Raw genomic sequence first — 57,671 nt, forward strand, 5'->3', positions numbered from 1 at the left:
CTTGAAGGTCAGATCGGCTTTAGGGTCGAGGTATCGCATATTGGGGTTATTTTGTTTTATCTATTACAAAAATAACGCTTTTATTTGGAGGGGCAATGAGTTCGGAGGGGATTAACTCATAATAAAATAGATACGCGGAAAACGCGGAATGAGCAGAAACACGCGGAATTATTTTTTTTCTTGCGACATAAGGAGAAAATATATATTCCGCGTTCATCCGTTCATTCCGTTTTTTCCGCGTACCCATTCCCATTTCCCTCAAAACCTATCTCAAATAACCTACCCCAGCTCCTCTATCTCCTCTATCGACAGCCCGGTTGCTTGAGCTATAATATCAGCAGCTACTCCCAGCTGCTTGAATTTTCGCGCATTAGCAATTCTTTCTTCTTTTACACCTTCTTCGCGGCCAATTTCCATGCCTTTCTCCAAGCCTTTCTCTATTCCTTGCTGCAAGCCTTGCTCCAAACCTTTCTGCAAGCCTTGCTCCATTCCTTTCTGCAAGCCTTGCTCCATTCCTGCTTTTAATCCTCTTCGCTCTGCACTACTGTATAGCGTTTTCTCCACACTAATAATATCCCAAAACTTTTCATAGCCCAGCAGTTGAGCATCAGTAAAGGCAGATTCCTCTAAGGCAGTAACAGCCTTTTTAATTTGTGGGTTATCCATTAGCTCTTGCGGAACTTCTCTTGTATGTTGGCTGATTTCCGTAAGATAACGAAGCCACAATACCTGCATTTTCTTGGCAGCGTATGTGTTGGGTGTAAACTTAGGAAGCTCAACAAATATCAGGTGAAGACCGTTGATAACCTTTTCGGTATGCTCTACATGCACCAATTTGTAGTAATGGTAATAGCCCTCTAAATCCGATTCGAAGACCTCATTAACCAGATTGAGCGAATATACCGGTTGCAGCAACTCGTAATGCTCGCCGGTATCTATCTGACGAACGTAAGCCTTGGAAGCATTGAACAATACACGCTGCTTAAACTCGGGCGACCATATCATTTGCATCTCTACAATAAACTGCCTGCCTTGTTTGTCTTTACAGCGAACGTCTACAATGCTATTTTTGCGTAGAGGGTTTTCGGGCACCATCTCGCAAGCAAGGTACTCTATATCTGTTATCTCTTCTTCTTCGCTCAGAGGCAGAAGGGCGTTCAGAAGGCTCATCACCAAATCGGGGTGTTCGCCAAATACACGCTTGAAGGTCAGATCGGCTTTAGGGTCGAGGTATCGCATATTGGGGTTATTTTGTTTTATCTATTACAAAAATAACGCTTTTATTTGGAGGGGCAATGAATTCGGAGGGGATTAACTCATAATGGTTCGGATAGGAATGGTTCCGCATGGTGTAGGGGTGGGCCTTGTGTCCGCCCAAAATCCCGCAGGGAAAATAACATTCCTTTATCAGGGCAGACACAAGGCCTACCCCTACACCATGCGGAACATTTCGCTCAAACTGGTTCGGGAATGATTGAAACCGGATTATTTTTTTAAGCCACGGATTACGCTGCACGGATTTTAAAACACGGATTTTAATTTGTGATATCAAGTAGTGAGATATTTATCCGTGTCTTAAAATCCGCGCAATCTGCGTCATCCGTGGCTAAAAATAACTCAAAACAAGATAGATACGCTGAAAACGCGGAATGAGCAGAAACACGCGGAATTATTTTTTCTTGCGACATAAGGACGAATATATATATATATTCCGCGTTCATCCGTTCATTCCGTTTTTTCCGCGTACCCATTCCTCCATTTCGCTCAAACTGGTTCGGGAATGATTGAAACCGGATTATTTTTTTAAGCCACGGATAACGCAGATTAGACGGATTTTAAAACACGGATTTTAATTTGTGATATCAAGTAGTGAGATATTTATCTGTGTCTTAAAATCCGTGCAATCAGTGTCATCCGTGGCTAAAAATAACTCAAAACAAGATAGATACGCTGAAAACACGGAATGAGCGGAAACACGCGGAATTATTTTCTTAACTCCAACCCTATTCATTACGAAAAAAGAGACCGTTGGTCTCTCTTCTATGTAGCACTTAGCGTTATTTTAAATGTATACCTCTTACCCATTTGGAAAATTAAACCTGTAGGTTGAAAGTCATACGTTTTTTCTGCTTCATCGGTAATAAGTATTTTGAAAGGATAAAGAATCTGAGAATCGTCAATCGCTTGTGGTAAAACAGCCAGCATTTTACCTACCTCTTTGTAAGTGTCTGTAATCTCAACAGGGTATTTGAAATCAATACTGTATGATACATACGGACTATCATCGGAGGTAGCCCACGTCCAAGCGCCATCGGGTGTGTTGGTAAGTACTCCTTCGTTTTTAAGATTTACCAACTGAATTTTGGAGATACGACGAGAGCCGTCACTGCTCTGTATCTCGAAGTTCACCAACGAAAGCGCATGCTTAAACTCCAACTCCACCGGGCCACTTGTTTTATCTAATGCAGTAGCCACCATAAAGTCCTCTTGCTTATCGGCATCGGTATCTACGGTATATTCGATGGTGCATTTTCTATTTGACTTATCTATGTCGTATTTGGTCATCCCTTTCGATATAGCCGGTGTATAAGCAAAGAAGCTTAATTCATCTTGCCCGGGCCAATAGAGGGTGGGCGAGTATTCCCAACCATTGTTTGTTTTCTCTACAAGCTGATTGTGCATAAGGAATACATCTTTTCTATGCCACACGGCAGATACCCTGAAGTATTCCATATTGTTTATATCGGTTTCACTCACACGGGTGCCGGCATCATCGGTGGTGCAGCTAAAGCCTATCGCATTTCGCTGATCCATATCATCATCTATTTCCGTATGCTGAGAGCAACCGGAAAGAAAATAAACAGAGAGGAGGAAGAACAAAAACGATCTCCATCTGCATATCTTCAGCTTGTTGTTCTTTTCCATGTTAAGGGGCTTAATGGGTTGCTAATTAAAAAATGGTAGCCGGAAGGGGACGTTCAACCCCGTCCGGCTTAGATTGGCTGGTTAGATTCCTCCTATTTCTTCAAGTTTACCAGCTTCATATACGTGAGTGATTTCGCCTTTAATACTACCACCACCGCTAGCACGTTTAAGTTTATCTTTTATTTCATCCCATTCGCATCCTGCCCATACGATCAATTCTTCTATTTTACTAAAGCGCACATCGACTTTAGTGAAATTTCTACTATCACGCATATCCAGTTCTTTTATTAAAATATTAGATGTAACACCACCATCACTAAAAGTAATATTCTGCAAAGCCGAATTTCTTGATGCATCCACCTTATCTATTACTGTATTATTGCTTGTTGCTGCTGCTTCAAACTCCAAATCAGTAAGAACTGCATTGTTCGATACATTCAAGGTAGTAATTTTACAATGCTGAAAAACTAATTTCTTGAAATTATTATTTGATAGGTTTAGTTCACCAATATCGAAACGAGAAGTAGCCTTAGCTGGTACTGTCAATGTAGTTAACTTATTGTTCGATAAATCCAGCTTGGTTGTACTATAACCATCGGGTATAGTAAATGTAGTAAAATTATTATTCGAAAGAATAAGCTCTTTAGGGGCGGCGTTATTTGGCATCCGGTCTATTGTAGTAAGTCCACAATTCGACAAATTCAATGTGCCAGTAACGGTGGGCTCGTTGAGTCGTATTTCATTATTTTCATAACCATATTGCTTAAGTGGCGTGTTTGCTGCAATTAAATTTGCGATAGTTTTTTGACCATCCTGAGTGCAATATATTTTTTTAACTGCTGTATTAGAAAGATTTACTGTACCAAGAGTTACATTCTCGTTTAAATTTAACTCCTTTAGCTTCGCATTTTTAGAAGCGTCTAAGTTTACAGTATTTCCTCCAAAGCCGTTATTTAAATTAATCACTTCCAAATTTTCGAAATATTCAATACCAGTAAAGTCGAAAGAGTTACTTCCGGATTCAATTCTTACCACTTTTAAAAGATCAGCTTTTGTAATTTTGGTTAGTCCACTTAAAGCTTTATTTCCACCAGCATCATAAGCAGCATCTTTAAAACTGCTACTTATTAATGATGAATAATCATCCAACTCCGGTACATATTGCGGCGTTGTATCCGTCCAGTCGCCAACAGTTACATCAAAGCTCATTGCCTCGCCTACTTCATCACCAAATGTAAGGAAGAAGTTGTATTGACGTCCCATTTCGAAGGTAATACCTTTAGCAGCGACAATAGGATCTTTTACTGGAATATACTTTATTGCACTTTGATTGGGGCCACCTGCATAATAGGTATCTCCTACGAATGCTTTGTAGCTAAGTTTGATGTAAAAATTACCATCTGAACCAGAAGAGCTTGCTCCTAAAGTTGTTGCTTGCGGCATAACCATCAATGCATTTGTTGTACCCAATATCGGAGTATAATCTGTACCCGAAGTTACATAGATAGGCGATTTGCTAAGATCTACAGCTATATCGGCTGGATTAGATTGGCCTTCCCAACCTGTAACTTTATTAGTATAATTTATTGGTCCCGATTCGGTAAAATCGTCACTCAGCATATCAAGTTCACCTGTTTGATTAACATTCAACAGTGAAAGAGAGTTAATCAGGTATGTAACCCCCGGCTTGGTAGTGCGAGCACTAAACAATATACGCGAAAGTGTATGATGGAATGTTAATGTTACTTTAGAATTAGCCTTTCCATTTTGGTCTCTTAATCGTGCTACAAGAAAATCTTCTTGCGCATTGGTTTCGCTCACTTGAGGAACAGTGTATTTGATTTTAGTAGTACTTCCTTTGAAGTTTTTAAGTCCTTTCTCCACATTGCGCGATGCTGCCGGGCTGTAAGCAAAAAAGTCAATAGATCCTTCGGCAGGCCAGTAACGTGTTTCGTCGTATGCCCAATCTTGGTTTTCACCTCTCGATATATCAATGCCATTGAACATATATACTCCGCTTTCAGCATCCGGGTTTCCATAATCAGGAGTTGCGCCATCTTTATCCCACCATCCGGTCAAGGTAAAGCTAAGCATATTGTCGCCGTTAGTAATAACAGTACGGGTATTACTGCTTTTTTCGGTTAAGGTACGGAACCCGATTTCTTTTTCACCTGTGCTGTTAGACAGATTCACATCCAAGTCCTGATCGCTTGAGCAGGAACTCATGATAAACGTAGCAGTAGCTGCTAATAAAAATAGTTTTCTCATTGTTTTCGTTTTAATTAATAATGGTTGTTTTTAAGTTTATAGTTTTAAGTTTGGAGTTTATAGTTTGGAGTTTCTTGGTTTGTAGGGTTTAGAATGGAAACTCTCAATTTTCAACTCTCAATTTTCAATTTTCAACTCCTAAAGATAGATGTCCACATTGTCCCACTCTCCTACGCCTATCTCGAATCCTCCTCCTCCTTCGCCGGGGTCGGGTCCTTCCGGTTCCGGTATTTCGGGTAGATGGGTGTCGGGGTTGTTTTCAATTAAGATATCATATCCGTCGCGTGCCAGCTTGGCTTCCCGGTCGGCCATCGATTCGGCAATCTGGTTGCTCACATCCCAGTAGGAGGTGAAGTATAGGCTTCCTTTCGATAGGGCTTCTATGGTGAAGCGGTTGCTGTAGGGTTCTACGGGGCCGAAGGTGAAAAATCTGCCTTCGATGTAGCCAATTTGTTCGTTGCTGGCTGTGGCTCCTTCGAATAAGATGGTGGAGGGGGTGGTGGTAATCACTCCTTTGGCCATCATGAAGGAGGCTGCCATGCCCGATATGGCTCCTCGTACACTGCTTATGTTTTTGGCTCCCACTACGTTGTTTACGCGGAATGTAAACTCGCGCATAATGTTGGTGGGGTAATAGTTCAATACTACTTCGTCTTCGCCGGGGGGGAGTACTACCTCGAATCCCTCTTTGCGGAGGTCGAAGAAGAACTCGCTGGGTTCGCCCACGGTGGGTTCGCCGGGCACGGGTGTGGCGCGTACTTCGTAGGTTTCGCGGCGCGATAGTACGCAGTAGGCCTCTATGTTTTCGGCATCGGTTTCGTTGCGGAAGTAGATGTTGTTGGCATAATAGTCGTACACCAGCGGCAGGTATGTGGCGCCGTAGGGCAGGTATATGTATTTCACTCCGCCGGCATCGATGTGCTCGCGGTCGTAGTGAGTAATGCCCGGCTGCTTAGAGAATAGGGTGGTGCGCATGACGCGTGCGTCGGTGGGCTGCTCCCAGTTCACTACCAGCTTCACGCGCCAGTCTCCGGGGTTTCCGCAGGAGTCTTCGAGCGATAGTTCTTTGTTGCGGCAGGAGGCTGTTGCCACTACCAGTAGCAGCGCCATCACTATTAGCTCTATATGGTTATATACTTTCTTCATCATTTTCCTATGACCCATACTATAGATACTTGGGCTTTGGTAAGGCCAAAGTAGTTTCGGTTATGTGTACTTAGCCAGGGGAATGTACCCTCCTCGCAGGTGCTATGATTGTATTTCTTGTATTTGCCGCCAAAGTATCCGGCTGCTATGCCAAACTCCAGGTTCCACCTCCAGGCAATGGGCATGGAGTATCCCACGGATAGACCTGCCGAGTAGCTGAGGTCGCTCAGGTAACCTTTGTCGGTGTCTTTTTTGGCAAAGAAGCGAACGTCGTACGTGCCTCCGTAGCCGTATATCCCGGCATACCACCCGTTGAGCGGTCTGCGGGTTTTGTAGTTGAACCATCTTCTCAGCTCTACGCCTGCCATCTGTATGCGGTGGTAGTTGTAGTTGTTGGCTCCCGAATCCCACCACGACCAGTTGCCTTCTATGGCTGCCGACCATCGGTAGTCTTTGCCGAAGGGCACCTCTATGGCGAGGTTGGGCAGCAAGGCGGCATCGTAGAGGAGGTTGTTTTTGATGGCTATATAAAACGATCTCCTCTTTTTATGTTTGTCTTCCTCCGGCATGTCGAGATACACGGTATCTATGCGTGTTAACAGTATAGTGTCTCTGTATTCCGTGTGCCTATCTCTAAAATAGATAGTACTCGAAACACCTCCCCGCAGGTAGGGCAACATTTTTCTCTGTATGTATGCGTAGGATTTTCCGTTCCCGAGGCGTATCATTCTTCTTTTTTGTTCTTCTCGGGCTAATGAGCTTTGTAGGATTTGAAGCAATTCATTTCTGTATGGCGTATTCTTATCGTTTTTTATCATAGTCTCCAGGCCGTCCCAGTCTTCGCCTTGAGGTATTGTAATAATCTGATCGTCGTGTAATCCCGGGTAATTGGTTATGATGTAATTTCGGAGAGCTGCGGCTCGTTGTTCGGATAGCCACTCGTTGTTTCTTGGTGGTCCTTCGGGAGAGGCTGTTCCTTTAATTACAATATAAGCAATGTCGCTAATCGGGTGTTTGTCGAATATCTCGTCGAGTGTTTTTAGTGCTTGTGCGTTGTTCATATAGTTACGGTCGATAACTATTCGGTTTACGCGGTAATGCAGGCGAATAATTTCCTGGGGTGGGGAGCTTACATCTTGCTCTGCACTAACTTTGAGTTGCACTTCCATGAAATCATTACCCAATTCTGATGGTGGTAATGCCAGAAGGGTGCTCGTTGCGTACATAAGCCCACACCAAAGTGTCAGTAGTCTCTGAAGGTATTTCAGCATCCGTAGGTTTCTCGTAAATTTAAATGTTTTCTGTCGGCTCAGGTTCTAATTGAATCTTTCCCTAAGTTATTTATTTGGAGGCGAAGATACTACAAATCGGAAAAACAGCAAAGAAAATCAGAAAAATATCGCCTTTTTTATAACTATTTGCTTTTTTATAGAAAAAATCAGGTGTTTTATACAGGGAATTTTAGGCCAAAACCTAACGCACCTAACGCACTTGGGGTGCAATGAACAATGTATCAGTGGCTTAGGGCGCGTTAGGTAGGCAAAGATACCTAACGCACCAATCACGCACCTAACGCGCGTCTTTTTTGGTGGAGAAGGAGGGGGAGTTTTGTTTGCTACCGGCAAACTACTTGTTTGGTGCCGGGAAACTGTTTGTTTGGTGCCGGGAAACAAGTTGTTTGGTACCGGGAAACTACTTGTCTGGTACCGGCAAACTATATTTATGCTGTGAGCTCCGGGAGCATTCATGCCCCGGATTCGGTAGGAATCCCAAAGGGATTCAATTTGAATAACCCCCAGTGAAGCGTAGCGACTGGGGGGGGTAGGGAGGTGCCGCTACGCGGCAGAGGGTCCTAATGGTTAAATCGACAGCTCCCTCAGCAAATTCACCAATTCCCTTTTGATAGGCTTATCGTTTTTAATGGCTTTGGAGAAAGGAACATATACAATATCATCATTCTCGATACCAATCATTACATTGCGTTGGTCTTCCATGATGGCATCTATGGCGGCTGCACCTAAGCGACTGGCGAGAATGCGGTCGTTGGCTGTGGGGCGACCTCCGCGTTGCAGGTGTCCTAAGATGGTTACGCGAACATCGTATTGTGGGTATTCGTTTTTCACGCGTTCGGCGTAGTGCATGGCTCCGCCGGTTAGCTCGCTTTCTGCCACAAGCACAATGCTACTGCTTTTCGACTTGCGGAAGCCGATTTTAATAAATTCCTCCAGTTGGTCTACTTCGGTGCTGAATTCGGGAATGATGGCGGCTTCGGCTCCGGCGGCAATGGCGCCGTTGAGTGCAAGGAATCCGGCATCGCGTCCCATTACTTCTACGAAGAATAGGCGATCGTGCGAGGTGGCGGTGTCGCGTATTTTATCTACGGCATCCAGAATGGTGTTCAGGGCGGTATCATATCCGATGGTGGTATCCGTACCATATAAATCGTTGTCGATGGTTCCGGGCAGGCCGATGCAAGGAATGTTGTACTCCTGGGCAAAGATGCGGGCGCCGGTCAGCGATCCGTCTCCCCCAATTACTACTAAAGCCTCTATTCCGTGCTTTTGCATGTTTTCGTAGGCTATTTTTCGTCCTTCGGGGGTCATGAACTCTTTGCAGCGGGCTGTTTTCAGAATGGTACCTCCCATCTGTATGATGTTGCTTACATTCTGGCTTTTGAATTCTTCGATTTCATCCATCACCAATCCTCTGTATCCTCTGTATATACCTTTTACAGATAGTCCGTTGTAGATGGCGGAGCGTGTTACTGCGCGAATAGCCGCGTTCATACCCGGGGCATCACCTCCCGATGTTAATATACCTATACATTTTACTGTGCTCATAACAATCTTTTTAATTTGATGGTGCAAATATAGCGAAAAGAGGGTGATTGCGAACTTTGGGGGGCTAATTTAAAGTTAGACGCGGATTGCGCGGATTAGACGGATCTTAAAACACGGATTTTAATTTGTGATGAGTAGGTGTTTAAAATTAAATTATATAATGCCCCCTCCGCCCTTTGGGCACCTCCCCCTTGCAGGGGAGGAATTCCTGCGGCATCGACTCCTCCCCTGCAAGGGGGAGGTGCCCAAAGGGCGGAGGGGGTATCATACAACTAATTATGAGCATTTACTTATTAGGTAATGAGTAGATATTCATAATTAATTCAACTATCAATTGCCGTCTGCTTTAGCTGACGGTTAGTAGGAGCCCCTGTTTTCAGGCTTTAGCCGAAAGGTTTGGCTAAAGCCCAGAGCCGAGTTTGATCTTTAAACCGTCAGCTAAAGCAGACGGCAAGTGAAGTGGGTCTTAATCCGGGGTGTAGATAAAATTAGAGTTTAACACTCGCGACTTAATATAAATGTAAACCTCTTCCATCAGCCATTTAGGCGTAGAGGTAGCTCCACATATACCGATGGAGGCAGCATCTTTAAGTAGCGAATCGTCTATTTCGTCCTTACTATCAATTAAATACGAGTTGGGGTTTACTTTCAGGCATTCGTCGAACAGTATTTTTCCGTTAGAGCTCTTCTTTCCGCTGACAAAAAAGATTAAATCGTGCGAAGCTGCAAACTTCCGGATGTTAGGCATTCGGTTGGCTACCTGTCGGCAGATGGTGTCGTAGTATCTGAAGGTTGCCGTTGGCGAAATGTGTTGCCGGATATACTCCACTATTTGTAGAAACTCATCCAGCGATTTGGTGGTTTGGGAGTAAAGACAAATGTCACGGTCGAAGTTCAGCTTATCAACCTCCTCGAATTTCTCTATAACAATGGCTTTGCCTGCTGTTTGCCCTACAAGCCCCAGCACCTCTGCATGCCCTTTTTTGCCATAAATTACAATTTGCTTTTCTCTCTCTTTCTCTTCCAGAAATTCTTTTTTAATTCTTTTTTGGAGTTGTAGTACTACCGGGCAGGTGGCATCAATAATCTCGATGTTATTCTTTTGGGCTATTTCATACGTTTCCGGTGGTTCGCCGTGTGCTCTCAGTAAAACTTTGGCATGATGTAGTTTGCTAAATTCTTCGCGGTTTATGGTAATAAGTCCCATGGCTTTAAGGCGTTCCACCTCCTTGCTGTTGTGCACAATGTCGCCCAGGCAATATAAGGTGGTGCCTTTTGCCAGCTCTTCTTCGGCTTTGTTGATGGCTGTTACCACCCCAAAGCAGAAGCCGGAGCCTTTATCAATTTCAATTTCTTTCATTGCTATCGGTGCAAACAGCTTTTTGGTACTGATTCATCAACCATTCTTTTTGTTGGGCAATGCTTAATTCACCATTATCTAATAATAAAGCATCGGCTGCTTGGCGGAGTGGCGCTATTTCCCGGTTTTGGTCGATGTAATCACGTTGTTTCACGTTCTCTAAAATTTCATCAAAGCTAACTTCCTGTCCTTTGGCTTTTAATTCTTCGTAGCGGCGTTGGGCACGTGTTTCCGGCGAGGCTGTAACGAATATTTTTAGTTCGGCATCGGGAAATACTACCGTTCCGATGTCTCGCCCGTCCATAACGATGCCTTTGGCTTTTCCCATTTTTTGTTGTTGGGCTACCAATGCCTCTCTCACAAATCCTAATGCACTAACCGGGCTCACCTTCTCGGATACCGCCATGCTTCGAATCTTGTTTTCTACGTTTACCCCGTTCAGGTACGTGTCCGGGCGTAGCGTATTGGGGTTAAGCTGAAATGAAATATGAATGTTGTTGATTTGCTTTTCTAACTCTTCGGCTTTAATCCTGTTGTTTTCATCGAATAAGCCATTCTCCATACTATATAATGTAACGGCTCTGTACATGGCGCCGCTATCTATATATATGTATCCTATTTCTTTAGCCAAATCCTTGGCCATTGTACTTTTCCCACTGGAAGAAAATCCGTCGATCGCTATTGTTATCTTTTTCATTGGATGGTGTTTTTTAGTAATGTGGTGAATTTGTTCTATGAACGAAAACTCGACAAACTTAGATAAAAATCCTCGATTTATAAACGGGTAGGGCGAAAATAATGATTTGCCTTAAGTAAGTTCAGATTTAATTCAACCCTGAAAGGGTTGAACCCACTTCGGGGTTCAGAGAAGAGAGGGTATCATCACCCCCGGGTTACGCTTCGCTCACCCGGGGTTATGCACATTTTACCCCTGTCGGGGTAATTGCTTACGATTTGTAAATTACTCAAAGAACTATTTGACTTCTTGATTGCATAAAAATTCATAGTCCGTCAGCTAAAGCAGACGGCAATTGATGAGGAAGAAATTAGAATCCAACCCTTAAAAACTTAAAAATATAAAACTTACCAGATAAAAAAACAGCGTTAAACGAATACTTTAGTTTAAAATGTATTATATTTGCCTCGAATGAGGAACACTAAAAAAAATAATAATAATTATGGAAATCAAAAAATCACCGAAAGCAGACTTAGAAGGCAAGAAGTCTATGTGGATGCTGATTGGTTATGTGATGGTACTTGCTGTCATGTTCGTTGCGTTTGAATGGACGGAACGTGATAAAGTAATTGATACCAGTCAGGCATTGGCTGATGTCGTATTTGAAGAAGAAGTTATTCCTATTACTCAACCGGAAACCGCTCCTCCTCCACCACCTCCACCAGCACCGGCTATTGCTGAAGTGTTAGAAATTGTGGAAGATAATGTGGAAATCGAGGAAGTAGAAATGCAATCTTCGGAAGATAACAACGAGCCGGTGAGAAACATCACCTATAACGGTCCTTTTGGAGATGGTGATGCAGATGCTGCACCGGTAGAAGAAACTATTTTCGAAGTTGTAGAAAACATGCCCGAATTCCCGGGTGGAAATGCAGCTTTGATGAAGTTCTTAAGCGAGAAGATTAAATACCCAACTATTGCACAGGAAAACGGAACACAAGGACGCGTTATCATACAGTTCGTTGTAAACAGAGACGGTTCTGTAGTTGACCCTCAGGTGGTGCGTGGTGTTGACCCTTATCTTGATAAAGAAGCGCTTCGCGTAATCGGTCTGATGCCTAAGTGGAAGCCCGGAATGCAAAGAAATAAACCGGTACGTGTAAAATATACTGTACCTGTAATGTTTAGACTTCAGTAATCATTAAATACCCATAGAAAAGGTTGCTTCCGGCAACCTTTTTTTATACGAATATTTCTCATGTACACAATAAAGGAACTACAAAACGAAATTAATACATATATAGCAGACATCAAACTTGTGCACCCCCCTGTTGAATTGTATAATCCAATTGATTATATAATGAGTATGGGTGGGAAACGTGTTCGCCCTGTACTGATGCTGTTGGCATACAACTTATATAAAGAGAATTTGGCAGAAGTATTGCCTCCTGCCGCCGGTGTTGAAATCTTCCACAACTATACATTGCTGCATGACGACCTGATGGATAAGGCCGATATGCGTAGAGGGAAGAAAACCGTTCATCTGGTTTGGAACGATAATGCAGCGATCTTATCCGGCGATGTGATGTTTGTGATCGCTAACCAATATATAGCTAAAACGCCTATCCCTTATTTAAAAGAAATCTTAGACTTATTCAATACTACTGCTGTTGAGGTGTGTGAAGGGCAGCAATATGATGTGGACTTTGAAAAACGAAGTGATGTGGCGGCCACAGAATATCTTGAAATGATTCGCTTGAAAACAGCCGTGCTTCTTGCTTGTGGTTTGAAGATGGGAGCTATATTAGGAGATGCCTCTCCTAAGGATGCACAATTACTCTATGATTTTGGAATTCATTTAGGACTTGCCTTTCAATTGAAAGACGATTATTTAGATGTATATGGAGATTCCCAAGTGTTTGGAAAGAATATAGGGGGAGATATCTTATGTAATAAGAAAACATACATGCTCATTAAAGCTTTGGAGGAAGCAAATGAACAACAACGTGCAGAGTTGAACCAATGGTTGAATGCCGTTTCCTACAATCCTCAAGAGAAAATACGTAGTGTAACCGCTTTATATGAGCAAATAGGAGTGAAAAATATTTGTGAAGCTAAAATGCAGGAATATTATAGTAAGGCAATTGAATTTCTGGATGAGGTTTCCGTAAGCGATAACAATAAAAACGAATTGAGAAAGCTGGTACACGAATTAATGTACCGCGAAATTTAGATTATATAGCATTATATGCCTTACAGAAGATTACCAAACACAGATCAGGCGCGGATAAGAGCTTTAAAAATGGCCGTGGAAAAAGGAGAAGAAAGCAATATGTATGATTTGATATACTCCTTAAAAACGTTGACAGAAGCACGCAACCTTCTTCTTAGAATGGAGGGGGCACAGAAGTACTACAGGGAGTGTTATGAAAATCAGGCGAGATCGAGCCGGAAGCATCAGGCTAATGTAAAAATTGCCCGGTTATATGTTTCGCATTTCATACAGGTGTTAAATATGTCTGTATTGCGCCAGGAAATAAAGAAAACGCATAAAGAATTCTATGGGTTGCCGGTAGATAATTACAGTGTGCCCGATTTAACCAGCGAAGCCGCCATCGTTGAATGGGGACGTAAAATAATCAATGGCGAACAAAAACGCACAGCCATGGGAGGATTACCGATTTATAATCCGACTATTGCCAAAGTGAAAGTACGTTATGACATCTTTATACAAGGCTATGAGATGCAGAAAAACCTGCAAGCAATAACCAATCGCAGTTTGGAAGATATTGCTTCCATGCGCAAAGCTGCCGATGAGATTATTCTGGATATATGGAATCAGGTAGAGCAGGAGTTTGAGCATGTACAGCCCAACGAAGAGCGTTTAAATAAATGCCGCGAATATGGGGTGGTATATTACTACCGCTCGAGCGAAAAACTACCTCAAAAAGCAGTGTAATGACATTTATAGATTCTCATTCACATCTGTATCTGGAAGAATTTTCCGCAGACTTGCCGCAAGTAATCGAAAGGGCTAAACTTGCCGGAGTATCTCGTGTGCTCTTGCCGAATATTGATAGTAGTACTATAAAAGATATGCTTCGGGTGGCAGATGCTTATCCCGGGTATTGCTATCCGATGATTGGGGTGCATCCTACTTCTATAAAAGAATCTTTCGAAGAGGAGCTTCAAAGGGTTGAGGATGAACTATCCTCCGGTCGTTCTTATATTGCTATCGGAGAAATAGGGTTGGACTTATATTGGGATAAAACTTTCCTGAAAGAACAATTAATAGCTTTCGATAAGCAAATTCAGCTTGCATTAAAGTATCATTTGCCGGTGGCAATTCACAGCCGCGATGCATTTGATGAACTGTATGCTGCTTTGCTTCCTTATAAAGATACAGAATTGAAAGGAGTGTTTCATAGTTTCACAGGCTCCGAGGCCGAAGTCCTTAAACTGTTAGCCTTCGAAGGCTTTATGTTGGGGATAAACGGGGTGGTAACATTTAAAAACTCAACGTTGTGGCAAGTGCTTTCTGCGGTTCCATTAACTCGCTTGCTGCTCGAAACCGATGCTCCCTATTTAACTCCGGTTCCTTATAGAGGAAAAAGAAACGAGAGTGCGTATCTGAGATATACCCTGCACAAACTTTCGGAGGTTTACCAAAAAAGCATTGAGGAGGTGGCAAGGGCAACAACCGAGAATACTGTGAGGGTATTTGGAGAGGGTGTGTCAAAAGTCTAATCGTTCTTTGAATTAGTTACAAATAGTAAGCAATTACCCCGGCAGGGGTAAAATGTGCATAACCCCGGGTCAGCGTAGCGCAGCCCGGGGAGGTAAACTCCCACTGTCAACCTGAACCCCGAAGGTGGTTCAACCCCTTTAGGGTTGAGTTTATGTGTGGTGACTCCCCACCCCGGGTTACACTTCGTTCACCCGGGGTTATGCACATCTCACCCCATTCGGGGTGATTGCTTACAGGTCGAAACCTAATAATAGTGATATTACTTTTGGCACACCCCCTTTAAACAGGCTCTTAAAGTTTATTAATTTTGCCGTTTTATTTTAATATAAAAACAGAGGAATATGGTAACAGAACAAAAAAAAGGATACATTTGTGGCTGAAATCGCTTGCAGTTCCCATTTTTTTTGTAATTTGCGACCGATTTTGAAGAAAAGCTGAAACTGGAGAGGTGCTCGAGTGGTTGAAGAGGCACGCCTGGAAAGCGTGTATACGCCAAAAGTGTATCGCGGGTTCGAATCCCGCTCTCTCCGCATTTTAATTAGGTGAAAAAGAGAACTAAAATTAACGTATAATAATTAATTAATTAATCTTAAAAATTAGACACACAATGAAAAAGTTTATTGCAATTCTTGCTGTGATGGGAGTCCTGATCTTTGGCTCAACTCAATTAGCTCAAGCTCAAGAAGCTGCTGCAGCACAAACAGAACAAGCTGCAGAAGGCGGTATGCACAAAGAACTCAAAGTTAAATTTATCGAAGGAACTGCTTCCTTTATGAGCTTGGTAGCCATTGCATTGGTGATTGGTCTTGCTTTTTGTATTGAGAGAATTATTTATTTAAGCTTGGCCGAAATCAATTCCAAGAAATTTATTGCTTCTATTGAAGCTGCTTTGGAAAAAGGTGATGTTGAAGCCGCAAAAGATCTTGCCAGAAATACCAGAGGCCCGGTTGCTTCTATTTACTACCAAGGTTTAATGAGAATTGACCAAGGTGTTGATGTAGTAGAAAAATCAGTGGTTTCTTACGGTGGTGTTCAAGCAGGTTACCTTGAAAAAGGATGCTCATGGATCACTCTATTTATTGCAATGTCTCCATCATTAGGGTTCTTGGGTACTGTAATCGGTATGGTTATGGCGTTTGATAAGATCCAACAAGTAGGTGATATTTCTCCAACAGTTGTTGCCGGTGGTATGAAAGTGGCTTTGATCACAACTATCTTCGGTTTGATTGCAGCGTTGATCCTTCAATTATTCTATAACTATATACTTTCTAAAATCGAAGCTTTAACAAGCGAAATGGAAGACTCTTCTGTTACTTTGATTGATATGGTTATTAAATATGATCTGAAATACAAAAAATAATAACGATGAGTAAGTTAACATATAAAGTATCATATTACGTTTTATACGCAATATTTGCTGCTATAATTATTGTGCTTGCGCTTTTCTTCTATGGTGGAGAAATGGCAACGCCAATAGTTCCTGAAATGCAAAATCCTGCCTATACAGATGCTTTGTTGTATTTAGTATACGGATTGCTTGGATTTACTGTATTGGCAACTGTTTTGGCTTTCGTCGCACAATTCGTTGCAGCATTGAAAGATAATCCGGTAGCTGCATTAAAGTCATTATTAGGCGCAATTTTATTAGTTCTTGTATTGGTTGTTGCATGGGCCATGGGTAGCAGCGAACCTCTCGAGATCCAAGGATACGATGGTACAGAAAATAGAGACGAATTCTGGTTGAAAATAACAGATATGTTTATCTATTCATTGTACTTCCTGATCGGAGCTAATATTGTAGCTATGGTCTTTAGTGGAATTAAGAAGAGATTTTCATAATACAAATTGATTAGTTTCAATTTTAAAAAGAAATTGTAATGGCAAAAGGAAATAGAAAAGTTCCTGAAATTAACTCGAGTTCTACGGCAGATATAGCTTTCATTATCTTGATATTCTTTTTGGTTACAACATCAATGGATACGGATATGGGGTTGGCAAGACGCTTACCTCCGCCACCTGAAGATAATATGGAAACAGAATCACAGGTAATTAAAGAACGTAATATCCTGAAAGTATACATTAATGCCAATAACCAGTTAATGGTAGGAAATGATGTAATGGAAGTTGCAGACCTAAAGCAACGCGCCAAAGATTTTATAGCTAACCCATATAATGATGAAAAACTTCCGGAAAAGAGAGCGAAAGATGTTGAGTTTTTCGGAAATGTAATGGTTACAGCAAATCATGTGGTGTCGTTGCAGAATGACCGTATGACCTCGTATCAGGTATATATAGCAGTTCAAAATGAACTGGTAGCTGCTTATAATGAACTGAGAAATGAAAAATCTCAGGAAAAATGGCAGAGAAACTATGATGAGCTGGAAGAGGCACAACAAAAAGCTATACGTGATATTTATCCTCAGAAGATATCTGAGGCTGAACCTAAAGTCTATGGAGGAAGAAATTAATGGGAAAATTTAGTAAATCGGGCAAACGTGAAATGCCTGCGTTAAATACTTCTTCTTTACCTGACCTTATCTTTACTCTGTTGTTCTTCTTTATGATTGTAACAACAATGCGTGAGGTAACGTTGAAAGTAGAATTTAAGGTTCCGCAAGGTACTGAACTTGAGAAACTTGAGAAAAAATCATTGGTAACCTTCATCTATGTAGGAAAACCAATGGAAGAGTATCGGGGAAAAATGGGGTCTGAAAGCCGCATTCAGTTAAATGACCAATTTGCTGAGGTAGCAGAAATTCAAGACTTCGTTGCTCAGGAAAGAGAAACAATGAAAGAAGAGGAACGAGCATATATGACAATATCTTTGAAGATCGATCAAGAGACTAAGATGGGTATTGTGTCGGATATTAAACAGGCACTTCGTCAGGCGTATGCTTTGAAGATTAATTATTCTTCTAAATTGCGCGAATAATTAAAGAGCTTATATAAAAAAGAAGAGGATGTGCTTTTAGGTACATCCTCTTCTTTTTTATATCTATCTGTCTCTTTCCTTTATGAAAGCCTTTCTAATTTCACGGTAAAATGCCGCATAATAGGAGCTTCCCATAGTATTTTAACGCCTCGCGTAATGCTCTCTCTGCGATCGAATACATTCTTCAGGGCAACGGCAATAACATCTATATGGTTATTGGTATATACACGTCGTGGAATGGCCAGACGCAATAAATCAATTCCGCCAAAACGGTTTTCGTGTGTCACAGGGTCACGGTCGGCAAGGATGTAGCCTATTTCGCAACCACGAATGCCTGCTTCCAGATATAATTCGATGGTCAATGTCTGGGCGGGGAATTCTTCTTTAGGCACATGCGTAAGTACTTTAGGTGCATCCACAAAAATAGCATGTCCACCGGCAGGGCGTTGATAAGGAATACCAAATTCATCTAAGCGTTCGGCCAGATAAGCTACTTGCCGGATGCGGGTTTCCAGGTTATCGAATTCTGTATTTTCGTCCAATCCTATGGCAAGGGCATTCATGTCGCGACCGTTCATACCGCCATACGTCAGATACCCTTCATATTGTACACAGTAACCTTTGGCGCCTTCGTACCATTCTTCTTTGCGTGTAGCAATAAATCCGCCCATGTTTACAATTCCGTCTTTCTTCGCACTCATGGTCATACCATCGGCTAAGTCGAACATCTCACGGCTGATTTCTTTGATTGTTTTATCCTTATATGCTTCTTCTCTTGTTTTAATGAAATAGGCATTTTCGGCAAAGCGGGCAGAGTCAAATAATACAGGTTTGTTGTATTTATCAGCTAAGCAGCGTATATCTTTCATGTTCTGCATAGATACAGGCTGTCCGCCGGCTGTATTGTTTGTTATGGTTACAATGATAAAAGGTATGCGATCAGCGTATTTGATCAATGCATCTTCCAGTTTCTTAATATCAACGTTTCCTTTAAATGGCAGTTCGAGTTGTGTGTCTTTCGCTTCGTCTATGGTACAATCCAGTGCAATGGCTTTGCGCCCTTCAATATGGCCTTTGGTGGTGTCAAAGTGAGAGTTTCCGGGGATAACATCACCTTCGTGCACCAAATAGGAGAATAATACATTCTCGGCTGCCCTACCTTGATGGGTAGGAATTACATAGTCAAAACCGGTAATCTGTTTGATCATGGCTTTCAGGTTGAAGAACGAGCTGGCTCCTGCATAGCTTTCATCACCCACCATCATTGCAGCCCATTGCTGGTCGCTCATTGCTCCTGTTCCGGAATCTGTGATAAGGTCGATATATACTTGGTCGGATGTGAGTTGAAACACATTGTAGTGTGCCTTTTTTATCCACTCTTCGCGCTCTTCGCGCGTACTCTTACGAATGGCTTCCACCATCTTTATTTTCCATGATTCGGCAAATGGTAATTCCATATAAATTAGATTTTAAATTGACAATAAGTCGCAAATGTAATTGCGAACGTGTTTATTTACGCCGAAAATAGTAAAATAAATCCAAATGGGGAGGATTTTTCTGACTTTTTGAAATTAAATAATCTTTTTATGCTTTTACTCCATATACCGATTCGTGTATTCGTTTTCTTATACTTTCAAAATCTTTGTCGGGATTCATATTTCCATTTACCATCAATCGCATAGGAAGAGGTTCGTAACCTGTTCTATAGGGTGGTTGAAAGTACTCTAAATCCCAGAAAGTAAATCCTTGCCTTTTATAGAAGTTTATGCGTCTTTGTGCCATTTCTTCGTCGGGTAGTTCAACTTCGAGTACGATGGGCTGCTTCAGCTCTTCTTTTAATAGGGCGAGTAACTTCTGTCCATAACCTCCGTTTCGCTGAGAGGGGTCGATGGCGAAGTGCTCTACATAATAAAAAGAGCCCAGATCCCAATAGCTAATAAAGCCTACAGGCTGATCATCGCTGAATATGATATTCATAAAAAACTCACTGATAGTATCTGTGTAGTTTCTTAATACTTGCAAGTCTCTGTACTCCTCTATAGGGAAGGCATTTACCATTAATTGCTCCATGTAATTATACCACTCGGTATCTGAGGTTTTAATTGGGTGAATGTTAATCATTTGCTTTCTTCTTTATCTGTATAAAAGTGAATCATTCGCTGTAATGCACGTTGGCACACCGGACAAAATGCAGGGTGTTGATTGGTATTCATCCGGCAATTGTCTGCCGGGCGGTAGATACCTTTAGCAGAGTAGCCGCCACCTTCGAATAAACCGGCCTGCTTGGCTTCTTTCATGTCTTGCCATTTGCTTTTGAAATCTACCAGCGTGGTGATATTCTGTTCCCAAGGTTCTACCTCCAGAGAGTAGAAGTCGTTTGTGGTGTGACCGCTGTAGTAATATTCGTCGGCCAACCCACCGAAACTGTGACCAAATTCGTGCACTACCACCGGGCGAAATGCATAGTGATGTGCAGTGGTCAGTGTATATGAATTATAGATACCGCCTCCACCGTACTCTTCGGTGTTTGCCAGAATAATGATATGCTCGTAGGGGATTCCTGCCAAAGCATCATGAATGTCTTTCACTCTACCGGAAGTAAGGTATCTGTCGGAGTAGAATGTATCGAAGTGAGAACCGAAAGCCGTTTGTTTCCATATAGCTTTTCCGGGTACACTTACTCCACTGTCGGGCGAGGTGCTTTCTACGGCAATTACGTTAAACTTATTCTTTTCTGACTTAAAAGGTTCATGACTGAAAAGAGCTTCACAAGCAATCTGCGCATCTCGACGGAAGACGGCCATCTCATCTGCTGTGTATCCTTCGGCTAAGATGGCAATGTTGATGCAGTCGGTTTCGTTTCCACCCTTCAATAGATAGGTGTGGGGGGTGACATGGGCTGTTCCTTTTTGTTGAATCAAGATGTTATCGGGCTGCACTGTATGCGTCAGGCTTGCTACCACTTCTTGTTTAATATCTCGTAGTGTAATTTCAATCTCTACCGGTTTTAGCGGAAAGGGAAGCAGGAAAGTGTTCTCGAACGATCTGGATGCCGTTTGTGCCTCGTCGGTACTGATCCATTCCTGAAAGAGGGTCGAGAAAGATGTTTTGTAAATGCACTGTTTGCTTTCTGCATCGCGCATGGTTATTTGTCCGTTACCTTGAATGGGTAGTTCCGATAAGTGGTGCCTTCTTCCTGCCCATAAAGGTAGCCGCGACAGTGCATCCGGGTAGATTTCCTGCCGCGTAGCATTGCCGCAAAGTGTATAATCTACTCTCAGTGTTTGGTTGGAGAAGTAATCTTCGAACTTTTGTGCTTTCATGGGTGATAGTAATGAAAGGAGCAGAATAATGAATAGCGTTTTTTTCATCTTGGTATTTAGTTTATTAATTAATACAAAGGTAGAAACTATAATTGATAAAAAAATGGTTATATTTGTCATAATTACAACTAATAGATAACAACTATACTATGGAGCACTATCAGCCGGATACTTTAGACGAGAAGATTCTATGTTTGATAGCAAATAATGCACGCCTCCCTTTTCTGGAAGTGGCAAGAGCCTGTCATGTTTCGGGCGCAGCCATTCATCAGCGAGTACAGAGATTAACGAACCAAGGAATTCTGAAGGGAACGGAATATGTGGTCGACCCCGAAAAAATAGGCTATACCACTTGCGCTTATGTGGGGTTAAACCTAAAGAACCCCGAATTCTTCGAGGATGTAATTAAAGCACTCGAAAATATGCCCGAAGTAGTGGAATGCCATTTTACTACAGGGAAATATGATTTGCTGATTAAGTTGTATGCCAAGAGTAACAATCATTTGTTAGACATCATTCACAACAAACTTAGTCCGTTGGGGCTTTCGAGAACAGAAACAATGATCTCTTTCAGACAAGCTATCAAGAGGCAGATACCAATCGTATAGCCCTATACCGAAACTTTTCCGGCAATATGTGGGTGCGGATCGTAATTAATCAACTCGAAATCTTCAAATTGGAAATCAAATATATTCTTTATATCCGGATTGATTTTCATTTGAGGCAACGAACGTGGCTCACGGCTTAATTGAAGCTTCACTTGGTCGAGGTGGTTTAAGTAAATATGTGCATCGCCGAAGGTATGTACAAAATCTCCGGCTTCCAATCCTGTAACCTGTGCCATCATTTGGAGCAATAAGGCATAAGAAGCAATATTGAAGGGCACACCTAAGAAGATATCCGCACTTCTTTGATATAGTTGCAGGCTTAATTTGCCATTGGCCACATAAAATTGAAAGAATATATGGCAGGGAGGCAGATTCATTGTATGAAGATCGGCCACATTCCAGGCACTCACTAACATACGACGCGAGTCCGGGTTATTTTTAATTGTATTTACTACTTCCGTAATCTGGTCGATATGTCCTCCTTGATAGTCGGGCCAGGAGCGCCATTGATATCCGTAAACATGACCTAACTCGCCGTTCTCGTCTGCCCATTCATTCCAGATACGAACACCATTCTCTTGCAGATACTTTACATTCGTATCTCCTTTCAGAAACCAAAGAAGTTCATGAATAATAGATTTCAGATGGAGTTTCTTAGTGGTTAAGCAGGGAAATCCGTTTGCCAAATTAAAGCGCATTTGATGACCGAATACGCTGATAGTGCCGGTACCGGTGCGGTCTTCTTTTTGTATGCCTTCTTTTAGTACTCTATCTAATAAATCAAGGTATTGTTTCATGATGATTTTTTCGTTGTATGGAGTACAAAGATATGCAGAATCTCACAAAAAGCAGAAAAAAATGAAAGAATAGAATAGGCGTTTAACGATTAATCTGTTGTGTACATTAGATATTTGTTACCTTTGCGAGCTGTAATTGTTGAATTTAAGGTAAACTTGTATATGAAAGTAGAAAGAAAGAAATGGATAAAAAGAATTATTGCAATTGCTGCCCTTATTTTTATTGCTTTTGGCTTTTTTCCGTTAGAAAAAGCGATTGTAAGCGCTATGCCTCTTCCCACTTTGCCCGAAGAATATCGTGATTATGACCTCATAGAATATAATGAAGATTTTGAAGTAATGCGTATAGGCATCCGATATGGCGACCTTGGCGAAGATACATTAAGAACTTATCTGAATAAAAACGGTCAGCATATATTTTTTCTCAAATTAGGTAACTATTGGAAGCTCTATAATTGGACCGATAACGAAAGACCAATGATACTTCAGTTGCAGACAGATGCGTCTGTCGATGAAAACGGGTACATAGTTAAAGACAGTATGTATTGCTCTTGGTTCGAGAATGGTGATACGGCATTCTATCGGGCAACACCGATAGAAGAGATAACCAGTATTGAGGAATTCGAACAGTATTATCATCGTGCCGATTTCCTTAAACAATATCAAAAAAAAGACGCGGCAGGTGGAAAAACTGTCGGGCGTGGAGTAATAATGTCTATAGAGCGTGAATGGTATTATGCGAACTTGCATACTTCGCTTAATAAACTCAAAGGCAGTGAAAGAATGGGCAATAAAAGTCTGCCAAACCCAACGCTTGCGATCGAAACCGTCGAAGATCCTGTTAGACTTAAATTCAAGACTTTCCCTCAGACGATAGGTGTAGTGAAATTTTGTTTCTTCGACCGAGAAAAATATTTATGTAACTACTTTCTGGGTAACTTCCTAAGACTTTTTGCGCTGCCATCTACAGGATTGCAGAGAAATAAGCCTTTTGCTATCAATCGTCGCTGGTCCGGCGAAGTTTACTACGATGTTTCGCTGAATGGTGCTGTATTGAAATTTAAGGATATAGTTTCTAAACCTTGTGCAAAAGATTATAGTATTTATTTCTCACTTAAACAATTCGAGAATCTTTCAATACTTCAAATGAGCGCTCTCGACAGCGACGCTAGTTCAATTTATTTTATAAGGAATAAATAACGGCTCTCTATATAAAAGGACTAAGTATATTAGCAAACCAGCCAACAAACCGTCTCCATCGCGAGCGTTCTTGCCAGTACTCTTCTGTCATGATGATGCTTTGTTCCTTATCATTTTCGAATAAGTCCATAAGCTCTTCGGTAGTTTCCTTATTGAAGATAAATGCGTTTGCTTCATAATCATAACGAAGGCTACGGCTGTTTAGGTTGGTGGAACCTACTGTACAGAAAGATTCATCAACCATCATAATTTTAGAATGGTGGAAGCCATCCTGATAAATATAAATGATAGCCCCTCTTTCCATAAATCTGTGCGAGATATGAAAAACGGCATCAGGCGTAAAAGGAATATCAGACTTTTCGGAGATCATTATCTCTACATCTACTCCTCTTTTCAATGCTTTCTTCAGTGCTTTTTTTATAGATTGAGTAGGAGTAAAGTAAGGATTAACAATCTGTATTTTGGAATCGGCTTCATTGATTGATTCCACAATGGCGCGTCTCAACGTCTTGGGGTCTTTTCTTGGATACCTGTCTACAATGGCTATTGTTTTGTTTCCTTTGTTGCCGGCAGTTTCGGGGTAGTAAATGTCTCCTTGGATGCCCTGTTTGGTTTGCTTATTCCACATTTTGAGGAAAATATCCTGCAAGTCTTTTACGGCACTTCCTTCAATACGCGTATGCATATCTCTCCATTTGCCAATCTCGGGCAATCCCTGAATGTAATAATCGGCTACATTCATGCCGCCGGTATAGCCTACTTTACCATCTAATACTACAATTTTTCGATGGTCGCGATGGAACACATGATTGATATAAGGGAAGTTGATAGGATCGAACTTAACAATCTCGATGCCTTGCTCGCGGATAGCTTTCAGGTGCTTTTTCTTTAAAGGCTTGTTGTTGGAACTGTTTCCGAAGGCATCGAACATAAGCCGTACTTTGACTCCCTCTTTGGCTTTCTGAACTAAGAGTCCAAACATTTCCGAAGCAATAGAGTCGTTTCGGAAATTGAAATACTCCATGTGTATATGGTGTTTGGCTTCTTTGATGTGAGCAAAGAGGTCAACAAATTTCTCTGTTCCGCTGGGTAATAGCGTTACACTGTTATCATGCGTTACGTGTATATTGTGCTCAGTTAAATACTGTATGACGAGCGAGTCTGAGTTCTGTGCTTTACCGAGGAGAGTGATAAAACAGAGAACAATAATAATATGTAGTTTCAATGTTTTGTTAAGTTTGTTTTTTCGGTCGCAAAGATAGCCATAAAAAATATTATAGGCAATTTTGTAGAGGAAGATAGAATTATTTTTAATATTTGCATTCAGTAATTGTAAACAGATGAATATACCAATCGATTTTATAGAACAAACCCGTACTTTGCTGGGTGATGCCGAATGTGATAAACTTATCAATGCGTTGGCCGAAAACTCTCCCGTAAGCCTTCGGTTAAATTCCTCTAAATGGAAGAATTGTCAACAAGAAATACCTGATACGCTGACCGATAGAGTGCCTTGGTGCGATACGGGATTCTATCTGGACGAGCGACTGACGTTTACCTTCGATCCGCTTTTTCATGCCGGGGCTTACTATGTGCAGGAGGCTTCGTCCATGTTTCTCGAACAGGCGGTGAAAGCCTACTTCTCTCAGCCTGCCACCGTCTTGGATTTATGCGCTGCGCCGGGAGGTAAGTCAACCCATTTGCGCAGTTGTCTGCCCGGAGGAAGCTTACTTGTGGCCAATGAGGTAATTCGGAGCCGTTCTCAAATATTGGCAGAAAATATCACCAAGTGGGGGCATACCGATGTGGTGGTAACCAATAACGATCCGGCCGACTTCTCTTCTTTGTACTCCTTCTTTGATGCCATTGTGGCGGATGTTCCGTGCTCGGGCGAGGGTATGTTTCGCAAAGATCCCGAATCGATGAAAGAGTGGAGCTTGGCAAATGTGGAAATCTGCCGGCAGCGTCAGCGGCGTATCATTGCAGATGTGTGGCCTTCGCTAAAGCCCGGTGGGCTTCTATTATACAGCACCTGTACCTACAATACTAAAGAGAACGAGGAAAATGTAGCTTGGATCAGCGAAGAGTTGGGCGCAGAAATACTCCCGATACAGACATCGGGATTCCCGGAGATTACAGGAAATCTGTTGGGAGAAGATTTTCCCGTTTATCGTTTCCTCCCTCATAAAACGAAAGGCGAAGGTTTCTTTTTGGCCGTTTTGCGTAAACATGAAGATGCGTCTGTTCGCGAAGCAAATTTAAAGAAACACAAAAATAGCAAGTTCGACTTTAAAGAGCAATGGCTGAAAGACTCGAATCGTTTTCAATTGCTTTTAAACGGACAGACGGTTTCTGCTCTACGTGAAGAATATGTGGGCAAAGCGGCTTTGTTGCAACAAGAATTGCGTATTGTTCAGCGTGGAGTTGCGTTAGGAGAAATAAAAGGCAAGGATGTTGTTCCGGCTCACGCATTGGCTATGAGTAATGAATATGCTTCGGGTTCCTTTTTCGTTTGGGAGATTTCTTATGAAGATGCTATTGCTTATTTGCGCAAAGAAGCCATTGTATTAGATGACGAAGTTCCTAAGGGCTATATCTTACTCACTTATCGTCAACTACCACTGGGTTTTGTGAAGAATATAGGTAACAGAGCTAATAATCTTTATCCGCAGGAGTGGAGAATCAGAACCGGATTTATGCCGGAGAGTATTAAATGTTTGTAGTACAGAATAGGATAGTTAAATAAATAGTTATACTTTTGTATAGGGTCATATAGAAATAAAATAGAGATTGAAACCATGAATATTAATCGCAAGCTTCCTATAGGGATACAGACATTTGAAAGAATACGTACCGAGAACTTTCTGTACGTTGATAAAACTGCTATGGTTTATCAACTTGTATCTGCTGCAACACCTTATTTCCTCAGTCGCCCCCGGCGTTTTGGTAAGAGTTTGCTTATCTCTACCTTCGAGTCTTACTTTGAAGGACGGAAAGATCTTTTCGAAGGGCTTGCCATAGCAGAGTTGGAAAAGGATTGGATTCAATACCCGGTTTTACACCTTGATTTGAATGCGGAGAAATATGATGCACCCGAGCGGCTTAACATAATCATTAATAGTTATCTGGCCCGATGGGAAAAAAAATATGGACGCAGTGAAGATGAAGATTCTCTTGCTACCCGTTTTACCGGTGTTATTCGTCGGGCTTACGAACAAACCGGTCGTGGCGTTGTGGTATTAATTGATGAATACGACAAGCCCCTGCTGCAAGCTATGCTTAATGAACCTCTACTGGAGGAGTATCGCCGCATACTGAAAGCCTTTTATGGAGTACTGAAAAGTGCCGACCGCTACTTACGCTTCGTATTCCTGACAGGAGTTACCAAGTTTGCACAGGTAAGCGTGTTTAGCGACTTGAATCAGTTGAATGATATTAGTATGGATTCATCGTATGCTACTCTTTGTGGTATTACAGCCGAAGAATTGGTAGAGGTGTTTACTCCGGAAATACATCAGTTAGGAAGTAATTATCAATTATCTTTTGATGAAACAGTCAATAAAATGGCTGCTCAATATGATGGGTATCACTTTTGTGAGAATTCTCCGGGTATGTTCAACCCATTCAGTGTATTGAACGCGCTGCAAAAAAAGAAGTTCGATAATTATTGGTTCCACACCGGCACCCCTACTTTCTTGGTAGAGCTATTGAAGGAAAGCGATTACGACCTTCGTTTATTAATAGATGGCATAGAGACGGATTCCTCTTCTTTCTCCGAATACCGTGCAGAAACGAGTAATCCTATTCCTATGATTTACCAAAGCGGTTATCTCACCATAAAGGATTACGACCCACGTTTTGCCCTTTACTTATTGAAGTTCCCTAATGATGAGGTGCAGTATGCCTTCTTAAAGTTCTTGTTACCATTCTACTCCCGTATCAATGAGAACGAACGAGGTTTCTTTATCGGCAAATTTGTTCAGGAGTTAGAACGCGGAGATATCCCTTCTTTCATGGAACGTTTAAAAGCTTTCTTTGCCGACATCCCTTACGAATTGAATGATAAAACAGAGCGACACTACCAAGTAGTGTTCTACTTAGTATTTAAACTTCTGGGTGAATATATCGGTGCAGAAGTGAGTAGTGCTCGTGGTCGTGCCGATGCCGTAGTGAAAACGAGTGATTATATCTATGTCTTTGAATTCAAATTGAATGGTAGTGCCGAAGCAGCATTACAGCAGATTGATGAAAAAGGATATCTATTACCATATACTGTTGATGGCAGGGAACTGATAAAGATTGGAGTAGATTTCAATAAAGAAGAAAGGAATATTGGTAGCTATTTGGTGGGTTAGAAAGTTCCTTATGATACTCACAAGCTTGAGTACAAACACTCAAAGGCATTGAGAACAAACACTCAAAGGCTTGAGTACAAACACTCAAAGGCTTGAGAACAAATACTCAAAGGCTTGAGTATAGATACTTAAGGGCTTGAGATTTTTTTCTCAAGCCCTTGAGAAAAATGAGAATCCGCCTATCTGATTTATAGCCTGTTGCGATAGATCTTCGCCATCGCCTTTTGGTATTGATTCTGTAGCTCCAGATAGTTCAGTTTGCTTTGGTAGATAACAGATACTTCTACAAAATACTCAATCATGGATATTTCTCCGCCAGTTAAAGCCTGTTTCAGTAGTTCCAAATCAGACTGTGCCTGGAAAGTCTTTTCATATTCCTGCATGGAGCTTCTTAATGCTCCGGCTTCTTCATAAAGTTGAGCTAATTCAGATTCTATCTGTAAAGAGGTATTTTCCTTTTGGTAAGATAAGTTCAATGTTTGAGCCTTAGCCATTTTAACTTTGTTCTTATTTTCGAAGATGGGAATGGAGAAGCCTACTACAAACCCGTTGAAAGGATCTCCCGATTCCGTGTTTCTGCGATATCCCAATTCTAATTTAGGCAACCACTGCGATTTGTTGACAGTAACTTGTTGACGTGCCGCGGCTACTTCTTTATTTATAGATTGCAACTCGAAATCGGTAGCTATTACCTCTGCCTTTAGCTCTTGTAAGTTTTCAGGGAAATGAACGACCGGATAGTCTGTTTCTTCAAAAACAATGACTTCATTGCCATTGAGCATTCTAAGCTCTTTCATCTTGTTTTGCAAAGTCGTTTCATTCATCGTTGCCTCTGTTTTCACGTTCAGCAATTCGAGGTTAATCTTATTGGTTTCAATAATATTGGCATCGCCGGCCTCCAATCGTTGTGTGTACATGTTCGAGAGTTGTTGCGCATTTTTAAGACGTTCATCTAAAATGAGCTTTTGCCTGCGTAACATGATGATGTCCAGACAAACCTCTTTGGCTTGAAGCAGCAGGTCGCGACGAATGATATCTGCCTGACCATCGAATGTTCCCATCTTTAATTTGTTCAGTTTATGACGACTGGCATACAATGTAGGGAAATCGAAAGATTGGGAGATCACCATTTCGCTGACCGTTGCATCACTATTCTTTTTGCCCCACAGGTGCGCATAAGAAACAGTTGGGTCCGGCAGGTTATTATCGGTTTTCGCCTCTAATTTTTGCGATTGGATCAGGCTTTCATTGGCTTTCAATTCTTTATTGTTTTGCTCAATCTCATTCAATATCCGATCTATGGAACTGGTTTGTGCCTGCGCTCCCATCGTTAGGAAGAGCGCGGCAGTGAATATAAATTGTTTCATACATTTTCTCCTTTCTTTTTAGTATGCATCATCAGATAAACAATGGGGATGATGAACCCATTTAATAAGGTAGAAGTCAACAATCCGCCTAAAATTACTTTGGCCATTGGGCTTTGAATCTCGTTACCCGGCAAATCACCGTTCAATGCCAGTGGGATAAGTGCCAGGGCCGAGGTTAAGGCAGTCATAAGTATAGGATTCAATCGGTCTAAAGAACCGTGAATGATGCTGTCGTACAGTCCCATGCCTTCTTCACTTTGTAAATGGTTGTAACGGCTTACCAATAACATCCCGTTTCGGGTGGCAATACCAAACAAAGATATAAAGCCGATAATGGCAGGAATACTGATTTCGCCCGTAGTGAAAAGAAGAATAAAGACTCCTCCGATAAGTGCCAATGGAAGGTTCAGCAAGATAATACCCGATTGTTTTACATTGCGGAACTCATTAAACAGCAATAAGAAAATAACGATAATAGACATGATAGAAGTCAGCAATAGTGTACGGCTGGCTGCTTGTTCACTTTCAAACTGTCCGCCATATTCTATGTGATATCCTTCCGGCAGAGAGATTTGTTCATCTACCAGTTTTTGAATGTCATTAACTACGCTACGCAAATCCCGGTCGGCTACATTAGCGGAGATAACGATCTTTCGTTTTACATTTTCTCTACTAATTGTGTTGGGACCCATCGACGAGCGAATATCCGCGATATAATTCAATGGCACTTTTTTACCGTCGCCCGTATCAATCATTAAATCAGCGATTTGGTTTGCTTTATCACGATTTTTATCGTTTACTTTAACGGTTAAATCAAAGCTTTTCCCATGTTCGTACACCTGAGATATTACCTCTCCGGCAAAGTTTACATTGACAAACTCCGAGAATTCGGGCATGCTGATGCCGTACTTCGCCATGATTTCCCGTTTAGGTGTAATTTTCAGTTGAGGGCGTTCTATCTGTTGCTCCACATTTAAGTCGGCAATACCTTCAACGCCGGCAATGCTGCTTTTAATTTCATTTCCTAAAGCAAACATTTTATTCAAATCATCTCCAAAGAGTTTGATGGCGATGTTAGCCTGAGTTCCCGATAACATAGCATCAATACGATGGCTGATGGGTTGCCCTATTTCTATATTAGCTCCTGTAATGGTACCTAACTTTTCGCGTACTTCCGCCATGAACTCACTGCGTGATCTCTTACCTAACTCGAAAGGCGCTTCAATCTCAGAAGTATTCACTCCTAAGGCATGTTCGTCGAGCTCGGCGCGTCCGGTTTTGCGGGCTACGGTTTGTATTTCAGGGATTGTTAATAGAAGCATCTCTGCGCGATGCCCCATTTTGTCGGATTCCTCAAGAGAGATACCGGGCAAAGAACTAACGTTAATTGTTAGAGAGCCTTCATTAAATGGGGGCAGGAAGCTGCGTCCCAATGTGAAAAAGCAGATCAGGGCTACCAGGAATAAACCAATGGTACTTCCTAATATTAGGCGTTTATGCTTAAGCGTCCAAACAAGTGCTTTTTCATATATCCCTTTCAGATAAATGGCAATGAATGATTCTTTCAGCGTTTTGTTTCCTTTATTGTTGTCCAGCAGATAGCTACAAAGCACAGGAGTAAGCGTAAGCGCTACTACCGTTGATGCCGATAATGCTACAATAAAAGCAATACCCAGCGGCACTAACATACGTCCCTCCATACCCGATAAGAAAAAGAGAGGTACAAAGCTGGCTACAATAATCAGGGTAGAATTCAATATAGGCATACGTACTTCCTTAGAAGCATTGAATACTACTTGAATGATGGATTCCTGTTCTTCTTGTGGTTTTAGCTTATTCTCGCGCAGACGCTTGAATACATTTTCCACATCTACAATGGCATCATCTACCAGTGAACCGATGGCTATGGCCATCCCTCCTAAACTCATTGTATTAATGGTAAGACCCATATAGTGCAATACCAGAATAGAAACAAGCAGAGAGAGTGGGAGAGTAACTAACGAAATAACCGTAGTCCGTACATTCCCCAGGAACAAGAATAAAATAATAACTACGAAAATACCCCCTTCCAGCAAAGAGCGTTGCACATTACCGATAGAACTTTCTATAAACCGGCTCTGACGGAAAATGTTGGTAGATACTTTCACATCAGGAGGTAGATTCTTTTGCAGATCTTGCAGGGAAGCTTCTAATTTATCCGTCAGTTCCAATGTACTGGTGGCTGGCTGTTTGGTTACAGTCAATAACACTGCGGCTTTTCCTCTTTCGGAGGCTGTTCCCAGTTTGGGAGTTTTAGCTCCGATGCCTATATCAGATATATCTTCTAATAGTACGGGGATATTATCAGTGTTTTTAACCATCACCTTTCCCAATTGCTCCAATAGAGTAGTTGAAAGCATACCACGAACAATGTATTCGTTACCAAATTCGTACAATACTCCGCCATTGGCGTTTTGATTCATGCCTCGGGTGGCAGTCATCACCTCATCCAAAGAAACGTTGTAATGTTTCATCCGTTCGGGAGACAGCAATATCTGATATTCTTTCAGATCGCCACCCAATACAGCAACTTGCGCCACCCCTCCGGTAGAAAGTAGTCGTGGACGAATCGTCCAATCGGCAATGGTACGCAGATCGAGCATGGAAGTTGAATCCGCAGTCAACCCTATAATGAGCATTTCTCCCAGAATGGAAGATTGCGGACCCAGCGTAGGATTGCCAACATTGGGAGGCAAAGACTCATTGACTATCAAAAGTTTTTCCGAAACAATCTGGCGAGCCAGGTAAATATCAGTGCCCCAATCAAACTCCACCCATACTACCGAAAAGCCTGTAGTGGAGGAAGAGCGTACACGGCGTACGCTGGTAGCCCCGTTTACTGCTGTTTCGATGGGGAAAGTGACTAATTGTTCTACTTCCTCGGTGGCCATACCGTTGGCTTCGGTCATGATAACTACCGTAGGAGCGTTCAAATCCGGAAATACGTCTACTTCTGTGTTTACGGCGGTATAAAGTCCGCCAATAATCAGAAGCACGGATGCTGCTAATATAATGAGACGATTATTTAGCGAATATTTTATGATTTTATTTAAAAATCCAGCCTCTCCCCGGCCCTCTCCTAAGGAGAGGGAGGAGGGAGTTACATTCTTTTTTGTTTTGTTCATTGTTTACTAAATTTATTCATACTGAGACTTTCAGATAAAAGGGAGAGGCTTTAATGTTCATGGCTGTGTGCCGGTAATACATTACTTGCAGAAGCAAGTTTTACCTGATAAGCTCCGTGAGTTACAATACGCTCTCCGGCAGATATTCCGGTTAGTATTTGTATGCTTTCACCATTATCTGCTCCTAAGGTGACTTCCTGTTTTTTATAACATTCATCATCCAATTGTTGATATACAAAGAAGCTTCCTTGTTCTTCTGTCAATGCGCTATGCGGCAGCGAAATCACATTATTTATAGGAGAAGAAAGCAGATAGATTTCCACAAATGAGCCGGGAAGAATATCTCCTTTGTTGTCGAACTCAAATGTTACAGGTACATAATAAGAATTATCTCCTGCTGCTTTTCCAAAGGAAAGTAAACGCCCCCCAAGATCATTTAACTGATATACTGCATTATTATAAGGAGTCTTAAAGTTGGCAGAGCTTATAGTATGCAGATGGCTGTAATATTTCTCGGATACTTCTGCGCGAAGGAATAATTTACGGTTTTGTGTAATACTTACTACCGGTTGTCCCACTTCTACATAATCTCCTTCTTTTACCAGGATGTTTTTAACAAAGCCTGTAATGGGAGAAATAATCATTTGACCGCCGGTAGAATGGTTTTTAGCTACTGCTTCATAGCTGATACGGGCATTCTGATATTCAAGTTCAGCCTGATTAAAGTCTTTCTCAGATACAATTTTGTTTTTAACCAATGCCTGCATGCGTTCAAACTCTTTTTGAGCTTTCTCAAATGTAACACGAGCCTTCTGAATAGGATCACCGTCTACCATATTTTTGGCAGATACAGTAAGTAAAGAACTACCTTTATTAACGCTCATACCTTCCAACAAACGGTTGCGGAAAGAAACAACACCTGCCACTGTGGCTACGGCTGTGGCTTCATCTCCTTGTGCAGCAAGAACTTGTCCGCTGGTTTTTATTACCTGATTGAATGTGCCGGGCTTAATTACTGCCGATTTAACTCCGGCTGCTTCTGCTTTTTCTTTGGAAAGTACAATTTCATCACTGTTTCCCTCTTCATGACTATGCCCGTGATTGTGGTCGTGATCGTGGTCATGATTGTGTTCTTGGTCATGGTCGTGGTCATGATCACATCCTTCATGGTTATGTGAAGTTGTTTGTTGAGCATGAGCACTGTGATCATGGTTATGTCCTTCGTGATTGTGCGAGTCTGCTTTAGAACGACTCTGGCAGGAACCCAGCAAGAAAAGTCCGAGAACTCCTACGAATATAAGTTTCTTCATAATAGATATGATTAATAAAATTAGTTTGTTATTTAAAATTGGTTGATATTAAATCTTCTGTGATAGATACGCGGAAAAAGCGGAATGAACGGAAGAACGCGGAAAAGATAAATATTTGATTATCAATTAATACGGATTTGCCCGGGAATATTAAATTAAAATTCCGCGTTCATCCGCTCATTCCGCTTTTCCGCGTATCCATTATTCCGATACGTAGAATCGAAGCTAAAGAGCCTTAGCAAGAAACAGGAGGTGCACGAAGCCCTGCGGCACGTGTAATAAACGTGCCGTGAAGCGATTCCCGATAGACATGATCATTATAATCGTCAGGATCTATGGGTTGTGTGATTAGTTTAAAAGTAGATTCAACAAGCAGAAAGACCATAGGAACCCAATCGAATTCTGCTATAAAATTTGCTTGTTGACGAGCCGATTCGGCATTAATGTTTTGGGTAAGACAATTGTTTGTACAACAAGGATCATCTCCCGGATGGTGGTGATGATGACCATGATGGTGGCAACCACAATCATTTTCTTTTATATCATCTTTCATGCAAATAATACCATTCCCATGATGATGATGGGGGATGGTTGGCATAACAACAAGTATCATACTCATTGTTAATAGAAAGATGGATATAAAAGTCTTTATCTTCATTGGGGTACAAAAGTAGGAGATTCAAATCTTAAAACCAAATAATCAAGATGCAACTTGGTTGCAAAGATTGATTAATGAATCTCTCATTTTTTCTCTAACTCTCTTAATGAGTCCATTTTCTTCTTTTCCAGGAATTCGTAGATTCCACTGAGGTGTTCAGTTACTTTTTTGTTACCAAACTCATATACTTTCGTTACCAGTCCGTCGAGGAAATCGCGGTCATGAGATACTACGATCAATGTTCCGTCGAAATCTACCAAGGCTTGTTTCAGTATATCTTTGGTTTTCAGGTCTAAGTGATTGGTAGGCTCATCGAGAATTAACAGGTTGACCGGTTCCAATAGTAACTTGATCATAGCTAAGCGAGTACGTTCTCCACCCGAAAGCACTTTCACTTTCTTGGTCGATTCTTCTCCTCCAAACATGAAGGCACCCAACAAATCGCGTATTTTATTGCGGATATCTCCTTTAGCAACATCGTCGATGGTTTGGAATACGGTGAGGTTTTCATCTAATAAAGAAGCCTGATTCTGTGCGAAATAGCCAATTTGTATATTATGGCCTAAAGTCAATGTACCATCATGGTCAATCTCTTTCATGATACATTTTACAAGCGTTGATTTTCCTTCTCCGTTTTTACCGACGAAAGCAACTTTATCTCCTCGCTCGATGGTGAGAGAAGCATTACGAAAAACCAACTGATCGCCATAAGACTTGCCTACCGCATCCATAATAACCGGATAATTACCCGAACGTGGAGAAGGAGGGAATTTTAGGCGCAATGCAGAAGTATCTTCCTCGTCCACTTCCAAAATCTCCAGTTTTTCGAGCATCTTCACACGGCTTTGCACCTGTAAAGTCTTTGAATAAGTTCCTTTGAAACGCTCGATAAACTCTTTTGTTTCCGCAATAAACTTTTGTTGTTCTTCAAAAGCCTTTTGTTGTTGTATACGACGATCCTGACGTAATTCAAGATATTTGGAATAGTTAACTTTATAATCATAGATGCGTCCCATTGTCACTTCAATGGTACGAGTGGTGATGTTATCTACAAACTTACGGTCGTGGCTGATTACGATTACAGCCTTGGCGCTATTGATCAGAAAATCTTCCAACCATTGAATAGATTCAATATCCAGGTGATTGGTAGGCTCATCCAATAAAAGTACATCCGGTTTTTGGAGTAAGAGTTTGGCTAATTCAATACGCATACGCCATCCTCCACTGAAATCGCTGGTTGGTTTATTGAAATCTTCGCGACTGAAACCTAATCCCAATAAGGCTTTTTCAACATCTTCTTCGTAGTTGGTAGCATCAATGGTATAGAACTTTTCGCTTAAAGCAGATACTTTTTCTATGAGCTCCATATAGCTGTCGCTCTCGTAATCGGTACGGGTTTCCAGCTCTTTGTTGAGTAGTTCTATTTCGGCTTCCATGCGGTGCAGATGCGCAAAAGCTTGTGCTGTTTCTTCGAATACAGTTCTTCCGTCTTCCGTCATTAGGTGTTGAGGTAAGTATGCAATAACGCATTCTTTGGGTGCAGAGATCTTTCCTTTGGAAGCAGCTCTTACACCGGCCAATATCTTTAATAGGGTACTCTTACCTGCACCATTCTTTCCCATAAGGGCGATGCGGTCTTTTTCATTAATAACGAAAGAAACATCTGAGAATAGGGTTGTTCCACCGAACTCAACAGTTAGTCCATCAACTGAAATCATACTTTAATTGAAATTTGAGGCGCAAAGATAAACATTTATATCGTTTTTTTTTCTAACTTGCACCCAAAACCTGCTATTTCAGAAATATACGAAGATACAGACTTATGGAAATGGAAAAAAATGCTGACGGTATACGTCCATTGATCTTAGTTGCGGAAGATGATGATAGTAATTTCAAATTAATTAAAGCTATTATAGGGAAAAAGTGTGATATCGTTTGGGCGCGAAACGGACAGGAAATGGTAGAATTGTTTACTCAGCACCAGTCTGAAGCCTCGGCTATTCTGATGGATATTAAAATGCCTGTTATGACGGGGTTGGAGGCTACTCAAATTATTCGTGAAATGTCTTCTGATATTCCTATCATTATGCAAACTGCTTATGCATTTAGTTCTGATAAAGAAAATGCAATGAACGCAGGGGCTACAGAGGTTTTGGTAAAGCCTATTACTTTAACTATTCTGAGAAATTGTTTATCGAAATACTTCCCCGAAATACAGTGGTAATAAAATATTAGCGTTTATTCGTCTACTTGAAATCTCATACTTACTTTCATCAGATTAATGGTATAAGTCACCACGTTTTGAGCTTCCTGAAGCATTGTAAGGTATACCAAACTTACCTTGATACTGTTGTTTTGACTTTGAATACGTTGTAACTCTTCGCGTTTAAGTGCAGATAGCTGATTGTTCAATGTATTTGATAAGCGAATATCTTCTTTAAGGTTGTCATAATCGTTGTTCTTTATTTTTTCGGAACAAGAATGTATTAACTCAACTATTCTACCGGAAAGTTCATTGAACTCTTCTTTTTGTGTTTGGTTTAGTGGGTTGAAGTTGTTGTCGATATGCTCTAATGCAGGTTCGCATAATCGGTCTATGGTGTATACTAATTCGCCTGCGAAGTCGTTTCCTTGATAGTAATACAATCCTTTTTCGAACAAGGTAGTGTTATCAAGATGAGACATTGCCATGGCACCTATTCTCCGCATTTGTTTAATAAGTTGTTTTTCGAACTTAATAGCTCCTTTGCTTTTTCGCAGTCCTCTCAAGTTTTCATCAATAAAAGAAGTTATAATGCGATTGAAGTTTTCTTCGGCAAAATCGAGAACCTTTCCTAATTCTTCGCGGGTATGTATGCGTAATAGTCTTAAAGCGTCACCGCTATTGGTGCTACGCATTAGTTGAGTAACGGTTTCGCTTACCTCTTCTTTTTTCTTTTTCTTGCTGAACATGGCTTGGCTACGAATCAGCATGAAAGCTGCAATGCCTGATAGGATTAAGATTGCTGCTGTTCCACCATAGTGAATAATTAGTGCAACAAAGAAACATAAGGTAAATGCGGCTCCGGCAGTAAGAAACCAACCACCTACAACAGATAAAACACCGGTGATGCGGAATACGGCAGAATCTCGTCCCCATGCACGGTCGGCAAGCGATGTACCCATAGCTACCATAAATGTTACATACGTAGTAGATAAAGGAAGTTTGAGCGATGTTCCCAATGCGATAAGTAATCCGGCAACAACCAAATTGACAGAGGCACGTACCAAATCGAAAGCGGCACCATCGGCAATAATGGCTTCGTCTTTACGAAAACGCGTATCTGCCCATTGCTTTGTTTTTTCCGGTATCCATTTGGATATACTGCTTCCTATATTCAGGCTGAGGCGTACAAAGGTTCTTGCCATTGGAGTGCTGCCGAACATTTCTTCTCCTTCGTCCTGACGAGATAAATCTACAGATGTTTTTATTACATTGTGAGCTTTCTTGGAAGTAAACAATGCATAAACCATAATAGCTCCTGCTCCTACCAGAAAGTACCAAGGGGTGGAGGCAGAACCTAATAAGGAAGTCATTAAGAAATTATCGGGAGTAACTCCCGGACCTTGGGCCACAAAGTCAATGTATGATGAATAGCCTGCCAATGGCACACCGATGAAGTTTACTAAGTCATTTCCGGCAAATGCAAGTGCCAAGGCAAATGTTCCTAATAATACCACTACCTTAAATACATTAACTTTGAGCCAATGTAATATCTGCATAAGTATCGTGAAGAAGAGGAAACTGTAACCCACAAGCATTAAGGTGTTTTCCTGAATCCATTGCTTGTTCTCGGCTGTCATGAAAGCACTGTCTTTTAAACCTTTAATCAACATAAAGTAAATGATTGCTGTTGCTGCAATACCTCCGAATAAGGCGATGCTGTACTTCATCCTTTTTTTGTAATTGAAGGTAAAGACGAGCCGGGCTATGTATTGAATAAACGTACCAAAGAAGAAAGCGATGGCCACCGATATAAATATAGCCATGATAACCGAGAGTGCTTTATCGGTATTTATCAGATCTCCTAAACCTATGCTGTCGTCATTATACACTTTGATTAGTGATATGGCAAATGTGGCTCCTAAAAGTTCGAATACCATAGATACCGTTGTGGATGTGGGTAAGCCCAGAGAGTTAAAGGTGTCTAATAGTACTACATCCGTCAGCATAACGGCCAGTAGTATGCACATAATTTCTGCAAAATAGAAGTTTTGCGGTTGATAGATACCATGCCGGGCAATATCCATCATGCCATTAGAGAGCGATGCTCCTACAAATATACCGATGGCAGCAATAAATAGCACCGTTTTAAAGGGGGCAGCTTTGGCTCCGATAGCAGAGTTTAAGAAATTTACAGCATCATTGCTCACACCCACTAAGATGTCGAAAATAGCAATGACGAATATAAAAATAACAATGCCGAGATAAAATGTTTCCATAAATACGTGTTACGTTATATCATGCAAAGAAATGATATTCTTATTGCATGGAGGTGTCAGGTATATTACAGAAATGTTTCATTTTTCTTTTTAAGATATTGATAGAAAGTGTATTGCGATCTCACGGGTTCCGCATTTGGATCTTTTTTAAAAACATTTTCCTGCTTTGCATTTACAAAGCAAGCTTTTTGATTGTCTTTTAACTGAATGGAGAGCATATCGATAACTTCCTCGCGTAAGTTGGAGTCTAATACAGGTACTATGGCTTCAATCCGGCGATAGAGATTTCTTCGCATCCAGTCGGGAGAACCTAAATAAACTTTCGGTCGACCATTATTCCCGAAGTACCATACACGGGCATGTTCAAGGAAACTATCTACAATGCGGGTGACGCGTATGTTACTGCTGTAGCTCTGTTCGGGTATGAGGCAGCAAATACCACGAACAATCAAGTCTATTTTTACCCCCTGTTGAGAAGCTTCGTAAAGTCGGTCAATCATAAGAGGATCTTGTAGTGCATTCATTTTGAGTACAATTCTTCCTCCTTTTCCTTGTTTAGCCAACTTTATTTCATTGTTGATAAGACGGTTTAGCTCCGGAATCAGGTTGAAACGGGCAACGAGCAATCGCTTAAATTCGGGTTTCTCTTTTCCTTGTAATGTAAGGAAAAGGTTGTGCAGATCGTTTACAACGGTCTGATTAATAGTAAAGAGCCCGATGTCAGCGTACAGCTTGGCAGTTTTTTCGTTAAAATTCCCCGTACTGATATAAGCATAACTACGTATTTGTTTACCCTCTGAATTGCGTCGTAACACTAAAGCAACTTTGGCATGTACTTTTAGCCCCGGTATGCTATATATAATGTTTATTCCGGCGGCTTTCATCATTTCTGCGGTGGTCAGGTTGTTTTCTTCGTCGAAACGGGCTTTTAATTCAACAAATACAGTCACCTTCTTGCCATTTTGTGCGGCAGCAATTAATGTATTGATAACTGCGGAGTTCTCGGCCACCCGATATTGGGTAACCATAATCTCTCTGGTTAAAGGATCGTGAACTGCTTCATATAAAAAATGAATAAAGTGTTCGAAAGAATGGTAGGGGTAATGCAACATCAAATCTCTTTGAGCTACATACCTGAATATAGATTCTTTATGGTCCAAGTAATTAAGTTTCATGGGTAGAGGCTTCTCGCTCCACTCAATCGCTTTATTGGGATTGGGCAAGTCGCGAAGATCTTCTAAGTTGAGGTGCTTATCTCCGGGAACCAACTCATTGCGGTCTATCTGAAAAGCATCTACTAAAAAAGAAAGAAAATCGTCGGGCATTTGTCGGTCGTACACAAAGCGGCTTACGGCTCCTATCTTTCTTTTCTTTACTTTCTTCTTTACCTGTTCTACGATGTCGGTATTCGATTCTTCGTCAATCAGAATATCGGCATCTCTGGATATCTTGATGCAAAAGCTACAATCTACATCGTATCCCGGGAAGATAACATCTAAATTGGCTTTGATTATATCTTCGGAAAACATCAGGTAGTAATTGCCTTCGTGTTCGGGCAATTCAATAAAGCGAGGTACTTTGAGGTAGGGTATCTTTATCGCAAAGTAGCTTACGGAGTCTGGTGCGTGCAATGGGAGGCCGCGCTTAAGGAGGCGCACGGCCAGATAAAGGCGCTTGTCTCTCAGAAACGAGCGGATTTTATCTTTAGATATCGGCACCGGTTGCAAGTAGGGGAATATCTCTTCCTGAAAGAAATCGCGTATAAACTGCTGATGGAAAAGTTCAACACTACGGCCTTGATAGAATATAATATGATTCTTACGTAAAGCCGGTAATATGCTACGTTCGTAGATGCGGACGCGCTCTTCCAATTGTCGGTTTACCTCTGCATTAATATCTTTCAGTAATTCAATGGAGGATTGCACAGTCTCTTCGTCATTTCGGGCTATGCCGGAGGCTATTGCTTTATGATCGCCCACCCGTACTTTATAAAATTCTTCGAGATTGGAAGAGTAGATAGAGATAAAGTTGATACGTTCGTATAAGGGTAAACGTTCGTCTTCTGCCTCCAATAGTACACGGTAGTTGAACGAGAGCCAGCTGATGTCTCTTTTGAAGTAGTTATATTTTTCTTCCATTATCTTAAAGCTTTTGCCCAAATATAACATCAACTAACCAATTTACCCAATCTTCATTGAATAAATTTTCCCTGAATTATAAGTAGGAATTCAAAATTAATTCATAATATGAGAAAGTCCCCCTCCGCCCTTTGGGCACCTCCCCCTTGCAGGGGAGGAGTCGATGCCGCAGGAATTCCTCCCCTGCAAGGGGGAGGTGCCCAAAGGGCGGAGGGGGTAATGATATAAACTAATTATGGACATCTACTTATGAATTAAAACTGCAATCATTTACCCCGATAGGGTATAAACTAATTCTGAGGGAAATGGGCTAATTATACTCCGGGGCATAAATGCTCCCGGCAAAAGAATGGGCTTGATAAATCAGCCCAAGTTTCATTCTCAGAGGCATTTATGCCGATATCTTCTTTGCCGGGAGCATTTATGCCCCAGAGTAAGTAGTGTTGGATTCAATTAGTAAGCAAAATATAGTCAGACCTAACAAGGCAAATGGTCAGACCTAATTATTGAAAAGATCAGACCTAATGTAGTGTTAGGTCTGACCTTATAAATTGTTACAATTTTGAAAGATATTTCTAATTATCTGTAGCTTCCGGAGATGCTTCTTCCTTTAGCTTTTCTTCTATTAGTTTATTATGCTCTTCTGCACTTACATAGTCTTTTTCGTCCAATCCTTTTTCTTTGATTGCACGATTCTCACAACGGCTGCAAAGTACAGTTATATTTTTCATTTCTTTAGACTGACTAACGCTTCCTTCGAATATCTCGTCTGTTCGGTTGGTATTAATGTATGAACAGTCGTTATATAAATGGTAAACTTTTCCGGATTTTGTCCAGTACACAAAGTCGTGTCCGTTGTTTAGCCATTCTACGCGATTAATTTCTTCGGTATATTTTTCTATTGAAGGAGGGTTGAAGTCAATGCCACAAACGGCAGCAATAATCAGTGCAACTCCTGCAATACCCCCTAAAATACCTTTTTGTTTTCCATCCAGATTTTTACTGGTAAGAATGAATATTACAAGTGGCACAAAAGCAATAATACTTGCAATAAGTCCTAACTGATTCTGCATAAAGAATTTGAACTTCTGCTTTTCCGAAGCTGGATCCAGTCGGTTCGACTTCTTCCATAAAATAGCTCCTGTTATTACCAATGCCAGATCGACCACCATCAAAACAATGATCCAAAGCATACTGATTGGTTCTTTAAATAAAAGAGAAATAGCCCCTATCTGAGCTCCTATTGCTAAGAACCAAAGAATTCCGGCAATAACGCGTAGTCTGGTTGCTTTACCCTTATTTTCGGGGGTAGGTACAAATGTTCTCGATTGGTTGCCGGATGGAGTTGACGAGCTTTCGCCATTAAGTCGGGTGATTTTTTTGTCTGTAGCCATGTTAATATATTAAGTATTAGTTGTTCTTTTAAGATCAGCTGCAAAAATACAATAAAAAACGACACATAGAAAGAAACCTGATGCAATGTTAAGTAAATGATATGGGTAAAGCCCCACAGGAGAAATTTATTCAGCGAAAATTAGGTAAAATCACTTAGTTGATGTTACCTTTACTCCATAAAACAACGAAACAGTGATAAGAATCGGACTATTATCGGATACGCATGCTTATTGGGACGAGAAGTACTTGGAGTATTTTGAATCCTGCGATGAAATATGGCATGTGGGAGATTTCGGATCGGTGGAAGTAGCACAAAAACTGGCTGCTTTTCGACCCTTGCGAGGTGTTTATGGCAATATTGACGGAAAAGAAATCCGCCAAATGTTTCCCCAGGTAAATCGCTTTACCGTAGATGGGGCCGAAGTGTTGATGAAACACATAGGTGGCTATCCGGGTAATTATGACCCTTCCATTCGTGGAAGTCTTTTGGTAAAGCCCCCTAAATTATTTATCAGTGGGCATTCGCATATCCTGAAGGTGAAGTACGATAAAACACTGGATATGCTGCATATAAATCCCGGCGCAGCCGGGAAGTATGGCTTTCATAAAGTACGTACGCTAGTTCGCTTTGTGATTGATGATGGGGTGTTTAAGGATTTGGAGGTGGTTGAGTTGGCCGGGTAAAGAGATTATTGGTTTTTTCTATATCCGAAAGCTGCACTTAGTCCCAGTTTTATGCTTAGATGCTGTCCCGTAAACTTCCTCCAATGTTTTTCTTCTACAATATCGGAAGTGTACATGTCTTTTTTTTGATACTCTATATCAATCTTTTTTAAAGCTTGCTTGTAGTTTATATCTAATGAAAGATGCAGATATTTTGTGATCTTGTAATTTAATGTAGCTCCGGGAAGAATATATCCAACAGTAGGGAGATGATTGTTGTCATCTGAAAAATACTTGATGTGATAGAGAGAGTTGCCGCCTTTTTCTTTTAACCTGCACGAATAGTATCCTACCATTGCGTCGCTAAACCCTATCCCTAAATAGGGAAGAAGACTGAAATGACGATTCTCTATACGATATTTTATTCCAAAGTTCATGTGAAAGGTATCATTAACATCATCATACCAAATATCATCTACATAGTACTGTTCTTGATCTTTGAGCTTTAATTCAGAGGGATCTTTTGATATTGACTGTGGAATAGAGAATGCGGTTTCTACAAACATTCCCCATTTAGGAAGCGGAAATACGGAATATTTGAATGAAACACCGGTGAAATTTTTACGATGAAGAATTTGTGAAGGTATTTCTGGTGTTGTTTTTGATAAATTAAAATCGTTACCTACCGATAAAGTAAGGTAATGAATATTACCGCTATGTAATTTTTGTGCATTTGCTGTAACACAAGAAATTAGGAATGTAAAAAGTATTAGATATTTAAAGTTCATATTGATTGAATGGTTTATCGGATTATTGAAGAGTAATAGTAGAAGAGGTGATTTCTATGATTTCATCATTTGTTTGAGTTATTTCAACACGAAATTGATGATCTCCGGCGAATGGTACAACTCGTAATGCTTTATAAAGATTTCTTAGTTTACCTGAAAAAGTTTGAATATTGAGACCCTCAGATGTTGGGTCGTCCATGGCTTCTTTTAGAGATAATGGATAATCAGCAAAACACTTGGATATATCACTTCCGGCAGGATGTTCTGCTGTAAAGTTGTTCAGGGTATATATCTTGATCGAAGAAATTTCAGGGTTCAACTTATATGTAGCATAGTCAGATTCCGGATTTTCTATTTCCTTAATCTCTAATTGTATTCGTAACATATAAGCCTCTTTCTTTATCGGGTCGGTATCACTAATAATGATTTTTTCTCCTTCGTTGTTTAGATGAAACAAGCTGACTTTTTCTAAAAAGGCTTCATAATAAACCGGTTCATATTCGAAACCCTCATCGCAAGTCATCGCCGTGCAAACCAACATTACCAGCAAACAGATAATAGAAAAATGTGTTATTCTCATAAGATATTAAATTGTGTGTATATTAGCTAAATGCAAAGCTAACGCAAATATTGCATAGCTTTCTTTCTTTTTCAGTTGTTTGTTTTAAAAAACTTTCCTTTCTTTGTTGGAGAATTGAATGATTTAAAATATGAAAACTTATCTTGTTACCGGTGCGGCCGGTTTTATTGGTGCCAATTACATTAAGTATATCCTGGCTAAACATGATGATATTAAAGTAGTGGTACTGGATGCATTAACCTATGCCGGAAATCTCGGTACTATTTCGAACGATATTGATGATGAGCGTTGTATCTTCTTTCGTGGCGATATCTGCGATCGGGAGTTAGCCGACAGGCTTTTTGGAGAGTATAAGTTCGATTATATAGTCAACTTTGCAGCCGAGAGTCATGTGGATCGTAGTATTGAGGATCCGCAACTTTTCCTTACTACTAATATACTTGGTACACAGAATTTGCTTGATGCGGCTCGTTGTGCTTGGGTAATGGGGAAAGACGAACAAGGATATCCCGTTTGGCGCAAGGGCGTACGCTATCATCAGGTATCTACCGATGAAGTATATGGCTCTTTGGGAGAAGAGGGATTCTTTACAGAAGAAACACCACTTTGTCCACATAGCCCTTATAGTGCTTCTAAAGCCAGTGCCGATTTTATTGTGATGGCTTACCATGATACTTATAAGATGCCGGTAACAATTACCCGTTGCTCCAATAATTATGGTCCTTATCATTTTCCTGAGAAACTGATTCCACTGATTATTAAAAACATCCTCGAAGGCAAGAAACTTCCTGTATATGGTGACGGAAGCAACGTGCGCGATTGGCTCTATGTGGAAGATCATTGCAAAGCCATCGATTTGGTAGTAACCAAAGCCGAGGACGGAAAGATATATAATGTAGGTGGACACAACGAAAAAACAAATCTGGAAATTGTAAAGCTGACTATAGCTACCATTCATCGACTGATGACAGAAAAACCGGAGTATCGGTCTGCCCTTAAGAAAAAAGAAACCGGAGCAAATGGTGAAATTGAAATAGACTGGATTAACAACGAATTAATAACTTTCGTAAAAGATCGTTTGGGACACGACCAGCGTTATGCCATCGACCCAACTGTGATAACCAATGAATTAGGTTGGTATCCCGAAACCAAGTTCGAAGACGGTATTGTGAAAACCATCGAATGGTATCTGAATAATCAGGAGTGGGTGAGGGAAGTTACCAGCGGAGATTATCAACATTACTACGAAAAGATGTACGGTAAACGCTAATTAGCCGATTACCATACCTAACGATAATAAAAAGCCCATCAATAGCATATTGCGTGAAGTTTCGCCTAAGATGCTGTTGAGGGCTTTTCCTTTATGTATCTTCACCATTTTATGCCAAGTGATAAAGTGAGGAATCAGGTATAGCTGAGGCAGTAATGCAGCATACCAATGATTATCTTTTAAAAACCAGAAACAAAGTAGTGATGCGGCTATCCCTAAAAATAAATAGAGATAACGCCCGAATGGCTCTCCAAACCGGACAATAATAGTGCGCTTTCCACTTTTCCTGTCAGCTTCTCTATCCCGATAGTTGTTGACTACCAACAAGGTGTCTACTATCAGTCCGCAAATTAATGAAGCTACCATAACCCCCGGAGTGATGTTTAGTGCCTGTACATAGTATGTGCCCCCCACAGGAACAAAACCGAAGAAGAGAATTACTAATAAATCTCCCCAACCGTTGTACGAAAGCGGATAAGGTCCCGTTGTATAGAGGAAGGCGAATAGTACACAAACGATACCTACAATAATTAACTGCCATCCTCCATATATAAGTAATGTGGAACCGGTTAAGCAGGCAATAATTACAGTGATTGCGATACCTATCTTCATGGCACCGGGGGAGATCCACCCTTGTGCACAGGCGCGTTCCGGGCCTAAGCGGTCTTCGCGGTCGCTGCCTTTCAGGAAATCAAAAAGATCATTGATGAAGTTGGCAGCAATTTGCATCAATCCGGCAAAAACTGCGCAGATAAGTGCGGGAAGCCACTGAAAGGTGCCATCCATATATGCCAATGCACTACCTATCATGACGGGTAGTAAGGCACCTGTCAGGGTTTTGGGGCGAGCGGCAAGAAGCCAGGCTTTGGCTGAATTTTGTTTTATCTCTATCATAGAACACATTAATTTATAATGCTTTCCGGTGTATTTTTATCAAAATGATATAGTTTTTACTCTTCTTTACAGCGTGCTGTTTTTTATTTGTTACTTTGCAAAAGTAAATAAAATAGTTTGTTAGGACAAAGGATACCTTATTATGAGTAAAATTATCTGTTGGCTGCTTGGAGTACTGTGTCTTTTTACCTCTTGTGCTTCTTTAAACTTCTCCAATCCCGGTATAGGAAGGGTTAAGAAGTATACTTTTGAACATAAGGATATTCCCTCTTCCTTTGACGGATACCGGATCGTGTTTATTTCCGACTTACATTATAAAAGCCTTTTCAATAAAAAACGATTAACGCGATTGGTCAAAACCATTGAGAAACAGCATCCCGATATTCTATTGATGGGTGGCGATTACCATGAAGGTTGCGAGTACGTACCCGAATTGTTTACTACCCTGTCTCGGATAGATGTTGAAGATGGTAAAATAGCTGTTTTAGGAAATCACGACTATGCCGCCTGCTATCAGGAGATAGTAAAAACTATGCAAGAGAATGAAATCCGTTTGTTGGAACATGAATTGGATACTATCAGTCGAGCAGGAGAGCAGATTATTATAGCCGGAGTGCGAGATCCTTTTAACCTGAAAGAAAATGGGCGTTCTCCTTCGTTAGATGTATCGGATGATGACTTCGTAATACTTCTTGTTCATACACCCGATTACATAGAAAATGTTCCAGTTACCCATACCGATCTTGCCTTGTCCGGTCATACTCATGGTGGGCAGGTTACTTTCTTTGGGCTTTATGCACCGGCGTTGCGTTCGCGCTATGGGCAGCGTTTTAGAACAGGATTGAAATATAATAGCGAGGGTATTCCTGTTATTATTACCAATGGTGTAGGAACTTCTCGCAAGAAAATTCGTGCTTTTGCGCCAAGTGAAGTGGTGGTTGTTAAGCTGAAGAGAAACAAGTCTTTATAGGTCTGCTTAAGTTTCATTTTCCCTTTGCTGCAAAGCACGACTTGGAATTGCTGCAAAGTGCGACTTGAGTTTGCTGCAAAGTAGTGGTAGTACTTTGCAGCAAAGACAAGCCGGTGTTTGCGGCAAACCAGAGTTGCACTTTGCGGCAAAGGGGAACAAGTGTAGTAACCTGGTTTTGTTGTTTTCTCATTTGAGCGAACAAATATTTTCATTTCAAATGTGAAATGTTTAAAAAAGACGTATATTTGCAAAATAAGATCCTTGTTCGCTTGAGGATTGTTTTTTTGAAATAAATGTATTTACAGTCAAATCTCTGAACTGAAAACGACCAAATAGATAAGTACACAGAGAGAAGACAAGGTGAATACATCCTGCATAGGGGTGTGTTCCTTTGGCTTTTTCTTACCGTGTGCGGGTTACTTGGTCGTACCTCAGTTCTGTAAGATAAGCGGAGGTTCGCACCTTTTTTATTTTTTTATAAAACGATAAAACAAAATATATCAAAACAATATAGAATAAAATACAACATTTAAGGTATAATGCTTCGTCAGCATTTTCTCAAAACTGAAAACGACCAATTTGTAAGTACACGGAGAAAAGCAGAAGGCGAATGCACCCCTTGTAAGGGTGTGTCTTCTTTTTTCTATCGACTTGGTTGGATTTCGACTAATGAGAGAGAGAATTGAAGATGCACCCTTTTATTTTAATTAATATAGAAATGAAGTACAAGAACAGAATCTACTTAATTTGTGTAACTCTTTTTTTAATCTGCAGTGTAGTTTTATTGACGGCAAGATGTGGTCGAGGAGGAAAAGAAAGAACAACCGGTCCAACGAGCAAATTTCCCACAGATACAGTGCCCTCCTGCCCTCCTTCTATTAAACCTACGATTAATGTTTACATAGAAAATTCAGGAAGTATGGATGGCTATGTAGCAGGTGCTACCGATTTTAAACATGCTGTTTATAGTTATCTAAGTGATATAAAAATTTCGAATATCACAAAAGAGATAAATCTTTTCTATATAAATAGCGAAGTTGTTCCTTATGGTAATGATATTTCGGATTTTATTGAAAAATTAGACCCAAATTCTTTTCGAATAAGAGGAGGGAATAGAAATACATCTGATATTTCTAATGTATTAAAAGCAATTTTGCAGGAAACCGAAGAAAATAAGATATCAATCTTTGTTTCCGACTGTATTTTTTCTCCCGGAAGAAACAAAGATGCTGACCAATATCTTATAAATCAGCAAATAGGAATAAAAACTAATTTTGCCGAACACTTAGGAAAGAATCCTAGTTCCACCATTTGTATATATCAACTTTCATCTCAGTTTGATGGTTTTTTTTACAACCGGGAAGATGAAAAAACAAAAATAAACAGTCGGAGACCTTTTTATTTATGGATTATTGGTGATAAGAAAAATGTTTCAGAATTATTAGGCAAGGTACAGATGTCTAAGATCAAAGGCAGTGGAGTGGAAAATGATTTTACGATTATGGCCGGCAATCAAACTATAGATTATGCAATTCGCCCAGGAACAGGAAAGTTTAGACTGAGTAAAAAAGATCCTAAAAAGGGGATTATGAAAGCTAAAAAGGATCGAAATGGGAAAGTTACTTTTGCTGTTAATGCAAATTTTTCACAGTTTCTTTTAGATGATACTTACTTGAAAAACATCAATAATTACGAGCTAAACGACAAAGATTATGAACTTACAATCACAAACAGCCCTAAAGCGAATAACAGATATACACATTCTTTGAATTTGTCATCTGATAAAATAAAGCCTTCACATCTTTCTATTAAACTGAAAACTCGTATTCCAGAATGGGTGGAACAAATAACAGACAGTGAGGGACTGGATATAAATGCTAATGGAGCCATAAACAAAACTTATGGATTTAAGTATTTAATAAATGGAGTTTATGAAGCATTTACTCAACAGAACAATTCTTACACAGAAATAAAAATAAGTATAAATAATTAAAGTATGGAAGACGTATTAGGAAGCATTTATTGTTGGTTCGAAAGTTTATTCGGACAAAATTTGGCGAACTATCTATGGGGGTACGACTGCGCTACGCAGGGATATAGTAATCCGAATATTTTTAATAGTATAGGACTAATTGCACTGGCTGTTTCATTTGTCAGCACAATTTCCTACTATTATATCATCAATCACCCACGCTTTAATCGATTATGGAGTTGGCTTCTTGTTCTTGTGATTAATGGAATAGCCAATTTATTAATTGGTTATTATATAACTGCAACTGATTTTGCAAACGGAACTATAGGTGATTGTCTTATGCATACTCGTGATGAAGCAGGAAATATCATATCTTGGCATATATTTGAAACCGACTGTTGGATGTTTGGAGTTAGCAATCTGATTGTATCTACCGGATTCTTTATTCTCTTTTCGCTGATTATTATAATTTTAGGACGCTTGATTCCTCAATTAGCCAGTCGAAACTGCAAATATTCACCTTTTTAAAATAAATTCATTTATGAGTAAACTATATATATTCGGAATAGGAGGCACGGGTTCAAGAGTTATAAAGTCGCTAACAATGTTGTTAGCAGCAGGAGTTGATTGCGGAGTTGATACTATAGTACCTATCATTATTGATCGTGATGCATCAAATGAAGATTTATCAAGAACAGAACTTCTTATTAAAGACTATGTTGAAGCTAATAAAATAGCTGAAACCAACGAAAGAAATAAATTTTTCAAAACAAGAATCGAGTTACTTGACAATAAGCTTTGCCTTCAATTAGTGGATAATACTCAAAATTTTGAAGATTTTATTGGCAAAAGAAGCATGAGTAAGGAAAATCAGGCTTTAGTTGATATGCTCTTTTCAAAAGAAACTCTGAAAATGGACATGACAGCCGGTTTTCAGGGTAATCCCAATATTGGTAGTGTGGTATTAAACCAATTTGAAAGCAGCCCGGTATTTAAGGCTTTTGCCAAAGATTTTAAAGATGGAGATAAGATTTTCATAATCAGCTCTATCTTTGGAGGAACAGGAGCAAGTGGTTTCCCTCTTTTAAGAAAGATTATTCACACCCCCAATGTAAAAGATAGTGATGGAGTGGTTTTAGATAATTGGGGATTAATAAATAGTGCTTTGATAGGCGCAATTTCTGTTCTTCCCTATTTTACCGTAAAATCTGCTACCGATAATAGTTTGGTTAACTCAGATACATTTATAGACAAAGCAAGAGCTGCTTTATCGTACTATAAAACCGAAGACAAAAACATAGATACATTATATTATATTGCCGACAAGCAAACAACCTCTTATGAACATAATAAAGGAGGAGAAACGCAAAGAAACAATGCTCATTTTGCAGAATTAGCAGCCGCCTTGTCCATACTGGATTTTGTAAACCCTGAAAAAAAGAACGAAAACATCCATAGAGATGAACGAGGTAAAATTGAAAAGACAACTTATAAAGAATTCGGTATTCAATCCAATGCTTTGGAAATCAATTTCGACAATTTGACAGATGAAACCAGAGCATTGCTCATCAATCCACTTTCACGTTTTTTACTGTTCCGGAATTATATGAAGTATGCTTTTGATGAACAACACAAATGTCAACCTTATGCTTGCAAGCGGTTTACAGGTAATTTTCGAAGAATAGATGCAGTGAGAAAAATGGAAAGTGTGCAAGATCGATTTTATGAATGGCTAAAGGAAATGGGAGATCAATATCACAAATTTGTTCCCTTTAATCTTACATCACATAATGCTTTAGACTTCATAAAAGGAAATGTTCATTACATTCAATCAAGAAGTTTTAAATATAAAAATTGGGCCATTGTAGATAATGAGCTAAACTATCAGATAGGAAAAATAAAAAAAACATCTGAAAATGAAAAGATATTCATTGAATTGTTTTTTCGGATGTCAGAAGCACTAATTAAATATAAAGACTAACCCTATGGCAGATAATAATAAAGATACAACTTTTGTTTTTCGCTTACAGAGCGAAACAAATGGACAACATGATTTGAGAAACACACTAAAACATTGGGATGAATCATGTATGTATGATGACAAACAGATTGCTACTATCGAAAGTTCTAATAAAGAGTCTTTCAATCAGCCGACTTCCATTCCATCTCCATTTGCAAGAATTGCTTTAGTAAAAACAGCCTTTGCAGAAGTAGCAGAATATGGGGAGTCTGCATTGAAAGCTTATCAAAAAATAGTATCAGATAGTCTTGATGTGGCAGAAATATTTTTCACTTTTGATAAGTGGAGAGATAAAATTGAGATAATCAGATGGGGGAAAGTTGAAGATTTGAAAAAGCTTGAAGTCGGTCATAAACAAATTCAGAAAACGCTGAACACCTTTCTGGTAAATGATGCTGCCACATTCAATTTTGACAAAATGGAATATATCTATATTCTGAAATATAAGAATACCGGAGAAATGATTGGAGCAACTTCGCCTTGTACTCTCTTTTTTAGTTCTGCCAATGATTTGACGGATGTTGAGATTCCACTTAATAATAATCACAATGCATTTGATGGAAAGATAGTTCCATTAAGTGAACGTAGTTGGGAGTTTAAAAAATATCTATATACTTGGATTAATGCAAATAATGAGAATTGTATTATCGAAGGCAGAGCAGCAAGTTCCAGATTCTCCGAATTTCAAAAGTATCTTGAACAGCAAAAGCCATTAATAGGAAGAACTGAAGAAATAGACGCTTTAGCTGTTAACACAGATAGTATATTAAATAGTTCTTTTAAAGTATTAAGAGCTCCTGATGTGGAAGTTTTAGGAAAAAGCTTGTATCAAAACAATGAAGCTACAGCTCAATATTTAACTGCAGATGATTTGTTGGAAGATAGCATTATAAGGCTACCATACGAAATTAAAAAAGATAGCTTTTTTGATGGAAATCTACAAGAAAACAGCAAAGAAATGTTTCTACTACCTATAAAAGAGAAATTCTTTGATTTCTATAGTATTGATGATTTAAAAAGAAACATAAAAATAAATCATTCAGGAAACGTAGTAGAAGTTGAACTACAAACAAATGGCACAAAGTTCAAAAAGGAATATAAAAAATCGAGCGGAAATGTTATAGATTTGAATTTCGATTGTGCTATTTTCCCTAATGTAAAATTCGAGCAGGATGAACAAGCTTATTATCGTTTTGGTTTAGCTTGTAACTTTAAAGAGAAAGATAAATACAATGTTGATTTTATAAAAATCAATTCAGCTATAGATAATTCCAAAAAGCGTTTTTCTGTTCGTAATGAAACGCATATTAATAACTATCAATTAAAAAATTATTCTCTTAATGGCTCAAACTTCGATTATGTCCGCATTAATTACGACGGAATAAACGGACTTGTCTTTCCATACTTAGAGTTAAAAACGGGCGAGAAAGAGTTTACGTTTGCCATTGATTTCGGTACTACCAACACTCATATTGAATATAAAATAGGAAATAGTAATAATATTGTTGCATTCAATATATCAAAAGAACAAATTGACGAAAAGCAAGTTCATTGGCTGCATGGAGGAGATGATTATTTAAAAGAAGTTTTTGATGAAGAATTTATTCCGGCATATACCGATGAAGAGTTTAGATTCCCTATGCGCTCTGCCCTCTCGTATGGAGAAAAAACCAATTGGCAAGATGTTTACCCTTTCGAAAAGGCTAGTGCAGATGAATTGTACGAAAAGCGTGTAGGTTATGATTATGATCACACTATAACTGATTTGAAATGGTCCGATAATGGCAATAATCAAAAGCAAGTAAAAGTTTACATTGAGTCCCTGATGTATTTGCTTCGCAATAAAGTAGTTATTGGAAATGGACGTTTAGAGCAGACTAAAATACGCTGGTTCTATCCTGTGAGTATGGAAAGAGGGAGATACAATAACCTGAAAGAAGCATGGAACTCGGCTTATGAAAAATATTTTGGAGGAGATAATAATAATATAATTCCAATCACAGAATCGGTAGCACCATTTGAATACTATATTAGAGATCGTGATGCTAACAATCTGGTTACCATAGATATTGGCGGTGGAACTACTGATATGGTTATTTCTGCTAATGGGCAAGTGGATCTTATTACTTCGTTTCGCTTTGCAGCAAATACTATTTTTGGAGATGGTTACACAGAAACAATGCGTATTAAAAATGGTATTGTTAGACAATTTTTGAATGTCATCAAGGATGACTTGAAAAGTGAATTCGATGAGAATAGCCGCCTATTGTTTCTTTTCAACGAAATGTGTACAAATAAAACCTCTACTGATATAGCCTCTTTCCTGTTCTCTCTGAAACAGAATAAAGAAGTTAGACGGGTAGGTGGAAATCTTGCAGAGAATGCAAATCTTGAAAAAAAACTAATTACTGATACGACTCAGAAAATCACATTCATTTTCTTCTATTCTGCCATTATCTATCACTTAGCCCAATTAATGAAAGCAGAAAAGCTACAAATGCCAGATAAAATTGTGTTTAGTGGAAATGGCTCAAGAGTAATCTCATTTTTTACTGACGATAGTGAAACTCTAAGAGATTACACAAAATTGATTTTTGAGAAAATACATGGAAGCAGTAATTTTTCAAGTAGCTTGGATATTATTCTCAATAAAGAAAATCCTAAAGAAGCTACCTGTAAAGGAGGTTTCTTTGTAGACAAAGCCGAATCATTTGGTGATATTTATAAAAAGAAAGTTGTACTACATAGTAATGGTACTAATACAGTTTTTAAACGAAATGATGATGATATTAATGAGCTCAATACCTATAAAGCTGTCGATGAGGCGTATATCAGTAAAACGGTTGATGAAGCCAAGAATTTCATAAATTTTGTATTAGACCTTTTACCATTCTTTAGTAACAGAGGTTATAAGCTTAACCAAACATCTATTGAGATTGCGAAAAAAGTCTGCTTTAATAAACTGGATATTTATGCAAAGAATGGATGGCAATTAAAAAAGAAAGAGATAACAGATGCTGAGGGACTTGAAGAAACGTTATTCTTCTATCCTTTAGTAGGAATGCTTAAAGAATTGAGTGATGCGATTTGCAACGAAAACTTAAAATCCAATAAATAAGATATGTTTAGAAAGAAAATACTATTAATAATAAGCATTTTGTTTTTGTCTACCTTACAATGCTTTGCACAAAAAACAATTACTAAAACAGAGTTTGAAGATTTGGTAGACTACGCAAATTGTAGGTATACAGCAAAGTATATTGAATCATTTAGAGATGATGAAATAGAAAAAGAAAATATTGATAAATATGACAAGAATATAAAATCAATACTTGATGAAGCAACTATAAAGAAATCTCCAAAATTCAATGAACTTGAAAAGCTTTTAAAGAACAATGGCTGGTCCAAAACATTTACTGAGTTGACACAAAAAGTCTGTGAGAAAAAACAAAAATTCACAAGCAATGAAATGAATATCAAAGACGCAATTCAGTTACTTCAGTTGGATGGTAAATTGGGAACACAATTAAAAAATGAAGTAGAACGCTTATCACAAGAGATATTAGAATATTATAAAGAAGAAACTCAATCTTCGGAAAATGATTCACAGAGCACTGATGAACAAGGCGAAAAATCTCTGATGGAAGAATACAAAAAACTTAAAAAAGAAGTTGTTTTATTAGAGGGAATTGCAGTAGGCGTATTGGTTCTTTTTATTATTGTTTTAATCTTTATGTTTAAGAAGATTAAAGGTCGGGAATCTATTATAAAGATCGTTCTTGGAAGTGACCGAATCCGTAATAGTTTCGCTCCTAAAAAAGACTATTCAGAGAGAAAAGGCACTTACAATTATACTTTAACAGACAAGGATGTTAATCTTATTGTTGATAAAGTATTAGAGTGCCTAAAGCTAAATGAAGAAGAAAAACGAAGCAATCAACCAACAAATGCCTCTCCTCTAAAAGTAACATATAAATACCTCAAAGGTAAAAATGAAAAAACATTCAGCAGGGAAGATAATACTCCAGAAGATAGTTTTTTCAGAATTAGCAATGAATCCAATGATACAGCTGATTTTGAGTTTTTCGGAAATGAAAAAGAAGCAATAGCAAGAAGAATTTTCAGCGATGATATTTGCGAAATTGTTTCCGGAAATTATCAAAAAGCCCAATCTGTAGAAATTATTAAGATTGGTAAAGTGAAACGAATCGAGGGAGGATGGACCGTAATAGAACCAATAAAAATTAAATTGAATTAACGAGATGGAGATGCATTATATTATAATTACATTGGCAATTGCTATTATTCTTATTTTACAGTTAGCTCTTTTTTTCTCAACTAAAGCAAAAATAAGAATATTCCAACAAATCTTCCCACAAACAGAACGTTTTGAACTTGGAATACATGAAGAAGGAGATGCAATAATTAATCGCTTTAGTAATCCGGTATTAAATAGCATAATTAATTCGATCAACAATTATCTTGCAAAAAATAAAGGAGCTGTCAGTGATTTCCATCTAATGAAAGATATAGTTGATCGAAATTGTGACAGTGTAGAGGAAGAAATTAACACACAGATACCAATGCCTCTTTATTTAGGGTTGGTAGGAACAATGTTGGGTATCCTTATTGGTATTGGTTTTTTAGTTGTTACAGGTAGTTTGGATAAACTGCTAAACCCTTCCTCAACCTCCACTGACGCAAAAGGGATCACAGAACTCTTCGGAGGTGTTGCCTTGGCAATGGTTGCAAGTATAATAGGGATCTTATTGACAACTATTGGCTCTAATCTCGCCAAAGAGGCAAAAAAGAAAACTGAAAAAGGGAAAAATATTTTTTTAAGTTGGATTCAAGCTGAATTGCTACCGGAGCTTTCGAATGATACAACAGCCGTTTTAGAAAAGATGGTAAGAAACTTGACGGGTTTCAATAATACCTTTTCGGAAAACACACATGAATTGAGGGCGACACTTCAAGCAGTAAATGAATCATATCATAATCAAGCTGAATTAATGCAATCAATAAACCAATTAAAAATAGGGAAAATTGCAACAGCAAACATTGAAGTTTATGAAAAACTAAAAAACTGTACTAATGAAATAGAAGTATTTGCCGAGTATCTTCATAAATCTAATGAATACCTTACCACAATTCAGAAAATGAATAGTACATTAGATGGTTATGAAAAACGTACTCAAACAATTGAAAAAGCAGGCAACTTTTTTGATAAAAATGAAAAGTGGTTGACTGAGAGCCTTGATAGTATCAACATAGAAACCAAAGATACATTAAAACGGTTTGGTGAAATGATGGCAGAATCTGTTGGGAAAATAAAAGATTCACTTGATAGTCATAATCTTTCTTTTAAAAATTCTGCAAATGAACAAGCTGAAGTCCTTTCTGAAATAATAATAAAACAAAGAGAGGATTTTCAGAAAAAATTAGAAGAAACAAATCTCATTGTTGATGAACTGAAAAATCTTTCTGCTGTTAAAATGAGTATAAGCAATTTAGAAGAAGCTACTAAACAGCAAAATCAGAAGATGGATTCTTTAATTCAAACTATCCGACAATTAGCCGAAGCCAAATCGTCAGGAACCTCCGAAGTGTTAGTAACTCCTGAAATTAAAGTGGATACAAAAATGCCACGTTGGGTTAAAATAGTTGGAATTACAGCAGGCTCTTTGCTCATCATAAGCCATCTTTCCTATCTTATTCCTCAATTAATAGAGTGGATTTCTAATCTGATAAACCGTTAATCCTAATGTCGAAAATAAAAAAAGAATCCTTCTTCTGGACAAGCTATTCCGACCTGATGACTA

General features: G+C 39.7%; 47 protein-coding genes and 1 tRNA gene (1 of these 48 only partly in view). 24 read left to right on the plus strand and 24 right to left on the minus strand.

All coding sequences use genetic code 11. The features are described 5' to 3' along the window. Positions 1–279: 279 nt before the first annotated feature. From D0T60_RS10020 to cmk, 8 genes are all read right to left on the minus strand, one after another. Entirely contained in the window at positions 280–1,239 is a 960-nt protein-coding gene (locus tag D0T60_RS10020; protein ID WP_163218046.1) for an Rpn family recombination-promoting nuclease/putative transposase, read from the minus strand. 801 nt (positions 1,240–2,040) lie between these two features. Continuing rightward, complete coding sequence (locus D0T60_RS10025) at positions 2,041–2,925, minus strand: fimbrillin family protein (protein ID WP_163218047.1); 885 nt, start codon at positions 2,923–2,925, stop codon at positions 2,041–2,043. 81 nt (positions 2,926–3,006) lie between these two features. Next, positions 3,007–5,193, minus strand: coding sequence for a fimbrillin family protein (locus D0T60_RS10030; RefSeq protein WP_163218048.1), 2,187 nt, complete (start codon positions 5,191–5,193; stop codon positions 3,007–3,009). A gap of 138 nt (positions 5,194–5,331) precedes the next feature. Further along, positions 5,332–6,357, minus strand: coding sequence for a DUF5119 domain-containing protein (locus tag D0T60_RS10035; protein ID WP_163218049.1), 1,026 nt, complete (start codon positions 6,355–6,357; stop codon positions 5,332–5,334). Further along, complete coding sequence (locus D0T60_RS10040) at positions 6,339–7,610, minus strand: DUF3575 domain-containing protein (protein ID WP_163218050.1); 1,272 nt, start codon at positions 7,608–7,610, stop codon at positions 6,339–6,341. The genes D0T60_RS10035 and D0T60_RS10040 overlap by 19 nt, the downstream gene beginning before the upstream one ends. Positions 7,611–8,198: 588 nt before the next feature. Further along, the gene (gene pfkA, locus D0T60_RS10045) at positions 8,199–9,179 is read right to left on the minus strand and encodes a 6-phosphofructokinase (RefSeq protein WP_163218051.1); all 981 of its coding nucleotides are present in this window, start codon (positions 9,177–9,179) and stop codon (positions 8,199–8,201) included. 466 nt (positions 9,180–9,645) lie between these two features. Then, positions 9,646–10,539 carry a 4-hydroxy-3-methylbut-2-enyl diphosphate reductase gene (locus D0T60_RS10050; protein WP_163218052.1) on the minus strand — a complete coding sequence of 298 codons (894 nt, stop codon included), beginning with the start codon at positions 10,537–10,539 and terminating at the stop codon, positions 9,646–9,648. Beyond that, the gene (gene cmk / locus D0T60_RS10055) at positions 10,526–11,275 is read right to left on the minus strand and encodes a (d)CMP kinase (protein WP_370524411.1); all 750 of its coding nucleotides are present in this window, start codon (positions 11,273–11,275) and stop codon (positions 10,526–10,528) included. Before cmk ends, D0T60_RS10050 begins: the two co-directional genes overlap by 14 nt. 442 nt (positions 11,276–11,717) lie before the next feature. Here cmk and D0T60_RS10060 point away from each other — a divergent pair, with 442 nt between their 5' ends. The 9 genes from D0T60_RS10060 to D0T60_RS10100 all read left to right on the plus strand — a co-directional run bounded on the left by D0T60_RS10060 (position 11,718) and on the right by D0T60_RS10100 (position 17,895). After that, the gene (locus D0T60_RS10060) at positions 11,718–12,413 is read left to right on the plus strand and encodes an energy transducer TonB (protein ID WP_163218054.1); all 696 of its coding nucleotides are present in this window, start codon (positions 11,718–11,720) and stop codon (positions 12,411–12,413) included. A gap of 60 nt (positions 12,414–12,473) precedes the next feature. Beyond that, positions 12,474–13,448: a polyprenyl synthetase family protein gene (locus tag D0T60_RS10065; protein WP_163218055.1), complete on the plus strand. Its 975-nt coding sequence runs from the start codon at positions 12,474–12,476 to the stop codon at positions 13,446–13,448. A gap of 15 nt (positions 13,449–13,463) precedes the next feature. After that, entirely contained in the window at positions 13,464–14,174 is a 711-nt protein-coding gene (locus D0T60_RS10070) for a hypothetical protein (protein ID WP_163218056.1), read from the plus strand. After that, positions 14,174–14,962 carry a TatD family hydrolase gene (locus tag D0T60_RS10075; RefSeq protein ID WP_163218057.1) on the plus strand — a complete coding sequence of 263 codons (789 nt, stop codon included), beginning with the start codon at positions 14,174–14,176 and terminating at the stop codon, positions 14,960–14,962. Before D0T60_RS10070 ends, D0T60_RS10075 begins: the two co-directional genes overlap by 1 nt. Positions 14,963–15,405: 443 nt before the next feature. Next, positions 15,406–15,493 (plus strand) — tRNA-Ser (locus D0T60_RS10080). A gap of 77 nt (positions 15,494–15,570) precedes the next feature. Then, complete coding sequence (locus D0T60_RS10085) at positions 15,571–16,323, plus strand: MotA/TolQ/ExbB proton channel family protein (RefSeq protein ID WP_163218058.1); 753 nt, start codon at positions 15,571–15,573, stop codon at positions 16,321–16,323. Positions 16,324–16,328: 5 nt separating this feature from the next. Continuing rightward, positions 16,329–16,802 carry a hypothetical protein gene (locus tag D0T60_RS10090; RefSeq protein ID WP_163218059.1) on the plus strand — a complete coding sequence of 158 codons (474 nt, stop codon included), beginning with the start codon at positions 16,329–16,331 and terminating at the stop codon, positions 16,800–16,802. A gap of 38 nt (positions 16,803–16,840) precedes the next feature. After that, positions 16,841–17,431, plus strand: coding sequence for a biopolymer transporter ExbD (locus D0T60_RS10095; RefSeq protein ID WP_163218060.1), 591 nt, complete (start codon positions 16,841–16,843; stop codon positions 17,429–17,431). Then, a complete protein-coding gene (locus D0T60_RS10100; protein WP_163218061.1) occupies positions 17,431–17,895 on the plus strand; it encodes a biopolymer transporter ExbD in 465 nt (154 codons plus the stop codon). Before D0T60_RS10095 ends, D0T60_RS10100 begins: the two co-directional genes overlap by 1 nt. 80 nt (positions 17,896–17,975) lie before the next feature. On the opposite strand, the gene D0T60_RS10105 is transcribed toward D0T60_RS10100, so the two are convergent. From D0T60_RS10105 to D0T60_RS10115, 3 genes are all read right to left on the minus strand, one after another. Then, entirely contained in the window at positions 17,976–19,352 is a 1,377-nt protein-coding gene (locus D0T60_RS10105; protein WP_163218062.1) for a tryptophanase, read from the minus strand. A 127-nt stretch (positions 19,353–19,479) separates the two neighbouring features. After that, positions 19,480–20,016: a GNAT family N-acetyltransferase gene (locus D0T60_RS10110; protein ID WP_163218063.1), complete on the minus strand. Its 537-nt coding sequence runs from the start codon at positions 20,014–20,016 to the stop codon at positions 19,480–19,482. Continuing rightward, positions 20,013–21,266 (minus strand): M64 family metallopeptidase, encoded by a 1,254-nt coding sequence (locus D0T60_RS10115; protein ID WP_163218064.1) that lies wholly within the window; start codon positions 21,264–21,266, stop codon positions 20,013–20,015. Before D0T60_RS10115 ends, D0T60_RS10110 begins: the two co-directional genes overlap by 4 nt. Positions 21,267–21,367: 101 nt before the next feature. Between D0T60_RS10115 and D0T60_RS10120 the strand changes: the two genes are divergently transcribed. Next, positions 21,368–21,826, plus strand: a complete 459-nt coding sequence (locus D0T60_RS10120; protein ID WP_163218065.1) for an Lrp/AsnC family transcriptional regulator — start codon at positions 21,368–21,370, stop codon at positions 21,824–21,826. A 2-nt stretch (positions 21,827–21,828) separates the two neighbouring features. Here the strand turns inward: D0T60_RS10120 and D0T60_RS10125 are convergent, their stop codons facing one another. Beyond that, the gene (locus D0T60_RS10125) at positions 21,829–22,623 is read right to left on the minus strand and encodes a thymidylate synthase (RefSeq protein ID WP_163218066.1); all 795 of its coding nucleotides are present in this window, start codon (positions 22,621–22,623) and stop codon (positions 21,829–21,831) included. Between the two features lie 162 nt (positions 22,624–22,785). On the opposite strand from D0T60_RS10125, the gene D0T60_RS10130 reads away from it, so the two are divergent. Next, a complete protein-coding gene (locus D0T60_RS10130) occupies positions 22,786–23,823 on the plus strand; it encodes a hypothetical protein (protein ID WP_163218067.1) in 1,038 nt (345 codons plus the stop codon). A gap of 7 nt (positions 23,824–23,830) precedes the next feature. Here the strand turns inward: D0T60_RS10130 and cls are convergent, their stop codons facing one another. After that, positions 23,831–25,048, minus strand: a complete 1,218-nt coding sequence (cls, locus tag D0T60_RS10135) for a cardiolipin synthase (protein WP_163218068.1) — start codon at positions 25,046–25,048, stop codon at positions 23,831–23,833. A 115-nt stretch (positions 25,049–25,163) separates the two neighbouring features. Here cls and D0T60_RS10140 point away from each other — a divergent pair, with 115 nt between their 5' ends. Together D0T60_RS10140 and D0T60_RS10145 are read left to right on the plus strand one after the other, a co-directional pair. Further along, positions 25,164–26,546 (plus strand): methyltransferase RsmF C-terminal domain-like protein, encoded by a 1,383-nt coding sequence (locus D0T60_RS10140; protein ID WP_163218069.1) that lies wholly within the window; start codon positions 25,164–25,166, stop codon positions 26,544–26,546. Positions 26,547–26,621: 75 nt separating this feature from the next. Continuing rightward, complete coding sequence (locus D0T60_RS10145) at positions 26,622–28,178, plus strand: ATP-binding protein (RefSeq protein WP_163218070.1); 1,557 nt, start codon at positions 26,622–26,624, stop codon at positions 28,176–28,178. Between the two features lie 188 nt (positions 28,179–28,366). Here the strand turns inward: D0T60_RS10145 and D0T60_RS10150 are convergent, their stop codons facing one another. From D0T60_RS10150 to D0T60_RS10170, 5 genes are all read right to left on the minus strand, one after another. Next, positions 28,367–29,545: a TolC family protein gene (locus D0T60_RS10150; protein WP_163218071.1), complete on the minus strand. Its 1,179-nt coding sequence runs from the start codon at positions 29,543–29,545 to the stop codon at positions 28,367–28,369. Beyond that, on the minus strand, positions 29,542–32,709 hold the full coding sequence (locus tag D0T60_RS10155) for an efflux RND transporter permease subunit (protein ID WP_163218072.1): 3,168 nt from the start codon (positions 32,707–32,709) through the stop codon (positions 29,542–29,544). Before D0T60_RS10155 ends, D0T60_RS10150 begins: the two co-directional genes overlap by 4 nt. Before the next feature lie 50 nt (positions 32,710–32,759). Then, positions 32,760–34,019 carry an efflux RND transporter periplasmic adaptor subunit gene (locus tag D0T60_RS10160; protein WP_163218073.1) on the minus strand — a complete coding sequence of 420 codons (1,260 nt, stop codon included), beginning with the start codon at positions 34,017–34,019 and terminating at the stop codon, positions 32,760–32,762. A 235-nt stretch (positions 34,020–34,254) separates the two neighbouring features. Further along, complete coding sequence (locus D0T60_RS10165; RefSeq protein ID WP_370524410.1) at positions 34,255–34,677, minus strand: DUF6769 family protein; 423 nt, start codon at positions 34,675–34,677, stop codon at positions 34,255–34,257. Positions 34,678–34,760: 83 nt separating this feature from the next. Further along, positions 34,761–36,395, minus strand: a complete 1,635-nt coding sequence (locus tag D0T60_RS10170) for an ABC-F family ATP-binding cassette domain-containing protein (protein ID WP_163218075.1) — start codon at positions 36,393–36,395, stop codon at positions 34,761–34,763. Positions 36,396–36,499: 104 nt separating this feature from the next. Between D0T60_RS10170 and D0T60_RS10175 the strand changes: the two genes are divergently transcribed. Next, positions 36,500–36,901, plus strand: coding sequence for a response regulator (locus tag D0T60_RS10175; protein ID WP_163218076.1), 402 nt, complete (start codon positions 36,500–36,502; stop codon positions 36,899–36,901). A gap of 14 nt (positions 36,902–36,915) precedes the next feature. On the opposite strand, the gene D0T60_RS10180 is transcribed toward D0T60_RS10175, so the two are convergent. The 3 genes from D0T60_RS10180 to D0T60_RS10190 form a co-directional block, all read right to left on the minus strand. Next, entirely contained in the window at positions 36,916–39,159 is a 2,244-nt protein-coding gene (locus D0T60_RS10180; protein WP_163218077.1) for an inorganic phosphate transporter, read from the minus strand. A gap of 65 nt (positions 39,160–39,224) precedes the next feature. Continuing rightward, positions 39,225–41,297 (minus strand): RNA degradosome polyphosphate kinase, encoded by a 2,073-nt coding sequence (locus tag D0T60_RS10185; protein ID WP_163218078.1) that lies wholly within the window; start codon positions 41,295–41,297, stop codon positions 39,225–39,227. A 575-nt stretch (positions 41,298–41,872) separates the two neighbouring features. After that, positions 41,873–42,691 carry a hypothetical protein gene (locus D0T60_RS10190; RefSeq protein WP_163218079.1) on the minus strand — a complete coding sequence of 273 codons (819 nt, stop codon included), beginning with the start codon at positions 42,689–42,691 and terminating at the stop codon, positions 41,873–41,875. Between the two features lie 193 nt (positions 42,692–42,884). Between D0T60_RS10190 and D0T60_RS10195 the strand changes: the two genes are divergently transcribed. Beyond that, complete coding sequence (locus tag D0T60_RS10195) at positions 42,885–43,376, plus strand: metallophosphoesterase family protein (protein WP_163218080.1); 492 nt, start codon at positions 42,885–42,887, stop codon at positions 43,374–43,376. A gap of 5 nt (positions 43,377–43,381) precedes the next feature. Here the strand turns inward: D0T60_RS10195 and D0T60_RS10200 are convergent, their stop codons facing one another. Together D0T60_RS10200 and D0T60_RS10205 are read right to left on the minus strand one after the other, a co-directional pair. Then, complete coding sequence (locus D0T60_RS10200; protein ID WP_163218081.1) at positions 43,382–44,143, minus strand: hypothetical protein; 762 nt, start codon at positions 44,141–44,143, stop codon at positions 43,382–43,384. 22 nt (positions 44,144–44,165) lie between these two features. Further along, positions 44,166–44,723, minus strand: a complete 558-nt coding sequence (locus D0T60_RS10205) for a DUF5034 domain-containing protein (RefSeq protein ID WP_163218082.1) — start codon at positions 44,721–44,723, stop codon at positions 44,166–44,168. 130 nt (positions 44,724–44,853) lie between these two features. On the opposite strand from D0T60_RS10205, the gene rfbB reads away from it, so the two are divergent. Continuing rightward, a complete protein-coding gene (gene rfbB / locus D0T60_RS10210) occupies positions 44,854–45,993 on the plus strand; it encodes a dTDP-glucose 4,6-dehydratase (protein WP_163218083.1) in 1,140 nt (379 codons plus the stop codon). Here the strand turns inward: rfbB and D0T60_RS10215 are convergent, their stop codons facing one another. Next, entirely contained in the window at positions 45,994–46,887 is an 894-nt protein-coding gene (locus D0T60_RS10215) for a 1,4-dihydroxy-2-naphthoate polyprenyltransferase (RefSeq protein ID WP_163218084.1), read from the minus strand. It lies immediately after the preceding gene. 142 nt (positions 46,888–47,029) lie between these two features. Here D0T60_RS10215 and D0T60_RS10220 point away from each other — a divergent pair, with 142 nt between their 5' ends. From D0T60_RS10220 to D0T60_RS10255, 8 genes are all read left to right on the plus strand, one after another. After that, complete coding sequence (locus tag D0T60_RS10220) at positions 47,030–47,857, plus strand: metallophosphoesterase (RefSeq protein WP_163218085.1); 828 nt, start codon at positions 47,030–47,032, stop codon at positions 47,855–47,857. A 718-nt stretch (positions 47,858–48,575) separates the two neighbouring features. After that, positions 48,576–49,850 (plus strand): hypothetical protein, encoded by a 1,275-nt coding sequence (locus D0T60_RS10225; RefSeq protein WP_163218086.1) that lies wholly within the window; start codon positions 48,576–48,578, stop codon positions 49,848–49,850. A 3-nt stretch (positions 49,851–49,853) separates the two neighbouring features. After that, entirely contained in the window at positions 49,854–50,357 is a 504-nt protein-coding gene (locus D0T60_RS10230) for a hypothetical protein (RefSeq protein ID WP_203558315.1), read from the plus strand. Positions 50,358–50,370: 13 nt separating this feature from the next. Further along, complete coding sequence (locus D0T60_RS10235) at positions 50,371–51,810, plus strand: hypothetical protein (protein ID WP_163218087.1); 1,440 nt, start codon at positions 50,371–50,373, stop codon at positions 51,808–51,810. Positions 51,811–51,814: 4 nt separating this feature from the next. After that, positions 51,815–54,967: a hypothetical protein gene (locus tag D0T60_RS10240; protein WP_163218088.1), complete on the plus strand. Its 3,153-nt coding sequence runs from the start codon at positions 51,815–51,817 to the stop codon at positions 54,965–54,967. A gap of 3 nt (positions 54,968–54,970) precedes the next feature. Continuing rightward, positions 54,971–56,107 (plus strand): hypothetical protein, encoded by a 1,137-nt coding sequence (locus tag D0T60_RS10245; RefSeq protein ID WP_163218089.1) that lies wholly within the window; start codon positions 54,971–54,973, stop codon positions 56,105–56,107. A gap of 10 nt (positions 56,108–56,117) precedes the next feature. Then, positions 56,118–57,608, plus strand: a complete 1,491-nt coding sequence (locus D0T60_RS10250) for a hypothetical protein (RefSeq protein WP_163218090.1) — start codon at positions 56,118–56,120, stop codon at positions 57,606–57,608. Positions 57,609–57,613: 5 nt separating this feature from the next. Then, positions 57,614–57,671, plus strand: partial view of a hypothetical protein gene (locus tag D0T60_RS10255; protein WP_163218091.1) — the 5' end (the start) only. 560 nt of this gene lie beyond the right edge of the window; the window shows 58 of its 618 coding nt (coding positions 1–58); its start codon is at positions 57,614–57,616; its stop codon lies off the right edge, out of view.

The sequence above is a fragment of the Bacteroides sp. 224 genome (genome assembly GCF_010500995.1).
Classification (GTDB): domain Bacteria; phylum Bacteroidota; class Bacteroidia; order Bacteroidales; family Bacteroidaceae; genus Bacteroides.

Excerpts from the sequence above, each read along its gene's own strand:
- D0T60_RS10180 (WP_163218077.1), bottom strand. The coding sequence starts at position 39,159 with ATGGAAACATTTTATCTCGGCATTGTTATTTTTATATTCGTCATTGCT.
- D0T60_RS10040 (WP_163218050.1), bottom strand. The coding sequence starts at position 7,610 with ATGCTGAAATACCTTCAGAGACTACTGACACTTTGGTGTGGGCTTATG.
- D0T60_RS10075 (WP_163218057.1), top strand. The coding sequence starts at position 14,174 with ATGACATTTATAGATTCTCATTCACATCTGTATCTGGAAGAATTTTCC.
- D0T60_RS10065 (WP_163218055.1), top strand. The coding sequence starts at position 12,474 with ATGTACACAATAAAGGAACTACAAAACGAAATTAATACATATATAGCA.
- D0T60_RS10165 (WP_370524410.1), bottom strand. The coding sequence starts at position 34,677 with ATGAAGATAAAGACTTTTATATCCATCTTTCTATTAACAATGAGTATG.
- D0T60_RS10230 (WP_203558315.1), top strand. The coding sequence starts at position 49,854 with ATGGAAGACGTATTAGGAAGCATTTATTGTTGGTTCGAAAGTTTATTC.
- D0T60_RS10130 (WP_163218067.1), top strand. The coding sequence starts at position 22,786 with ATGAAAGTAGAAAGAAAGAAATGGATAAAAAGAATTATTGCAATTGCT.
- D0T60_RS10170 (WP_163218075.1), bottom strand. The coding sequence starts at position 36,395 with ATGATTTCAGTTGATGGACTAACTGTTGAGTTCGGTGGAACAACCCTA.
- D0T60_RS10215 (WP_163218084.1), bottom strand. The coding sequence starts at position 46,887 with ATGATAGAGATAAAACAAAATTCAGCCAAAGCCTGGCTTCTTGCCGCT.
- D0T60_RS10025 (WP_163218047.1), bottom strand. The coding sequence starts at position 2,925 with ATGGAAAAGAACAACAAGCTGAAGATATGCAGATGGAGATCGTTTTTG.
- D0T60_RS10220 (WP_163218085.1), top strand. The coding sequence starts at position 47,030 with ATGAGTAAAATTATCTGTTGGCTGCTTGGAGTACTGTGTCTTTTTACC.
- pfkA (WP_163218051.1), bottom strand. The coding sequence starts at position 9,179 with ATGAGCACAGTAAAATGTATAGGTATATTAACATCGGGAGGTGATGCC.
- D0T60_RS10105 (WP_163218062.1), bottom strand. The coding sequence starts at position 19,352 with ATGGAATTACCATTTGCCGAATCATGGAAAATAAAGATGGTGGAAGCC.
- D0T60_RS10175 (WP_163218076.1), top strand. The coding sequence starts at position 36,500 with ATGGAAATGGAAAAAAATGCTGACGGTATACGTCCATTGATCTTAGTT.
- D0T60_RS10115 (WP_163218064.1), bottom strand. The coding sequence starts at position 21,266 with ATGAAAAAAACGCTATTCATTATTCTGCTCCTTTCATTACTATCACCC.
- D0T60_RS10190 (WP_163218079.1), bottom strand. The coding sequence starts at position 42,691 with ATGGCTACAGACAAAAAAATCACCCGACTTAATGGCGAAAGCTCGTCA.
- D0T60_RS10100 (WP_163218061.1), top strand. The coding sequence starts at position 17,431 with ATGGGAAAATTTAGTAAATCGGGCAAACGTGAAATGCCTGCGTTAAAT.
- D0T60_RS10110 (WP_163218063.1), bottom strand. The coding sequence starts at position 20,016 with ATGATTAACATTCACCCAATTAAAACCTCAGATACCGAGTGGTATAAT.
- D0T60_RS10020 (WP_163218046.1), bottom strand. The coding sequence starts at position 1,239 with ATGCGATACCTCGACCCTAAAGCCGATCTGACCTTCAAGCGTGTATTT.
- D0T60_RS10250 (WP_163218090.1), top strand. The coding sequence starts at position 56,118 with ATGCATTATATTATAATTACATTGGCAATTGCTATTATTCTTATTTTA.
- D0T60_RS10245 (WP_163218089.1), top strand. The coding sequence starts at position 54,971 with ATGTTTAGAAAGAAAATACTATTAATAATAAGCATTTTGTTTTTGTCT.
- D0T60_RS10030 (WP_163218048.1), bottom strand. The coding sequence starts at position 5,193 with ATGAGAAAACTATTTTTATTAGCAGCTACTGCTACGTTTATCATGAGT.
- D0T60_RS10160 (WP_163218073.1), bottom strand. The coding sequence starts at position 34,019 with ATGAAGAAACTTATATTCGTAGGAGTTCTCGGACTTTTCTTGCTGGGT.
- D0T60_RS10060 (WP_163218054.1), top strand. The coding sequence starts at position 11,718 with ATGGAAATCAAAAAATCACCGAAAGCAGACTTAGAAGGCAAGAAGTCT.
- D0T60_RS10145 (WP_163218070.1), top strand. The coding sequence starts at position 26,622 with ATGAATATTAATCGCAAGCTTCCTATAGGGATACAGACATTTGAAAGA.
- D0T60_RS10085 (WP_163218058.1), top strand. The coding sequence starts at position 15,571 with ATGAAAAAGTTTATTGCAATTCTTGCTGTGATGGGAGTCCTGATCTTT.
- D0T60_RS10095 (WP_163218060.1), top strand. The coding sequence starts at position 16,841 with ATGGCAAAAGGAAATAGAAAAGTTCCTGAAATTAACTCGAGTTCTACG.
- D0T60_RS10185 (WP_163218078.1), bottom strand. The coding sequence starts at position 41,297 with ATGGAAGAAAAATATAACTACTTCAAAAGAGACATCAGCTGGCTCTCG.
- D0T60_RS10205 (WP_163218082.1), bottom strand. The coding sequence starts at position 44,723 with ATGAGAATAACACATTTTTCTATTATCTGTTTGCTGGTAATGTTGGTT.
- D0T60_RS10240 (WP_163218088.1), top strand. The coding sequence starts at position 51,815 with ATGGCAGATAATAATAAAGATACAACTTTTGTTTTTCGCTTACAGAGC.
- D0T60_RS10225 (WP_163218086.1), top strand. The coding sequence starts at position 48,576 with ATGAAGTACAAGAACAGAATCTACTTAATTTGTGTAACTCTTTTTTTA.
- D0T60_RS10140 (WP_163218069.1), top strand. The coding sequence starts at position 25,164 with ATGAATATACCAATCGATTTTATAGAACAAACCCGTACTTTGCTGGGT.
- D0T60_RS10235 (WP_163218087.1), top strand. The coding sequence starts at position 50,371 with ATGAGTAAACTATATATATTCGGAATAGGAGGCACGGGTTCAAGAGTT.
- D0T60_RS10050 (WP_163218052.1), bottom strand. The coding sequence starts at position 10,539 with ATGAAAGAAATTGAAATTGATAAAGGCTCCGGCTTCTGCTTTGGGGTG.
- rfbB (WP_163218083.1), top strand. The coding sequence starts at position 44,854 with ATGAAAACTTATCTTGTTACCGGTGCGGCCGGTTTTATTGGTGCCAAT.
- D0T60_RS10070 (WP_163218056.1), top strand. The coding sequence starts at position 13,464 with ATGCCTTACAGAAGATTACCAAACACAGATCAGGCGCGGATAAGAGCT.
- D0T60_RS10200 (WP_163218081.1), bottom strand. The coding sequence starts at position 44,143 with ATGAACTTTAAATATCTAATACTTTTTACATTCCTAATTTCTTGTGTT.
- D0T60_RS10120 (WP_163218065.1), top strand. The coding sequence starts at position 21,368 with ATGGAGCACTATCAGCCGGATACTTTAGACGAGAAGATTCTATGTTTG.
- D0T60_RS10150 (WP_163218071.1), bottom strand. The coding sequence starts at position 29,545 with ATGAAACAATTTATATTCACTGCCGCGCTCTTCCTAACGATGGGAGCG.
- D0T60_RS10125 (WP_163218066.1), bottom strand. The coding sequence starts at position 22,623 with ATGAAACAATACCTTGATTTATTAGATAGAGTACTAAAAGAAGGCATA.
- D0T60_RS10155 (WP_163218072.1), bottom strand. The coding sequence starts at position 32,709 with ATGAACAAAACAAAAAAGAATGTAACTCCCTCCTCCCTCTCCTTAGGA.
- D0T60_RS10090 (WP_163218059.1), top strand. The coding sequence starts at position 16,329 with ATGAGTAAGTTAACATATAAAGTATCATATTACGTTTTATACGCAATA.
- D0T60_RS10035 (WP_163218049.1), bottom strand. The coding sequence starts at position 6,357 with ATGGGTCATAGGAAAATGATGAAGAAAGTATATAACCATATAGAGCTA.